Origin of the sequence: Streptomyces sp. NPDC101151 (genome assembly GCF_044768335.1) — a bacterium.
Taxonomy (GTDB): Bacteria; Actinomycetota; Actinomycetes; order Streptomycetales; family Streptomycetaceae; genus Streptomyces.
This window is the reverse complement of the sequence record NZ_JBIWPP010000009.1, coordinates 42,087-98,131: the sequence shown is the minus strand read 5'-3', so window position 1 is coordinate 98,131 and position 56,045 is coordinate 42,087. Positions and strand designations below refer to the sequence as shown.

General features: G+C 71.6%; 54 protein-coding genes and 3 pseudogenes (1 of these 57 only partly in view). 36 read left to right on the top strand and 21 right to left on the bottom strand.

Annotated features, from left to right (window positions below):
- Positions 1-328, bottom strand: the 5' end (the start) of a protein-coding gene (locus ACIRU3_RS19155; protein WP_404057594.1) for a SpoIIE family protein phosphatase. The gene continues 2,135 nt to the left of window position 1, outside the view; only the first 328 of its 2,463 coding nucleotides appear in the window; it begins with the start codon at positions 326-328; its stop codon lies off the left edge, out of view.
- 177 nt (positions 329-505) lie between these two features.
- Here ACIRU3_RS19155 and ACIRU3_RS19150 point away from each other — a divergent pair, with 177 nt between their 5' ends.
- The 4 genes from ACIRU3_RS19150 to ACIRU3_RS19135 all read left to right on the top strand — a co-directional run bounded on the left by ACIRU3_RS19150 (position 506) and on the right by ACIRU3_RS19135 (position 5,520).
- Positions 506-2,569: a SpoIIE family protein phosphatase gene (locus tag ACIRU3_RS19150; protein WP_404057592.1), complete on the top strand. Its 2,064-nt coding sequence runs from the start codon at positions 506-508 to the stop codon at positions 2,567-2,569.
- Positions 2,570-2,661: 92 nt separating this feature from the next.
- Positions 2,662-4,140: a glutamate--cysteine ligase gene (locus ACIRU3_RS19145; protein ID WP_404057590.1), complete on the top strand. Its 1,479-nt coding sequence runs from the start codon at positions 2,662-2,664 to the stop codon at positions 4,138-4,140.
- Positions 4,141-4,230: 90 nt separating this feature from the next.
- Positions 4,231-4,902, top strand: coding sequence for a DUF6215 domain-containing protein (locus tag ACIRU3_RS19140; protein WP_404057589.1), 672 nt, complete (start codon positions 4,231-4,233; stop codon positions 4,900-4,902).
- 9 nt (positions 4,903-4,911) lie between these two features.
- Positions 4,912-5,520: a flavin reductase family protein gene (locus ACIRU3_RS19135; protein ID WP_404057587.1), complete on the top strand. Its 609-nt coding sequence runs from the start codon at positions 4,912-4,914 to the stop codon at positions 5,518-5,520.
- An 8-nt stretch (positions 5,521-5,528) separates the two neighbouring features.
- Here the strand turns inward: ACIRU3_RS19135 and ACIRU3_RS19130 are convergent, their stop codons facing one another.
- From ACIRU3_RS19130 to ACIRU3_RS19120, 3 genes are all read right to left on the bottom strand, one after another.
- Positions 5,529-6,278, bottom strand: a complete 750-nt coding sequence (locus ACIRU3_RS19130; RefSeq protein WP_404057585.1) for a beta-glucanase — start codon at positions 6,276-6,278, stop codon at positions 5,529-5,531.
- 126 nt (positions 6,279-6,404) lie between these two features.
- A complete protein-coding gene (locus ACIRU3_RS19125) occupies positions 6,405-7,196 on the bottom strand; it encodes a cache domain-containing protein (protein WP_404057583.1) in 792 nt (263 codons plus the stop codon).
- Between the two features lie 37 nt (positions 7,197-7,233).
- Complete coding sequence (locus ACIRU3_RS19120) at positions 7,234-8,013, bottom strand: FadR/GntR family transcriptional regulator (protein WP_404057581.1); 780 nt, start codon at positions 8,011-8,013, stop codon at positions 7,234-7,236.
- 92 nt (positions 8,014-8,105) lie between these two features.
- Between ACIRU3_RS19120 and ACIRU3_RS19115 the strand changes: the two genes are divergently transcribed.
- The 12 genes from ACIRU3_RS19115 (at position 8,106) to ACIRU3_RS19060 (ending at position 20,023) form a co-directional block, all read left to right on the top strand.
- Positions 8,106-9,137 (top strand): ABC transporter ATP-binding protein, encoded by a 1,032-nt coding sequence (locus ACIRU3_RS19115; RefSeq protein WP_404057579.1) that lies wholly within the window; start codon positions 8,106-8,108, stop codon positions 9,135-9,137.
- Positions 9,138-9,197: 60 nt separating this feature from the next.
- Complete coding sequence (locus tag ACIRU3_RS19110; protein WP_404057577.1) at positions 9,198-10,391, top strand: ABC transporter substrate-binding protein; 1,194 nt, start codon at positions 9,198-9,200, stop codon at positions 10,389-10,391.
- A gap of 3 nt (positions 10,392-10,394) precedes the next feature.
- Positions 10,395-11,288, top strand: coding sequence for an ABC transporter permease (locus ACIRU3_RS19105; RefSeq protein ID WP_404057575.1), 894 nt, complete (start codon positions 10,395-10,397; stop codon positions 11,286-11,288).
- Between the two features lie 12 nt (positions 11,289-11,300).
- Entirely contained in the window at positions 11,301-12,116 is an 816-nt protein-coding gene (locus ACIRU3_RS19100; RefSeq protein WP_404057573.1) for an ABC transporter permease, read from the top strand.
- A 183-nt stretch (positions 12,117-12,299) separates the two neighbouring features.
- Positions 12,300-13,148, top strand: a complete 849-nt coding sequence (locus ACIRU3_RS19095) for a DMT family transporter (protein WP_404057571.1) — start codon at positions 12,300-12,302, stop codon at positions 13,146-13,148.
- Positions 13,149-13,542: 394 nt separating this feature from the next.
- Entirely contained in the window at positions 13,543-14,724 is a 1,182-nt protein-coding gene (locus ACIRU3_RS19090) for an ATP-binding protein (RefSeq protein ID WP_404057569.1), read from the top strand.
- Positions 14,721-15,566, top strand: coding sequence for a roadblock/LC7 domain-containing protein (locus tag ACIRU3_RS19085; protein WP_404057567.1), 846 nt, complete (start codon positions 14,721-14,723; stop codon positions 15,564-15,566). Before ACIRU3_RS19090 ends, ACIRU3_RS19085 begins: the two co-directional genes overlap by 4 nt.
- A complete protein-coding gene (locus ACIRU3_RS19080) occupies positions 15,563-15,946 on the top strand; it encodes a DUF742 domain-containing protein (RefSeq protein WP_404057565.1) in 384 nt (127 codons plus the stop codon). Before ACIRU3_RS19085 ends, ACIRU3_RS19080 begins: the two co-directional genes overlap by 4 nt.
- Positions 15,947-15,949: 3 nt before the next feature.
- Positions 15,950-16,510 (top strand): GTP-binding protein, encoded by a 561-nt coding sequence (locus ACIRU3_RS19075; protein ID WP_404057563.1) that lies wholly within the window; start codon positions 15,950-15,952, stop codon positions 16,508-16,510.
- A 13-nt stretch (positions 16,511-16,523) separates the two neighbouring features.
- On the top strand, positions 16,524-17,888 hold the full coding sequence (locus tag ACIRU3_RS19070) for a cytochrome P450 (protein WP_404057561.1): 1,365 nt from the start codon (positions 16,524-16,526) through the stop codon (positions 17,886-17,888).
- Positions 17,889-17,984: 96 nt separating this feature from the next.
- A complete protein-coding gene (locus ACIRU3_RS19065; RefSeq protein ID WP_404057559.1) occupies positions 17,985-19,232 on the top strand; it encodes a cytochrome P450 in 1,248 nt (415 codons plus the stop codon).
- A 5-nt stretch (positions 19,233-19,237) separates the two neighbouring features.
- Positions 19,238-20,023: an enoyl-CoA hydratase/isomerase family protein gene (locus ACIRU3_RS19060; protein WP_404057557.1), complete on the top strand. Its 786-nt coding sequence runs from the start codon at positions 19,238-19,240 to the stop codon at positions 20,021-20,023.
- Positions 20,024-20,032: 9 nt separating this feature from the next.
- Here ACIRU3_RS19060 and ACIRU3_RS19055 read toward each other — a convergent pair whose 3' ends face one another.
- From ACIRU3_RS19055 to snpA, 4 genes are all read right to left on the bottom strand, one after another.
- Complete coding sequence (locus ACIRU3_RS19055) at positions 20,033-20,488, bottom strand: PaaI family thioesterase (RefSeq protein ID WP_404057555.1); 456 nt, start codon at positions 20,486-20,488, stop codon at positions 20,033-20,035.
- A gap of 65 nt (positions 20,489-20,553) precedes the next feature.
- A complete protein-coding gene (locus ACIRU3_RS19050) occupies positions 20,554-21,225 on the bottom strand; it encodes an enoyl-CoA hydratase-related protein (RefSeq protein WP_404057553.1) in 672 nt (223 codons plus the stop codon).
- Positions 21,226-21,292: 67 nt separating this feature from the next.
- Positions 21,293-21,910 (bottom strand): TetR/AcrR family transcriptional regulator, encoded by a 618-nt coding sequence (locus tag ACIRU3_RS19045; RefSeq protein WP_404057551.1) that lies wholly within the window; start codon positions 21,908-21,910, stop codon positions 21,293-21,295.
- 195 nt (positions 21,911-22,105) lie between these two features.
- Positions 22,106-22,789: a snapalysin gene (gene snpA / locus ACIRU3_RS19040; RefSeq protein WP_404057549.1), complete on the bottom strand. Its 684-nt coding sequence runs from the start codon at positions 22,787-22,789 to the stop codon at positions 22,106-22,108.
- Positions 22,790-22,975: 186 nt separating this feature from the next.
- Here snpA and ACIRU3_RS19035 point away from each other — a divergent pair, with 186 nt between their 5' ends.
- The 4 genes from ACIRU3_RS19035 (at position 22,976) to ACIRU3_RS19020 (ending at position 27,800) form a co-directional block, all read left to right on the top strand.
- The gene (locus tag ACIRU3_RS19035) at positions 22,976-23,944 is read left to right on the top strand and encodes a LysR family transcriptional regulator (protein WP_404057547.1); all 969 of its coding nucleotides are present in this window, start codon (positions 22,976-22,978) and stop codon (positions 23,942-23,944) included.
- Between the two features lie 206 nt (positions 23,945-24,150).
- Complete coding sequence (locus ACIRU3_RS19030) at positions 24,151-24,999, top strand: alpha/beta fold hydrolase (protein WP_404057912.1); 849 nt, start codon at positions 24,151-24,153, stop codon at positions 24,997-24,999.
- Between the two features lie 161 nt (positions 25,000-25,160).
- A complete protein-coding gene (locus ACIRU3_RS19025) occupies positions 25,161-26,417 on the top strand; it encodes a hypothetical protein (RefSeq protein ID WP_404057546.1) in 1,257 nt (418 codons plus the stop codon).
- 108 nt (positions 26,418-26,525) lie between these two features.
- Positions 26,526-27,800 carry a hypothetical protein gene (locus ACIRU3_RS19020; protein ID WP_404057544.1) on the top strand — a complete coding sequence of 425 codons (1,275 nt, stop codon included), beginning with the start codon at positions 26,526-26,528 and terminating at the stop codon, positions 27,798-27,800.
- Between the two features lie 57 nt (positions 27,801-27,857).
- Here the strand turns inward: ACIRU3_RS19020 and ACIRU3_RS19015 are convergent, their stop codons facing one another.
- The 3 genes and pseudogenes from ACIRU3_RS19015 to ACIRU3_RS19005 all read right to left on the bottom strand — a co-directional run.
- Positions 27,858-29,420, bottom strand: a complete 1,563-nt coding sequence (locus ACIRU3_RS19015; RefSeq protein ID WP_404057542.1) for a hypothetical protein — start codon at positions 29,418-29,420, stop codon at positions 27,858-27,860.
- A 173-nt stretch (positions 29,421-29,593) separates the two neighbouring features.
- A pseudogene (locus ACIRU3_RS19010) lies at positions 29,594-29,728 on the bottom strand (xylose isomerase); the annotation flags it as partial.
- A pseudogene (locus tag ACIRU3_RS19005) lies at positions 29,725-30,225 on the bottom strand (hydrolase TatD); the annotation flags it as partial. The pseudogenes ACIRU3_RS19010 and ACIRU3_RS19005, both read right to left, overlap by 4 nt.
- A 484-nt stretch (positions 30,226-30,709) precedes the next feature.
- On the opposite strand from ACIRU3_RS19005, the gene ACIRU3_RS19000 reads away from it, so the two are divergent.
- Entirely contained in the window at positions 30,710-31,360 is a 651-nt protein-coding gene (locus tag ACIRU3_RS19000; protein WP_404057910.1) for a DedA family protein, read from the top strand.
- 6 nt (positions 31,361-31,366) lie between these two features.
- Here ACIRU3_RS19000 and ACIRU3_RS18995 read toward each other — a convergent pair whose 3' ends face one another.
- Positions 31,367-32,335, bottom strand: a complete 969-nt coding sequence (locus ACIRU3_RS18995; RefSeq protein ID WP_404057540.1) for an alpha/beta hydrolase family esterase — start codon at positions 32,333-32,335, stop codon at positions 31,367-31,369.
- Between the two features lie 177 nt (positions 32,336-32,512).
- Between ACIRU3_RS18995 and ACIRU3_RS18990 the strand changes: the two are divergent.
- The 3 genes and pseudogenes from ACIRU3_RS18990 to ACIRU3_RS18980 all read left to right on the top strand — a co-directional run bounded on the left by ACIRU3_RS18990 (position 32,513) and on the right by ACIRU3_RS18980 (position 35,093).
- Positions 32,513-32,607: pseudogene (locus tag ACIRU3_RS18990) on the top strand.
- A gap of 132 nt (positions 32,608-32,739) precedes the next feature.
- The gene (locus ACIRU3_RS18985) at positions 32,740-33,867 is read left to right on the top strand and encodes an aromatic acid exporter family protein (protein WP_404057539.1); all 1,128 of its coding nucleotides are present in this window, start codon (positions 32,740-32,742) and stop codon (positions 33,865-33,867) included.
- A complete protein-coding gene (locus ACIRU3_RS18980) occupies positions 33,864-35,093 on the top strand; it encodes a PP2C family protein-serine/threonine phosphatase (RefSeq protein WP_404057537.1) in 1,230 nt (409 codons plus the stop codon). Before ACIRU3_RS18985 ends, ACIRU3_RS18980 begins: the two co-directional genes overlap by 4 nt.
- Positions 35,094-35,133: 40 nt before the next feature.
- Here ACIRU3_RS18980 and ACIRU3_RS18975 read toward each other — a convergent pair whose 3' ends face one another.
- Positions 35,134-35,484 carry a DoxX family protein gene (locus tag ACIRU3_RS18975; protein WP_404057535.1) on the bottom strand — a complete coding sequence of 117 codons (351 nt, stop codon included), beginning with the start codon at positions 35,482-35,484 and terminating at the stop codon, positions 35,134-35,136.
- 62 nt (positions 35,485-35,546) lie between these two features.
- Here ACIRU3_RS18975 and ACIRU3_RS18970 point away from each other — a divergent pair, with 62 nt between their 5' ends.
- The 9 genes from ACIRU3_RS18970 to hypA all read left to right on the top strand — a co-directional run bounded on the left by ACIRU3_RS18970 (position 35,547) and on the right by hypA (position 43,435).
- Complete coding sequence (locus ACIRU3_RS18970; RefSeq protein ID WP_404057533.1) at positions 35,547-36,446, top strand: LysR family transcriptional regulator; 900 nt, start codon at positions 35,547-35,549, stop codon at positions 36,444-36,446.
- Between the two features lie 503 nt (positions 36,447-36,949).
- The gene (locus ACIRU3_RS18965) at positions 36,950-38,521 is read left to right on the top strand and encodes a hypothetical protein (protein ID WP_404057531.1); all 1,572 of its coding nucleotides are present in this window, start codon (positions 36,950-36,952) and stop codon (positions 38,519-38,521) included.
- 57 nt (positions 38,522-38,578) lie between these two features.
- Positions 38,579-39,640 (top strand): hydrogenase expression protein HypE, encoded by a 1,062-nt coding sequence (locus tag ACIRU3_RS18960; protein WP_404057529.1) that lies wholly within the window; start codon positions 38,579-38,581, stop codon positions 39,638-39,640.
- 64 nt (positions 39,641-39,704) lie between these two features.
- Positions 39,705-41,486, top strand: coding sequence for a nickel-dependent hydrogenase large subunit (locus ACIRU3_RS18955; RefSeq protein ID WP_404057527.1), 1,782 nt, complete (start codon positions 39,705-39,707; stop codon positions 41,484-41,486).
- Positions 41,479-42,051 carry a NifU family protein gene (locus ACIRU3_RS18950; RefSeq protein ID WP_404057525.1) on the top strand — a complete coding sequence of 191 codons (573 nt, stop codon included), beginning with the start codon at positions 41,479-41,481 and terminating at the stop codon, positions 42,049-42,051. Before ACIRU3_RS18955 ends, ACIRU3_RS18950 begins: the two co-directional genes overlap by 8 nt.
- The gene (locus ACIRU3_RS18945) at positions 42,048-42,644 is read left to right on the top strand and encodes a DUF5947 family protein (protein ID WP_404057523.1); all 597 of its coding nucleotides are present in this window, start codon (positions 42,048-42,050) and stop codon (positions 42,642-42,644) included. The genes ACIRU3_RS18950 and ACIRU3_RS18945 overlap by 4 nt, the downstream gene beginning before the upstream one ends.
- Positions 42,645-42,664: 20 nt before the next feature.
- Positions 42,665-42,871, top strand: coding sequence for a hypothetical protein (locus ACIRU3_RS18940; RefSeq protein WP_404057521.1), 207 nt, complete (start codon positions 42,665-42,667; stop codon positions 42,869-42,871).
- A gap of 50 nt (positions 42,872-42,921) precedes the next feature.
- Positions 42,922-43,071 (top strand): hypothetical protein, encoded by a 150-nt coding sequence (locus tag ACIRU3_RS18935; protein ID WP_404057519.1) that lies wholly within the window; start codon positions 42,922-42,924, stop codon positions 43,069-43,071.
- Positions 43,072-43,078: 7 nt separating this feature from the next.
- Entirely contained in the window at positions 43,079-43,435 is a 357-nt protein-coding gene (gene hypA / locus ACIRU3_RS18930; protein ID WP_404057517.1) for a hydrogenase maturation nickel metallochaperone HypA, read from the top strand.
- 59 nt (positions 43,436-43,494) lie between these two features.
- Here the strand turns inward: hypA and hypE are convergent, their stop codons facing one another.
- The 8 genes from hypE to ACIRU3_RS18890 all read right to left on the bottom strand — a co-directional run bounded on the left by hypE (position 43,495) and on the right by ACIRU3_RS18890 (position 51,923).
- Positions 43,495-44,568, bottom strand: coding sequence for a hydrogenase expression/formation protein HypE (gene hypE, locus ACIRU3_RS18925; protein WP_404057515.1), 1,074 nt, complete (start codon positions 44,566-44,568; stop codon positions 43,495-43,497).
- Positions 44,561-45,706 (bottom strand): hydrogenase formation protein HypD, encoded by a 1,146-nt coding sequence (gene hypD / locus ACIRU3_RS18920; protein WP_404057513.1) that lies wholly within the window; start codon positions 45,704-45,706, stop codon positions 44,561-44,563. Before hypD ends, hypE begins: the two co-directional genes overlap by 8 nt.
- A complete protein-coding gene (locus ACIRU3_RS18915) occupies positions 45,703-45,993 on the bottom strand; it encodes a HypC/HybG/HupF family hydrogenase formation chaperone (RefSeq protein ID WP_404057511.1) in 291 nt (96 codons plus the stop codon). Before ACIRU3_RS18915 ends, hypD begins: the two co-directional genes overlap by 4 nt.
- 3 nt (positions 45,994-45,996) lie before the next feature.
- The gene (gene hypF, locus ACIRU3_RS18910; RefSeq protein ID WP_404057509.1) at positions 45,997-48,393 is read right to left on the bottom strand and encodes a carbamoyltransferase HypF; all 2,397 of its coding nucleotides are present in this window, start codon (positions 48,391-48,393) and stop codon (positions 45,997-45,999) included.
- Complete coding sequence (hypB, locus tag ACIRU3_RS18905) at positions 48,390-49,115, bottom strand: hydrogenase nickel incorporation protein HypB (RefSeq protein ID WP_404057507.1); 726 nt, start codon at positions 49,113-49,115, stop codon at positions 48,390-48,392. Before hypB ends, hypF begins: the two co-directional genes overlap by 4 nt.
- A 61-nt stretch (positions 49,116-49,176) precedes the next feature.
- A complete protein-coding gene (locus ACIRU3_RS18900) occupies positions 49,177-49,767 on the bottom strand; it encodes a hydrogenase maturation protease (protein WP_404057505.1) in 591 nt (196 codons plus the stop codon).
- The gene (locus ACIRU3_RS18895; protein ID WP_404057503.1) at positions 49,764-51,488 is read right to left on the bottom strand and encodes an enoyl-CoA hydratase-related protein; all 1,725 of its coding nucleotides are present in this window, start codon (positions 51,486-51,488) and stop codon (positions 49,764-49,766) included. The genes ACIRU3_RS18900 and ACIRU3_RS18895 overlap by 4 nt, the downstream gene beginning before the upstream one ends.
- A 66-nt stretch (positions 51,489-51,554) precedes the next feature.
- Positions 51,555-51,923 carry a hypothetical protein gene (locus ACIRU3_RS18890; protein ID WP_404057501.1) on the bottom strand — a complete coding sequence of 123 codons (369 nt, stop codon included), beginning with the start codon at positions 51,921-51,923 and terminating at the stop codon, positions 51,555-51,557.
- Positions 51,924-52,387: 464 nt separating this feature from the next.
- Between ACIRU3_RS18890 and ACIRU3_RS18885 the strand changes: the two genes are divergently transcribed.
- From ACIRU3_RS18885 to ACIRU3_RS18875, 3 genes are all read left to right on the top strand, one after another.
- Positions 52,388-53,818: a carotenoid oxygenase family protein gene (locus tag ACIRU3_RS18885; RefSeq protein WP_404057499.1), complete on the top strand. Its 1,431-nt coding sequence runs from the start codon at positions 52,388-52,390 to the stop codon at positions 53,816-53,818.
- Between the two features lie 47 nt (positions 53,819-53,865).
- Positions 53,866-54,300: a DUF2267 domain-containing protein gene (locus ACIRU3_RS18880; RefSeq protein ID WP_404057497.1), complete on the top strand. Its 435-nt coding sequence runs from the start codon at positions 53,866-53,868 to the stop codon at positions 54,298-54,300.
- A gap of 194 nt (positions 54,301-54,494) precedes the next feature.
- Entirely contained in the window at positions 54,495-55,625 is a 1,131-nt protein-coding gene (locus ACIRU3_RS18875) for an AI-2E family transporter (protein ID WP_404057495.1), read from the top strand.
- Positions 55,626-56,045: the final 420 nt, after the last annotated feature.

Sequence of the window (56,045 nt, the reverse complement as noted above, 5' to 3'; positions counted from 1 at the left end):
CGAAGGCCGCCGAGACCCGGAGATGGATCTCCACGCGATGGCCGTCCCGGTGCCGTACGTGGATGAGACCGCTCCAGCCCATTCCGGCGCGGCACCGCTCCGCGATGCCCGCGGCACGCAGCGGATCCGCGGGCATGGCGAGCAGGCGCGCGGCAGGACGGCCGGCAACCTCCCGCGCGAGGTACCCGAGCAGCGCCTGCGCACCCCTGGTCCAGCCGACCACGACGCCGTCCCCGGAGATCACCGCCGCCGCGTCGGTGGAGGCGTCGATGACATCCCGTGGCTCCGCGGACGCGGACACGTCGAAACCCTTTCGCCCAGGTTCCATCCGTTCCATCCTCTGTTTCCACCCATGGTCCTGCCAGTCCGCCGGTTGTGCACGGGCCGGTCCTGGGGTTGGGGCGGGAGGAGTGCAGGAGGCAGCATGGAGGTACCGGTCATCAGCGCTCGGGCGTGCGGCCTCACCGGCAACGACGGGTGACCGGCCGGTGGAGGTGGATCTGGCATGGCAGTCGACTCCTTGCGCACCGGCAACGATCACAGCTCCGAGCCGCCCCGCCCGACCGGCCTGCTGGACGTGCTGAGCGTGGCCGCGGTGGCGCTGGACACCCGAGGGCGCGTCGTCTTCTGGACCCCTCAGGCCGAGGACCTGTTCGGCTACTCCGCGGAGGACGTCCTCGGCAAGTACGCGGCACGGCTGCTCATCCACCCCGACCACCTGCAGGCCGTGGTGAGTCTGTTCACCGAGGTACTGGAGACCGGCCGCGGGTGGGCCGGCGCCTTCCCCGTCCGGCACAAGGACGGCAGCAGCCGTCTGACGGAGTTCCGCACCATGCGGCTGCTGGACGACCTCGGCGACGTGTACGCCCTGGGAATCGCCGCCGATCACACCCTGCTGCAGCGCGTCGAGACGGACCTGGCCCTGTGCGAGCGGCTGATCAACCAGTCCCCGATCGGTCTGGCCCTGCTGGACCCCGATCTGAAGTACCTCCTGGTCAACCCGGCGTTGGAGCGGATCGACGGGATCCCGGCCGAGGACCACATCGGCCGCCATCTGAGAGAGACCCTGCCCTTCCCCGACGTGAACACCGTCGAGTCGGCCCTGCGCCAGGTGCTCACCACCGGCATGCCCCTACTCGACCAGTACCACGTGGGTCATCCCCCGTCCGATCCCGACCACGAGCACGCCTGGTCACTGTCCTTCTACCGGCTGGAGGACCCGGGCGGCCGGGTCCTGGGCGCGGCCGCCTCGGTCGTCGACGTCACCGAGCGCCACCACGCGGCCGCCGAGGCCGACCGGGCCAGGCGGCGCCTGGCCCTGATCGCCGACGCCTCCGCCCGCGTGGGCACCACGCTGGAGGTGGACCAGACCGCCCACGAACTGGCCGACATCTGCACGCCCGTGCTCGCGGACGTGGTCGCCGTGGACGTCCTCGACTCCGCACTCGCCCTGCGCCGCGCGCGCCGTCCGGACAACGGCCCGGAGCTGTTCCGCGCCCTCGCCCTGAAGGCGGCCCACCCCACCGTGGCGCTGCGGGCCGCCGGCGAGCCCGGCAACGTCGCCACGTACGACGGTGACCGCCTGGTCACCCTGTGCGTCCACACCGGACGGCCGGTCCTGGTGCGCAACGTCGGTGCGCGGGATCTGCGCCAGATCGCCCGGGACGCCGAGGCCGGCGCACTCCTGGCCGAGGCCGGCGTGCACTCGTATCTCGCCGTGCCGCTGATCGCGCACGGCGAGGTGCTCGGCGCCCTCGATCTCAAGCGCACCGTCAACCCGCTGCCCTTCGACGAGGACGACGTCGTGCTGGCCGCCGAGCTGGCCAGCCGTGCCGCCGTGGCCATCGACAACGCCCGCTGGTTCCAGAGCGTGCGCAACACCGCGCTGACCCTCCAGCGCAGTCTGCTGCCCGACCACTCGCCGCACCACACGGGCCTGGAACTCGCCTCCCGCTATCAGCCCGCCCAGGCCACCAGCGAGGTCGGCGGCGACTGGTACGACGTCATCCCGCTGGCCGGGGACAAGACCGCCCTCGTGGTGGGCGACGTCATGGGCAACGGCATCGACGCGGCCGCCACCATGGGCCGACTGCGCACCGCCACGTGTGCGTACGCGGATCTGGACCTGGCTCCGGACGCGGTGCTCCAGCACCTGGACAAGATCACCTGCGATCTGGAGCACTACATCGTCACCTGCCTCTACGCGGTCTACGACCCCCGCACCGGGCAGTGCACGATCGCCAACGCCGGGCACATGCCGCCCGCTCTCGCGCGGCCCGGCCGGGCTCCCGCGTTCCTGGACCTGCCCACCGCGGCTCCGCTCGGTGTCGGCGGCATCCCGTTCGAGACCACGACGACCGAGCTGGGCCCCGGAGACCTGTTGGTCCTGTACACCGACGGCCTCGTGGAGACCCGGCAGCACCCCATCGACGACCGCCTAGGCGTCCTTCTCGGATTCCTCGACGAGCCCCACCGGCCGCTGGAGGAGACCTGCGACCTTCTGCTGTACGGCCTGCGCCATCCCGACGACCACGACGACGTGGCCCTGCTCGTCGCACGGGCTCTGTAGCCGCGGGGCCTCCCCCATCCACCTGGTGAGGGTCGCCCGTTGGTGCGACGCTGGGGGGAGAGGTGTCCGAGGAGCGGAACCCTGGAGGGCCGATGGGACGGGACGTCCCGGCGCTCGTCTTCACCCGCGAGGACCGCCGCCGGTACCGGATCAAGATGCAGGAGTGCCTCGACGCCTTCGCGCAGATGCTGCGCGAGTCACGGTTCGAGTCCGAACGCCCCCAGGTGGGACTGGAGATCGAGCTGAACCTGGTCGACGACCGGGCCGAGCCCGCGATGCGCAACGCCGTTGTGCTGGAGGCGATCGCGGACCCCGCCTGGTCCACCGAGCTGGGGCGGTTCAACCTCGAGATCAACGTGCCACCCCGTGGACTGACGACGGGCGGCCCCGACGGCTGGGAGTCAGAGATCCGCTCCGCGCTGAACCACGCGGAGGAGCGGGCCGGATCGGTGGGCACCCGCCTGGTGACGGTCGGCATCCTGCCCACCCTGCGGCAGGAGGACATCGGCGAGGACTCCCTGTCGGAGAACCCGCGCTACCGGCTGCTCAACGACCAGGTCTTCGCGGCCCGGGGCGAGGACCTGCGGATCGAGCTGGACGGCGTCGACCGGCTGCGGACATACGCGGACACGATCACTCCGGAGGCCGCGTGCACCAGCACCCAGTTCCATCTGCAGGTGTCACCGGAGAACTTCGCGCCCTACTGGAACGCGGCGCAGGCCATCGCCGGGGTGCAGGTGGCGCTGGCCGCCAACTCGCCGTTCCTGTTCGGCAAGGAGCTGTGGCACGAGACCCGCATCCCGCTGTTCGAGCAGGCCACCGACACCCGCCCGGAGGAGATCAGGATCCAGGGGGTACGGCCGCGGGTGTGGTTCGGCGAGCGGTGGATCACCAGCGTCTTCGACCTCTTCGAGGAGAACCTGCGCTACTTCCCCGCCCTGCTTCCACTGTGCGACGAGCAGGATCCGGCGGAGACACTGGACCGCGGGGACATCCCCGAGCTGTCCGAACTCACCCTGCACAACGGCACCATCTACCGCTGGAACCGGCCGGTCTACGCCATCGCCCACGACATGCCGCACGTCCGGGTGGAGAACCGGGTGCTGCCCGCCGGACCGACCGTCGCCGACACCCTCGCCAACGGCGCCTTCTACTACGGGCTCACCCGCGCCCTGGTGGAGGAGGACCGCCCGGTGTGGTCGCGGATGTCCTTCTCCGCGGCCGAGGAGAACTTCCACATGGCGGCCCGGCACGGCATCGAGGCCATGCTGTACTGGCCCGGCATGGGCGAGGTCCCGGTGCCCGAACTGGTGCTGCGGCGGCTGCTGCCGCTGGCGCACCGCGGGCTGGCCCGTTCCGGCATGGACGCGTCCTGGCGGGAGCCGCTGCTCGGCATCATCGAGCAGCGCTGCGTCACCGGTCGCAACGGGGCCGTGTGGCAGAAGGAGATGTTCCACCGCATCGACTCCACCACCCATGCCGGGCGCCACGAGACCTTGCGGCGCATGACAGAGCTGTACATCGACTTCATGCACCTCAACGCCCCGGTCCACACCTGGCCGGTCGACTGACGGGTGCCCGCCGATCGTGGATGCCACCGGAGACGATCACCGGTTAGGCTCCTCCAGCGCTTGTCGGGGGAACGACCGAGGTGGGGGAACATGGCTGACGATTCCGCGTCCGAGAAGGCCCGGAGACCGGGGGTCCAGGCACTGGCGGCGGTGCTGGTCTTCGCGGGGGTGCTGGGAGTCCTGTTGGCGCAGAAGGAATTGCAGGGCTCCTCGGACCCGGGACCGGCCACGTGCTCCTCCGATGACAAGCCCGTGTCCAAGCGTGTGTCCGCGGCCCAGCTGTGCACGGCGCTGAACCGATCGGACCTGCCCACGCTCCTCGGGACACCGCGGGAGCAGGCCGAGACCGCCTACGGGTCCGAGAGTTCGGTCAAGGACGCCGACGGCAAGGAGACCCCCTCGCCCGAGGCGGAGGTCTCGCTGAAGACGTACTCCGTGAAGCTGTGGGCGTCGGACGACGATCTGCGGGTCGGCGAGTTCTCCGGACTCCTCGGCGGGTCCGCGGAGTCGAAGACGGTCCTCGGTCACCCCGCCGTCCTGTACTCGGACCACACCATCGCCCTCAAGTTCAACCTCGGCGGCGGCGAGATCCACTCCGGCACGGGTGGCATCGCCCGTCATCTGCTGGTCGCCAGGGACGCCGAGGACGGCGGCGGTTCGTTCGAGGTCGCCCTCTGGCGCCAGGACGATGTGCCGCCCGACGACGCGGCGCTGGTCCGCATCGCCGAGCGGGTGCTGCCGACGGTCCCCGGCTGGACATAGCGTGCTGCCATGCGTGTCGACTACTCACCACAGTCCCTTGACCCGGGATCGTTCTACCGTCTGCTCACCGCCGTGGTCGTGCCCCGGCCGATCGCGTGGGTCTCGACCCTCACCGCGGACGGCGAGACGGCGAACCTGGCCCCGCACTCGTTCTTCACCGTGGCCTGCACCGATCCGCCCATCGTCCAGTTCACCTCGGTCGGCCGGAAGGACTCGCTGCGCAACGTCGAAGAGACAGGGGAGTTCGTCGTCAACTTCGCTCCCGAGCCGCTCTTCGCGCAGATCAACGCGACCGCGACCGACTTCCCCGGCGACGAGGGCGAGTTCGACGCGGTGGGCGTCGCACGCGAGCCGTCGCTGCGGGTGAAGCCGCCGCGCGTGGCCGCCTCCCCGGTCGCGCTGGAATGCACGCTGCACTCCACGCTCCGGCTCGGCAACTCGACCGTGGTGTTCGGCCGGGTCGTGCACGCGGCCGTCAGCGAGGACGTCCTGGTGAACGGCTGCCCGGACATCGGACTGCTGCGTCCCCTGGCCCGGTTGGGCGGGAACGAGTGGAGCACGGTGGGGAAGGTCAGCGAGGCGGCGCGCATCCCGTACCGGGAGTGGACGGCCGACTGAGGCCGCCATCAGGCCGGCTGCCGCCCCCGGCCCGTCCTGTCCGCCACCTCGCCCGGCACCGGACGCCGTACGAGGAGTTCGCTCACCTCGAACGACATCTCGGTCGTCTCCGTGGCGGGCGAGGGGTGATGACGCCCGGCGCACACCGACAAATTGACGATGAGATACGCGTGCCAGTGCCGGCCCACACCGCGCGGGTCCGCGAAGGCCCGCACGCCGTTCACCCACCAGACGACGGAGTGGGTACCGAACTCCGTGCGCAGGTCGACCCAGGCACCGGGGCGGAGGGCGGTGTCGCGGACGTGGCTGCCGCCGCCGCGGACATGGTTGGTGAACTCCAGCAGGTCCGGGTTGTCCGGGTGGTACTCGAAGACGTCGATCTCCTGGCCGCCGTCCCGCCAGGTCCAGATGGCCGGCCAGGCGCCGATGTCCCGGGGCAGCCGCACCCGGGCGTCCAGGACGTCTCCGGACCGGACCGTGAACGCCTCCTCGCTGCCCTCCGTGGTCAGCAGGCCCGTGTTCCACAGGCCGTCCGGCCGACGCGTCGCCCTGAAGACACCCGAGCGGGAGTGGTCGGCGTCGGGCACGAGATGGTCCAGTTTGCCGTCGCCCGGATTCACCGGGCCTCCGTCGGGATACGCCCATGAGCGGCCCGCGACCCACTGTGTGACGGACGCGAAGTCCGCGGTGAACACCAGGTCGGACGATGCGGGAGCGGACGGAGCCGGAACCCGGCCGCTCGGTGTCGGTTCTTCCATGACCGATGCCTCACCGGTTCGGGTCGGCCCATGCGCCCGGGCACCCGGAAGGCCGCGGGAACGACCCGTCCGGGCGCACGACGGCCGCCCCGTGGCGGGGCGTGCCGGACGAGTGGGCCCGGCGGCTCAGGCTTGGGCGAGTACGAGGACGAGCGGGATCCCGTGGCACGGCACCAGGCGCAGGCCCGCGTACTCGGCGGGCGCCGTCCCGGTGAGCAGTTCACCGAAGTCGGGGCCCTTGGTGAGGGAGCCGGCCAGGTGTGCGGGGTCGGCGGAGGCGGCGACCCGGCCGCGGGCGTTCACCAGGCGGGCGGGCCGCGACAACTGACGCAGCAACGGGAGTACGGCCGCCTCGAAGTGCCGCAGGTACACGTCGGCGGCGGCGACCCCGGCGAAGCGCCCCTCGATCTCGACCGGTACCGACAGGGTGAGGCTGTACTCGTCGGAGCAGAGGTAGTCGACGTACGGTCCGGCCACGGCGCGGCACCCGGTGTCGCGGGGCAGGGCGAACCAGTCCCAGTGCGTGTAGTCCGAGTACGCCGAGTGCCCGGGGTCGAGGTCGAGCAGCAGGGGCCGCACATCGCCGTCGGCGCCCGTCTGCCACCACTCCAGCCATGCGGGGACATCGCTCAGCAGTCCCGGGGCCGCCACGAAGCCGACGCCGGACACCAGGTCCTGGCGGGTCAGCCGCTGGTGCAGTCCGGGGCGGAGGGCGGCGAGGTCCGCGCTCGCGGGGCGGCGGCCCTGCGCGGCCGCCTTCGCGAGGAGGGCCGCGGTGTCGGCACGGGTGGCGGCGACGGCCTCGAACACCGTCTCCAGTGCATCGCCGACCTGCGAGGCCACCCGGCCCTCGGCGTCCGCGTCGAGCGTCGCTGTCGTCACGGCCGCCGAGGCGGCCTGCCCGGGCCTCCAGCCCATGGTGTCCTCCAGCGGACGGGAACCGGACGCGGCCCGTTCAGAGCGTGAGGCGTACGGCGACGAGCCGCGCCGTCGACTCCCTGACGCACCGCTCGGCCAGCGTGCCGGCCGTTTCGTGCGCCCCATCCTGCACGGCCGAGATCACGGAGCGGTGACGGTCCGCCACTTCTTCACGATATTCACCGCTCCCGAGGACCAGGCACAGCAGTGCCCCCACCTCGCTCTGCAGCGCGACCTGTTCGCGGGTGAGCCGGGCCGACTGGGCGGCCGCCGCGAGTTCGACGTGGAAGCGGCCGTAGAGGCGGCTGCGCGCCGCCGTCTCCTCTGCGCGCGCCAGTTCCTCGGCCGTACGACGCAGCGGCTGGAGGTCCTCGGGTTCGGTGCGCTGGGCGGCCAGGCGGGCGGCGGCGCCGGACAGGGCGGCCCAGTGGTCGCCGAGGTCGCGCAGTTCCTCGGTGCTCCAGCCGCGCAGCCGTGCCCTGAGCCGGTCGTCGGCGGGGACCTCGGGCAGCGAGACGAAGCTGCCGCCGCCGCGGCCCCTGCGGGTGGTGACCAGGCCCTGCTGCCTGAGGGCCATGAGCGCCTCACGCAGGGTCACCGTCGAGACTCCGAGCTGTCCGGCCAGTTCGCTCTCACCGGGGAGCTGCTCCCCGTCGGCGAGCAGACCCAGTTCTATGGCGTCGCCGAGGCGGCGGACGACCGTGTCCACGCGGGCCCGGTTGTCCACCGGGCTGAAGACGGCCCGGCGGGCGCCGCCGCCCGTTCCCCGGGCGCCGGCGTCGATCTCGTGTTGCCTCACGGTCACCACCTCGCGCATTGACTCAAGCTTTACCCTAAGGGGACCTTGAGCTTAGAACTATGACTTCATATGTTTGCGGTCAACTCAGAGCGCGCCAGAAAGGTTCCCGCATGGAGGGAATTGCGATCCGGCTGCAGGAGCTGCGGAAGTCGTTCGGGGAGACGACGGCCGTAGCCGGTGTGGATCTGGAGATCCGGGACGGGGAGTTCTTCTCGATGCTCGGCCCGTCCGGCTCGGGGAAGACGACGGTCCTGCGGCTCGTCGCCGGGTTCGAGACTCCCACCCGGGGCCGCATCGAGCTCGCCGGACAGGAGGTCACCGGTCTCGCCCCGTTCGAACGGGACGTGCACACCGTGTTCCAGGACTACGCCCTGTTCCCGCACATGACGGTCGAACAGAACGTTGCCTACGGGCTCAAGGTCCGCAAGGTGGCGAAGGCCGAGCGCCTCGTCCGCGCCCGCAAGGCACTCGCCGAGGTCCGTCTGGAGGGCTACGGCGGGCGGCGGCCCGCACAGCTGTCCGGCGGACAGCGACAGCGGGTCGCCCTCGCCCGCGCCCTGGTCGGCCGCCCCCGGGTCCTGCTGCTGGACGAGCCCCTCGGCGCCCTCGACCTGAAGCTGCGCGAGCAGATGCAGGTCGAACTCAAGGCACTTCAGCGGGAGGTGGGCATCACCTTCGTCTTCGTCACCCACGACCAGGAGGAGGCCCTGACGATGAGCGACCGCATCGCCGTCTTCGACCAGGGGCGCATCGCGCAGGTCGGCACCCCTGCAGAGATCTACGAACGCCCGGCGACCCCCTTCGTCGCCGCCTTCGTCGGCATCTCGAACCTGCTCGAAGGCGAGGCGGCCCACCGGACGGTGGGCACGCCCGGGACCTACAACATCCGCCCGGAGAAGATCCGCGTCCTGAAGGAGTCCGCCGAGGCGGACGAGCCCGGACACGCGACCGTCACCGGCACGGTCGCCGAGGTCGTCTACCTCGGCGACGCCACCCGCTTCCTCGTCGACCTCGACGGCGGCGGCCGCCTCACCGCCCTGCAGCAGAACCTGGAGACCTCCTCCGCGGACGTCGCCGCCTACCGCGGCGCCCGGGTACGCCTGCAGTGGCACCGCCGGCATGCCGTCCGGATCCCCTCCTGAGTCCCCCACTCCCCCGCAAACCCCGCTCCGCGCAAGGCCCCCTCACCTTTGGAGAACGTCGTGCGTCTCACCCGAACCCTCCAGGCCGCGGCCGGCGCCGCCGCACTGCTGCTCACCGCCGCCTGCGGCTCCTCCGGCAGCGGTTCCTCGGCCACGGGCCTCAACCCGCCCGACCTCAAGGCCCCCACCGAGCTCGGCAAAACCGAGGGACAGGTCAACCTGATCGCCTGGGCCGGTTACGTCGAGGACGGCTCCAACGACCCCAAGGTCGACTGGGTCAGCGACTTCGAGAAGCAGACCGGCTGCCAGGTCCACTCCAAGGTCGCCGCCAGCTCGGACGAGATGGTCAAGCTGATGAAGACCGGGGAGTACGACGCCGTCTCCGCCTCCGGAGACGCCTCCCTGCGCCTGATCGCCTCCGGTGACGCGGCCCCCGTCAACACCGGCCTCGTCCCCAACTACAAAGATGTCTTCAGCGGACTGAAGAACGGCGCCTGGAACTCGGTGAACGGGCAGATGTACGGCATCCCGCACGGCCGGGGCGCCAACCTGCTGATGTACAACACCGAGAAGGTGAGCCCGGCGCCCACCTCCTGGTCGGCGGTCTTCGACGACGCCGCCACCCACAAGGGACATGTCACCGCGTACGACTCGCCGATCTACATCGCGGACGCGGCCCTCTATCTCAAGGCCACCAGGCCCGAGTTGAAGATCAAGGACCCGTACGCGCTCGACCAGAAGCAGTTCGACGCCGCCGTGGCGCTGCTGAAGAAGCAGAACGCGAACATCGGCGAGTACTGGAGCGACTACCTCAAGGAGGTCTCCGCCTTCAAGAGCGGGGACTCGGTGGTCGGCACCACCTGGCAGGTCATCGCCAGCCTCACCGCCGGCGAGAGCGCCAAGGTCAAGGCGTTCGTCCCCAAGGAGGGCTCGACCGGCTGGTCCGACACCTGGATGGTCGCCGCAAAGGCGAAGCACCCCAACTGTGCCTACAAGTGGCTCGACTGGATCGTCTCCCCCAAGGTCAACGCCCAGGTCGCCGAATACTTCGGCGAGGCACCGGCCAACGAGAACGCCTGCGCCGAGACCAGCGACAAGAACTTCTGCACGACCTACCACGCCACCGACGAGGGTTACTGGAAGCGGATCGCCTTCTGGAACACGCCCATCGAGCAGTGCCTCGACGGCCGCAAGGACGTCCGGTGCGTGCCGTACGCCAAGTGGGTCCAGGCGTGGACCGAGATCAAGGGCTGAGCGGTGACGACAGAAGTGACGCAGGCGGCCGGACGGGGAACCGTCCGGCGGCTCGCCGGGACGCTGCACCGCAGGCCCCGGCTCCGCCTGGCCCTGCTGCTCACCGCCCCGCTGCTGTGGCTGACCGTCCTCTACCTGGGCTCGCTGACGGTCCTGTTCGTCTCGGCGTTCTGGACGACGGCCTCCTTCACCTCGCAGGTGGTGAAGGTCTGGTCGACGGACAACTTCCACGCCCTGTTCACGACCCCCGTGTTCCGCCAGGTGATGGTGCGCAGCGTCGGCGTGGCACTCGCGGTGACCGTGCTGTGCGCCGTGATCGCCTTCCCGGTCGCCTTCTACACCGCGCGGGTGGCCCGGCCGAGGTGGCGGCCGCTGCTCGTGGTGAGCATCCTCACCCCGCTGTGGGCGAGCTATCTGGTGAAGGTGTACGCCTGGCGGCTCATCCTCTCCGAGGGCGGCCTCGCCGACTGGATGCTCAAGCCCGTCGGCCTCAACGGCCCGGGCTTCGGGCTGCCCGCCACCGTGCTCACGCTGACGTATCTGTGGCTGCCGTACATGATCCTGCCGATCCACACGGCTCTCGAACAGCTCCCGGCCAACCTGCTCGACGCCTCCGCCGACCTCGGCGCCAGGGCCGGCCGCACCTTCCGCTCGGTGGTGGTGCCCATGGTGCTGCCGTCCGTGGCCGCCGGCTCCGTGTTCACCTTCTCGCTGAGCCTCGGTGACTACATCACCGTGCAGATCGTCGGCGGCAAGACCCAGCTCATCGGCAACCTCGTCTACTCCAACATCGAACTCAACCTGCCCATGGCGGCCGCGCTCGGCACCCTCCCCGTGGTCGTGATCGTCCTGTACCTGCTGGCGATCCGCCGTACGGGCGCCCTGACCAGCCAGTAGGAGGAGAGCGCCATGCATCTCACCCGCACCGCGCGCATCGCCCTGCGGACAGGAGCCGCACTCGGCTTCGCGGTGATCTACGTCCCGCTTCTGCTCGTCCTCGTCAACTCCCTGAACCCCGACCGCAGTGCGAGCTGGCCGCCGCCGGGGCTCACCCTGCACTGGTGGTCCGTGGCCCTGGACAACTCGGGTGCGCGCGAGGCCCTGTGGGTGTCCGTGAAGGCCGGACTGGGTGCCACCGCGATCGCGCTCGTCCTCGGCACGCTCATCGCGTTCGCGGTGGCCCGGCACCGCTTCTTCGGCCGCGACACGGTGTCCTTCATCGTGGTCCTGCCGATCGCGCTGCCCGGCATCGTCACCGGCATCGCCCTCAACTCGGCCTTCGGTACCGTCCTGCAGCCGCTCGGCGTGGGCCTCGGCCTGTTCACCGTGATCATCGGCCACGCCACCTTCTGCATCGTGGTGGTCTTCAACAACGTCGTGGCCCGGCTGCGCCGTACGGCCTCCTCGTACGAGGAGGCGGCGATGGATCTCGGCGCCACCACCTTCCGCGCCTTCGCGGACGTCACCTTCCCGCTGGTCCGCTCCGCGCTGCTGGCCGGCGGCCTGCTCGCCTTCGCCCTGTCCTTCGACGAGATCGTCGTGACGACGTTCACCGCGGGACCCGGCATCGAGACCCTCCCCGTCTGGATCTTCGGCAACATGACCAGGCCCCAGCAGGCCCCGGTGGTGAACGTCGTGGCCGCCGTCCTCGTCCTGCTGTCGGTCGTCCCTGTCTACGTCGCCCAGCGGCTGTCGTCGGACACGGCGACGTCGAGCCGGGTGTGAGCGGATCCCGGGCTCTGCCGGACAGCGGACGGCCCGACGGCCTCGCCTGCTGCGCTGAGCCCGCGCCCGGCCGGGTGGGCGAGCGGGCCGGGGCCGACTTCGGCGGCGGTCCGGAGCAGGCTTTCGTAGGCTGAAACTGCCCGAAGCCTCTCCGGGAGGTGTGCCCGTAGGCGGGAGACGGTCGTGATCGAACTGGCCGCGGCGTTCGCCGTCGCGGGAGCGGCGAGCAACGCCGTGGGCACGGCGTTCCAGCGCAAGGCGGCGTCCACGAGCCGGCGCGGTGGGGTACGGCTCCTCGCGGAGCTGGTGCGCCGACCGGCCTGGCTGCTCGGCATGGCCGGGGTGGTCGGCGCCGCGGTGTTCCAGGCCCTGGCCCTCGTCAATGGCCCGCTCGCACTGGTCCAGCCGCTCTTCATCCTCGAACTTCCCTTCGCCCTGCTCGTCGCTGGGCCACTGATGCACCGCCGGATGCCCCCCTCGGGCTGGTGGGGCGTCGTCGGCGTCGTCACGGGCCTTGCCGTGCTGCTCGCCGCGGCCGCCCCGCACGGAGCCACCGATCAGGCGCGGCTCGTGCGGTGGATCCCGGCGCTCGGCCTGTGCCTGGGGGGCATGGCCGTGGCGGTCCTGCTGGCCGGCCGGGGACGCTCGGCGGCGCGTCGCGCCGCGCTGCTGGCGGCCGCCTCCGCCACCGGCAACGCCCTGACCGCCGCGATGCTGAAGTCGGCCACGGGGACCTTCGCCGACCATGGCTTCCTCGCGTTCCTGCGCTCCTGGCAGACGTACGGCTTCGCGGTGACCGGCGCGGTCGCCGTGCTCCTGCTGGAGAACGCGCTGCAGGCCGGTCCGCTGGCCGCGGCCCAGCCCGCGCTGACCATCGGTGACGCGATGGTGAGCCTGGCCCTGGGCATCACCTTGTTCGACGAGCGCATCCGCACGGGCTGGTGGCTGATGCCCGAAATAGGCGGTGCCGTGCTGATCGTCGTGGGCGTCCTGGTCCTGAGCCGCGCCGTGCAGCATCTGACCGTCCGTTAAGTCCCACAAAGAGTAATCGGTCCGGCATGATGCCGAATAAATACCTGGCGCTCCCACGGCTCGGCCGCATGCCCACCGACTGTTGTTGAATCAGCCAATAGCCGCCTTGACGAAGTCCTGACGACCAAAGTTCGCTCATTGGAACCTGTACAGCCACATAACAGGCACACCAGCTCACTCAGCGGACCGGAACGGCAGCTCCGCGTTGCGAAGGTTCCCCTATGTCAGTGATAGCATCCCGGCGTCTGCGACCTTGGTCCAACCGGCTCGCCCAGCGTTTTGAGAGGCGCAGTTCTCGACACGAGGGCGGCCGAGTCGTTCCGAGCGGTTGCGCCACGGATTCCCCCGAGATCCGTCTGCCGACGACTGCAGGCTACACATAGGAAAGGTTTCCATGATTCGAGACGCACTCGTTTGGTGCCTGGTTGCGGCGACTGCGATCGCCGTGGCCGCCGCCCTGGTGCTCAGTCGTCGCAACAAGGCCATAGCGACGAAGAAGCAGCAGGCCGAGGCCACCCTCACCCTGAGACTGAGCGAGGCCGACGGTCAACTGGCTGCCTTAAGAGCCGAGTTGTACCAGCATCAGACTGAGCACGAAAAAACCATCCAAGAGGCCGAAGAAGCGGCTGAGGAGAGCACCAAGGCTGTTCTCAAGGGTTCCGCCCGCTTTCTGCAGAGCCTTGCTGCGGAACAGCTGGCGCTGCTTGAGGAAATCCAGCGCAAGTACGGCGGCCATTCCGTTCTGGGTGACCTGCTCGAAGTCAGTCACGCCAATGCACAGATGGCACGCAAGGCGCAGGGCATTGCGGTTATGTGTGGCGCTCCGCTGGGTCGCCGAAACAGGCCCGCGAGCGTTTATGACGTGGTGCGCAGCGCACAGAGTCAGATTCGCAACTTCCGGCGCGTCGAAATCATGCAGCAGACCGGTTTTGCATTGAAGGCGTCCGCCGTTTCTCCCGTCGCGCTCGCGGTCGCGGAACTTCTCGACAACGCCGCCAGTTTTTCCCAGCAGGGTTCGCCCATCGAGGTCACATTCCAGCGGGTGCAGAAGAACCTGTGCATTGTGATCGACGACGCCGGTGTCGGTATGAACGACGAGGACCGGCAGAAGGCTTCCGCGCTGCTCTCCGGTGACTTCCGCCCTCGGCTTTCGCATCTCGGCAACCAGCCGAAGTTCGGTTTCCCCGTCATCGGCCTGCTTGCGCAGCAGTACGGATTCCGGGTGGACGTGACCGGCGTCTCCCGGTACGGCGGCGTTCGAGCGGTGGTGCTACTGCCGGAGGAGCTGTGGACCATGGAGGAAGCACCACCGGCCGAGGACTCCGGGATCAGCGGGATTCGCGGCACCGTCGGGCGGCCGGAGCCCGTGACCCGCACCGCGCACGGCCTGCCTCGGCGGGGAGCCCGCCAGGTACCCATCGCCAGCGTTCCCGACCAGGACGGCACGGCGCAGCCCGCCGCTGCGCCGGAGGAAGCCGGCCGTGCCGCGGGCCGGAGCCTGGGAGCCTTCCAGCGCGGCACGCTCTCGGGCCGCAACCTCGCCTCGGCGCCGTCCGAAGGGTCCGATGACGCATGACCACAGACCTGTCGTGGATGCTCGAGGACATCGTGCACAACGTGCCGAAGGCGCGTCACGCCGTCCTGCTGTCCGCGGACGGCCTGCCCCGAGGTGCGACCGACGGCATGGCCCGGAAGGACGTGGGGACGATCTCCGCCGCCATGGCGGGTATGCAGTCGCTCAGCCGGGCGACCTCCCACTTCGCCGGGCCGGGGGAAGACAGGCAGTGGAACCAGACGATCATCGAGTTCTCGCACGGCTGGATCTTCCTGATCGGAGCCGGGCAGGGCGCCTACCTGGCCGCGGCCGCGGCGCCCGACGTCGACATGCAGCAGATCTCCTTCCGCATGCACCGGCTGGTCGCCCGGCTCGGCAACAACCTCACCTCACCGCCCCGGCTGAACACGGAGGGCGTTGACGGGCAGTACGGCCGGGCCCGGTCGGAGCAGGAAGGCGCGGGCGGCACGGGGATCCCGATCGTGGACCTCGACGAAGTGATCGGTCAGGTACAAGGCGCCCGCCACGCCGTTCTGTTGGGCTCCGACGGCCTGCCGCGCGGCGCCACCACGGGGATGAGCCAGGACCTGGCGGACACCATCTCGGCGGCCATGACGGGGATTCACGCCTACAGCAGGGCCACCTCGCAGTTCGCCGGTGCGGGCCAGGACGCGCAGTGGCGGCAGACGGTGATCGAGTTCCAGCACGGCTGGATCTTCCTGATCTCGGCCGGCCAGGGCGCGTTCCTGGCCGCGGCCGCCGAACACGATGCCGATATCGAGGAGTTCACCACCCGACTGCATCAGGCGGTGCCCCGGCTGAGCGCATATACGGCACCACGCGGGGAGGCGAGCCGTACGTGAATGACGAGCCGGAACAGGAACTGGAGCTGACCTCCGCATTAGTCCCGCTCTTCGTGATCACGAACGGGCGTGAGCTGCCCCCGGACAATGCCTACGAGCGCACGACCCTGGTGTCCGCGCAAGAGGGTGCCGCTGCTACGGCTCGCACGCTTTCCCCGGAGGCGCGTCAGGTTCTGGAGCTGGTCACGGACGGTTTTCTCTCCGTCGCGGAAGTGGCCGCCCACACGCATCTGCCGCTGGGGATCGTGCGGATTCTCCTGGCACAGATGGAGGAGAGCGGTCTCATCATCGCGCGCAAGCCCGTGCCCCGCGCCGAACGTGTCGACCGAGAAGTGCTCAACGCCGTACTCGACGGCCTCAAAGCCCGATTCGGAGCGTGATTCGTGTACCTGGATTCAGGTGTCCTCACCGCGGTGAAGATCCTTGTGGTGGGGCACTTCGGGGTCGGGAAGACCACGTGCATCGGAAGCATCTCCGAGATCGAGCCGCTGCGGACCGAAGAGGAGATCACCGAAGCCAGCGTGGGATTTGACGACCTGTCGGGGACTCCGGACAAGACCACCACGACGGTCGCCATGGACTTCGGCCGCCTGACCATCAGCGACGAGGTGGTGCTGTACCTCTTCGGCACGCCGGGTCAGGAACGATTCAAGGAGATGTGGGAGGAGCTGTCCCGGGGGGCGCTGGGCGCGCTCGTCCTCGTCGACCCCGAGCGGCTGTCGGAGTCCTTCGCGGTCCTGGACCTGGTCGAGCGGTTCGGCCTGACCTACGCCATCGGCGTCAACCACTTCGACGGCACGACCGACTACCCGCTCGCTGAGATCCGCGAGGCGCTGAACCTGTCCGACCGGACGCCCGTGGTCACCTGCGACGTACGGGATCAGCAGTCGTCGGCGCAGGCCCTCATCACTCTCGTCCACCACCTACTGTCCCTTCTCGACTAGGAGCCACCCCCACATGCAGCAGCGTCCCGGCATACAAGGGCCACCGCCCGGCTGCCCCGCGCACGGCAACGTGCAGCTCTACGGACCCCAGTTCGGCTCCGATCCCGACGCCCACTACGACCATCTGCGCAGCCTCGGCCCGAGCGCGCCGGTCGACATCGCCCCGGGGGTGGAGGTCGAGCTGGTCACCAGTTACGACGCCGCCCTGTACATCCTGCAGAACCCCGCGTCGTTCGTCCGGGACTCGCGGCGCTGGCGGGCGCTGAACGAGGGGCGGGTTCCCGAGGGCAGCCCCGCGCTGCCCATGATGGGATACCGGCCCAACGCGCTGTTCAGCGACGGAGCGGCGCATGCCCGACTGCGGCAGGCGGTCACCGACAGCCTGTCCACCGTCAACGAGATTCAGCTGGTGCGGCAGACCCAGCAGTCCGCCGACTACCTGGTCAGCCGGTTCAGCTCCGACCGGCTCGGGCAGGCCGAGCTGATGGCCGAGTACGCGCAGCCGCTGCCGCTGCTGGTCTTCAGCGACCTGTTCGGCTGCCCGCCCGAGATCGGCGACCGCGTGATCGTCGGGATCAGCGGCATCTTCGACGGTACGGCCGGCGCCGATCTGGTGCTGGGCGAGGCGCTGACCGAGCTGATCGGGCTCAAGCGGCGCCGGCCCGGGAGCGATCTGACGACCCGTCTGATGGAGCACTCGGCGCAACTGACCGACGAGGAGGTGCTGCACCAGCTCGTGACGCTGCTCTCCGGCGGCACCGCGCCGCTGTCGGCGGCGATCGGCACCAGCAGCGCGCTGATCCTCGGAGAGGACTGGCAGATCGGCCTGCCGGCCGAGGACGCCGTCACCCAGGCCTTGTGGAACTACGCGCCGATCGCCAACTACGCGGCCCATTACCCCACTCACGACGTGGAGCTGGGGGGCAGGGTGCTGCGGGCGAACGACCCGGTGGTGATCTCCTTCGCGGCCGCCAACAACGATCCGCGGCTGGCGGAGCATCGCGAGCAGCTCAGTGCCAAGGCCCACCTCGCGTTCGGGGCGGGGCCGCACGCCTGTCCCGCCAAGGACCCGGCGTTCGTGATCGCCGTCACCGCCGTCGAGTCCCTCCTCAACCGGCTGCCCGACATCGAAGTCCGGGTGCCGTTCAAGGACTTGAGCTGGGTGCCCGCTCCGTGGAGCCGCTCGCTGGTGGCCCTCCCGGTCCGGTTCACGCCCCGCGCCATGGCGCCGACGCCGGCCGGGACACCGCAGCCGCAGGCAACCGTGCCCTCCCCGCACCCTGTCCAGAACTCGACCCTCCAGTCGACGGCTCCGCCCGCGCCCAAGCCCAAACCCGGTCTCTTCAGCCGGTTCCTGGCATGGACGAGGGGGGAGTGACCTAGGCAACTCTCCACACACATAGTCGTCTTGTATGTATCGGCCGACCGGGGGGTATGCATGGCCGCTGATGCGTGAGATCTAGAAGGAGACCTCGTGGAGATTGTGGCAACTCCGCCTGTCGACAGGCGTTTTGCCGTCTCGCTGTGCTCCCGTCTGCGGACGGCGAAGGGGCAGGCCAACCCCTTTCCGATCTATACGGAGCTTCGGTCCAGGGGCGGAGTCGCCGCAGCACCGTGGGGAGGACACCTCGTCACCGGCTTCGACCTGTGTGACCAGGTCCTGCGCAGTCGCGACTGGCTGGAACCCGATGCTCGCTGGCGGGAGCAGCAGGGAGACGGCACACGCTGGACGGCTCCCTCCTCGCGCGAGATGAGCAGGACGCTGCCGGCGCTCAACCCCCCGGACCACACCTGGGTGCGCCGGTCGGCGGGCATGTTCGACCGCGCCTCCCTGGAGGAGATGCGCGGGACGGTGGGCCACCTCACGAGCAGGCTCCTGGACACGCTCACCGAGCGACTGCACGAGGGCGAGGCGGACTTCAACGCTCTGGTGGCCGAGGAGTTGCCGATCGCCACCATCGGGCACTGGCTCGGACTGCCGACCGCCGACTTCGCCCGTCTGCGGGAGCTGACCCACGACCAGGTCTTCACCCAGGAGTTGCTGCCGTCGGCCAGCCAGCTGGCGATGTCGGACGCGGCCACCGCTCAGCTGCGGACCTACTTCATGGACCTGGTGCGCCGACGGCGGGCTCATCCCGGTGACGACCCGGTGTCACGGTGGATCAGAGCGTGGGACGGCATGGAGAGCGACCGCGACAAGGTGGACGAAGCTGTCTACTTCCTCGCGCTGTTCGTGCTGCTGGCGGCGCTGGAGACCACGTCCACCCTGCTGGCGACCATGACGTTCCTGCTGCTGGAGCACCCCCGGCAGTGGGACTGGCTCACCGTCCACCCCGAACTCGTGCCCGCCGCCGTTGAAGAATCGTTGCGCTACGACCCGCCCACGCATGTCATCAGCCGCGTCTCCTCCCGGGACCGCGTCCTGGGCGGCGTCGAGGTCCTCAAGGACCAGATGGTGCACCTGATGGTGGGGGCGGCCAACCGTGACCCGGACAAGCACGAGGATCCCGAACTGTTCAACCTGCACCGCAAGCCGGCCCATCTCGCCTTCAGCGGAGGCATCCACTACTGCCTCGGTGCGCCCCTGGCCCGCCTGGAGGCCCAGACGCTTCTCCACCAGCTGGTCAGGCGCTTCCCCCGCCTCACCCTCGTACGCCGGCCGTCATGGGCACCGCGTGTGGCCTTCAGACGCCTGCTGAACCTGGACGTCGCCCTCTCATGACCGACATGATCACCTCCCCCCACTTCCCCTACAAGGAGCTGCACGTCGAGCAGGACGGGCCGGTCCTCCGGGTCCGCTTCGCCCCCTCGGCGCAGGACAGCACCCTGACCGTCGCCGCCCTCGACGATCTGGCCGCGCTGCTGCACAGTCTCCATGACCGCCCCGACATCCGGGTTCTGCTCCTGTCGGCCGCCGGCGAGGACTTCTGTCTGGGTGCCGACCGCGTCGAGTACCAGGCGGCGCTGGCCCAGGACCCGACCGGAGCCGTCATGCGCCGGATCGCGGACAAGGCGTACCGCGTGTGCGACGCGCTGGAGAACACGCACGCGGTCACCGTCGCCAGGCTCCACGGCAGGGTCATCGGCGCGGGGCTCGCGCTCGCCTCCTTCTGCGACCTGCGTGCCGGGGCCGACGACTGCAGGTTCCGCATGCCCGAGATCGGCGTCGGTCTGCCTCCCGCATGGGGAGGCGCCATGGGTCGTCTGATCGTGGAGGGCGGGGCCGCCAGGATCCGCGAACTCATGCTCACCTGTGAGGCCTTCGACGCGGTCACCGCCCACCGCATCGGTCTCCTGCACAAGGTCGCCCCGCTCGGGACACTGGACGCGGTGGTCGACGCGTGGGTCCGGCCGCTCGTCCGGCGCTCCCCGGAAGCCCTCATGCTCACCAAGCGCATGTTCGCGGGCTATTCGCGGGCCGGCCGCACCGCCGACGTCGCCCTGCTGGATGCGCATCTCCTGACCGCGCAGCTCAACCAGGCGCGCCCACGGCGCGTGACCGAGCGCCCGTAGGTCCTCTCGTCAGGCCTCCGGGCCGAGGATCATGCACGTCGTGGTGGCATGGGCGATGAGCTTGCCCCGGTCGTCCAGGACCTTGCCCTCGGCGGTGGCGGTACGGCGTCCCACGTGGATGACGGTGCCCTCGGCGGTGAGGGTCTGCCCGTCGGTGCGAGCCGCGCGAATGTAGTTGACCTTGAGATCGAGCGTGGTGTAGCCGATTCCGGCGGCGACGGTGGTGTGGACCGCGCAGCCCATGACGGAATCGAGCAGGGTGGCGGCGATGCCGCCATGGACGGTGCCCAGCGGGTTGGAGAAGTCCGCGCGGGTGTCGAGGGAGACGACGACGCGGCCGTGGTCGACTTCGTCGAAACGCATCCCGAGCAGCCGGCCGATGGAGGGGATCTCCGCAGAACGATCTGCCTGGATCCAGCGGATCAGGTCGAGCCCGGACAGTGCGGCGAAGTCGGTGGTGGACATGTCTGTTCCTTGCTGTCGTGCCGGTGAAGTGGCCCGGGCCGTGGGGCGCCGGGCGGAGCTGTCGGTCAGCCGAGGGGGTTGGCCGTGTCCCGCAGGAGAGCCAGGACGGGCGCGTACATGCGGGACTTGATGGTGCCCAGGGTCTCGCCGGCCCTGCCCGCCTGGGCGGCGGCGAGTTCGACGGCCATGTCCCGTACGGCGTTCTCGTCGGCGGCGTGGTCCACGACGGCGGCGGCGAGCGCGTCGTGGCCGCCGTAGCGGCGGGCGGTGGTCATGGCCTCGTGGGCGACCTGCGGGGTGAGCCGGCTCTGGATCAGCGCCGACATGCCGGGCGTGAACGGAATGTTGATGTCCGCCTCCGGCAGGCACCAGAAGCCGCGGTCGGCCCGCATCACCCGGACATCGTGGGCCAGGGAAAGCATCGCGCCCGCCGCGAAGGTGTGCCCCTGCAGCGCGGCCACGGTGGGCACGGGCAGGGCGAGCAGGCGGGCGAAGAGCGCGTGGACCGAGACGACGTAATCGCGGTGCCGGTCGGCGTGGGCGAGGAGCCAGTCGAGATCCAGACCGTTGGAGTAGAACTTCCCGGTCGCAGAGGTGACCAGCGCCCGCGGTCCGTCCGCTTTCTCCACTTCGTCCAGTGCCTCGTCGACCGAGGCCAGCCAGTCGGGGTGGAAACGGTTCTCCCCCGCTCCGAGATCGAGCACGAAGACACTGTCCTGACGGTCCAACGTGGGCATGGCGACTCCTTCGGATGGGCGGGGGGACGCGGACCGGGCGGTCCGCGCGGAGAACGGGGCCTCAGCTTCAGGGGGCTTCCCCGGCATCGGCCGCTGCCCCGGGCCGGTCCGGCAGGGCGTGCACCAGCAGGTCGTGGATCTCGGCGGCGGCCGCGTCCAGCGGGGCGGGGCTCCGCTCGGCCCGGCACAGCACCACCGCGCCCTCGAAGGCGCCGATGACGAACGCCGCGAGCCGTCGGCCACGGGTCTCGGGCAGGCCGCCGGCCACGAGCACGTCCGTGAGGGTCGTCTGCCAACGGGTGAAGACCTCGGCCGCGGAGTCCGCCCACTGGGGACCCTCCTCATCGGCCGCCACGGCCGCGGCGACGACCGGGCATCCCGCCCGGAAGCCGCTGTCGATCAGCCGGCTCCGCCACAGGGCGAAGAGGGCGTCGATCGCCGCCACCGGATCACCGGTACGCGACACGGCGGCGATGCGGTCCGCCATGACGTCCCCGGCGAAGGCCACCGCCTCGTCGATCAGCTGGGTGCGCCCCTCGGGGAAGTGATGGTAGACCGAGCCGCGCGGGGCACCGCTGTGCGCGAGCACCCGGTCGATGCTCGTCGCACCGGCTCCCTGTTCTCCCAGCAGCACCGCGGCACTGCTGATCATCCGCCCCCGGCTGTCGCTTCTGCGTGGGCTCATCGCTGCACCACCCGGCACCTTTCCCGTGGGCTCGTACGTCTCCCGTCCGGGCTGGGGGCAGGCGGCGTACCGGTGATTACCAGTAAGTAATATATGCTCTATGGCATAGAACATGCAAGGGGCGGGCCGTGCGCCGGTGGCACGGCCCGCCCCAGCCGAAGACGGGCGGTTCTCAGACGGTCAGCACACCTTCGGTCAGTGCACCTTGTTCAGCTTGTCGAGAGCCTTGGCGAGGCCGTTGGCCCACAGCTGGTCGACGCGGGCACGCTCGGCCGCGTTCGGGTAGCGGTTGGTGCAGGACGTGCCCGGCCCGCCACCCGACATCAGCTCGCTGCACGGACCGCTGTAGTGGTCCGGCAGCCCCAGCACGTGACCGGTCTCGTGCGCGGCGACGCGGACCGAGTCGTACTGCCGGTTCTGCGCGTAGTCGAGGAAGATGTAGCCGTTGCCGTGGCCGTCCGTGGAGGCGTAGGACCCCTCGGGGTCGCTGCCCTCGTAGTAGGAGAAGTCGGCGCCGCCCGACGTCGACTGCAGCTTGACGTTCGAGACGGAGCCGTTCCATATCGAGGCGGCGCTCGATATCTGCGAACGGAAGCTCGGCGCCTGGGAGGCGTTGTAGTAGACGGTCACGGACCGCAGGTTCGGATGCGCCGCCTGCTTCTCGGCGACCGAGGCGAGCACGGCCTCGAAGAAGTCCTTGTTGTTCGCCGTCGCGTCGGCCGAGCCCGTGTAGCGGGCGTACGGTGTGGCGGTGGATCCGGCGCTCTGGGCGCTCGCCGGGATCGCGGTGCCCAGAGCCGCGAACGCCAGGCCGAGGCCGAGCGCCAGCAGTCTCCTGGTGGTCTGCGCGGATGGGGAGGACGTACGGGTCGACTTCATGTGGGGGGCTCCTACTCGTTCGTGTGGGGTGGTGAACGATCGGTTGCCCATGAGTCTCGGCCAGTCCAACAGTGCGGCGGATGATGGCACTTGGGGATAGCGCGCGGCTATCACGGTCAACTCGTGCGGTTCCGTTGGTGTTTGAACATCTGGCGCCTCATCAGACACTGCCCTTACGCTCCCCGCATGGAGCTCGAGGTCAGGCACCTGCGCGTTCTCTGCGCCATCGCCGACGCCGGCAGTCTGCACAGGGCGGCTCGCGAACTCGGCATGGCCCAGCCCTCGTTGAGCACCCAGCTGCGCCGTATCGAGCAGGCACTCGGCGGCCGGCTCTTCACCCGTGACCGTACGGGCAGCCGCCTCACACCGCTGGGCCACATCGTGGTGAGCCGCGCCCGGCCGCTCGTCGCCGAACTGGCCGCGATCGTGGCCGAGACGAGGGCGGCGGCCGCCCGAGCCGCGGGCGGCCCCCAGCTGCGCATCGGCGCCACGGCCAGTCGGGCCCTGCCGGGCTGGCTCCGCCGGCTGCGCACCCGTGTCCCGCCGGTCGAACCCAGCCTCCAGATGGACGTGTCCGCGAACTCCCTGCTGCTCATGGTCGCCGAGGGCAGGCTCGACCTGGCGTTCGTGCACGAGGTCGAGGGCAGCCCGCTGCGCATCCCGGCCGGGCTGCGCCTGCGGGTCCTGGTGGAACGCGAACCGCAGTTCGTCACCCTGGCCGCCGACCACCCCGCGGCCACGCAGCGCGAGGTGCGCCTGACCGATCTCGCCCACGACCGCTGGATGCTCGACTCCACGGTCGACGGCGAATGGGACGGTGTGTGCCGCGTACTGCGCGAGGCCGGGATCGAACCCGACCTGCTGCACGGCGACTACCTCACCGCGTACTCGCTGGCCGCCATCGGCGAGGTGGTCACGGTCAGCCAGCCCACCGCCCGCCCCCGCCCCGACCTCGCCATCCGGCCGCTGCGGGGCGACCCGATAGGGGTACGGCTGCTGCTGGCGGCCCGGACGGCAGCCGAACTCGACAACGGTCGCTCCGAGCTGGAGGAGGCCTACTGGGAGGCGGCCCGCCAGGCGCCGGCGTACCAGGAGTGGCTGGAGCGCCGGGCGACCGGGCCACCGGCGCAGGCACTTCGTGCGGTGGGGGCCTGAGGACTCCGGCTCCGACAGTCGGTGGACCTGCCCGGTCGCAGGCCGTGGGCACGGGTCCGGGGCCGCTCCCCGGAGCGCACGCCGGCACGGGGCACGTCCGCGAGCGGGACCGACCGGGGCCGACCGATGATTTCCGGGTGTCCACGGGGTCAGTACGGCAACCGCACCCCCGGCACCCACCCGGAAGGATCCGCACCGTGACGCACATCCACGTGGCCGAAACGGACCTGGAGCTGCCCGACGGCCGCAGGCTGCACATCTACGACACCGGCGCCGGGGAATCCGCGACTCTGCCCGTCTTCTGGCATCACGGCACTCCCAACATCGGCATGCCACCCGCGCCGCTCTTCCCCGCCTCCGCCAGGCTCGGGATCCGCTGGGTGTCGTACGACCGTCCCGGGTACGGCGGGTCGACCCCGCTGGGCGGCCGCAGCGTCGCCTCGGCGGCCGCCGATGTCGGCCGTATCGCCGATGCGCTGGGCATCGACCGGTTCGCCGTGATGGGTCACTCCGGTGGCGCCTCGCACGCCCTGGCGTGTGCCGCCGTGCTGCCGGAGCGGGTCCTCGGCGCGGTCGCCGGGTCGGGGCCCGCCCCGTTCGACGCGGAGGGTCTTGACTGGTTCGCCGGCATGGCCGCGTCCTGCCGGGAGTCGCTGTCCGCGGCCGTGGCGGGCCGCGAGGCCAAGGCGCGGTACCAAGCGGCAGCGGAGTACGACCCGGCCATGTTCACGGAGGCCGATCATGCGGCCCTGGCGGGTGACTGGTCCTGGCTCGGGGAGGTCGTCGGGCCGGCCGTGGCCGCCGGTCCGGGCGGGTTGATCGACGACGACCTGGCCTACGTCCGTCCGTGGGGCTGCGACCCCGCCACGATCACGGCGCCGGTCCTCGTTCTGCACGGCGGTCAGGACAGGGTCGTGCCCAGCAGTCACGGGGAGTGGCTCGCACGCCGCTGTCCCCGCTCGGAACTGTGGCTTCGCCCGGCCGCCGGGCACCTCTCCGTCCTGCACGACGCGGCCGCCGCCCTGGAGTGGCTGGCACGGCACTCCAAGCGCTGACCTCGGCGGGCCGGCCGGATCCGCCGCAACTCGGTGATCCTTTGTCCGCCACGCCGACCCAAATGATCTATTTGTGTGCTTATCGGCTCTACGGTGCCAGGTGTCGTGAGTACCGCAGGGGGGCGCACAACGCGCCTGGCTCGGCGCGGGTCGGGATGCCGATGAGTGGAATCACCCGCCGAGGCGTGACACGCCTCGGTCTCGCCGCCGGTGTGGGTGCCGCGGCCGCCTGGCTGGCCGACTGCGGAGGGCCTGTCGGGCTGGGCGGCCCTGCGGCAGGCCCCGGAAGCCAAGAGGACCGGCCGGTGCTGCGGAGCATCGGCGACGGCTCGACGGCGGACACCGGCGAGCAGCCGCGTCAGCCCTCCGCCCCGACGGCGCTCGAGCCGGGCGAGACCCCGCCGCAGTTCGTGGTGTTCTCCTGGGACGGGGCGGGCGAGCTGGGCAAGGGGCTGTTCCCGCGGTTCCTGGAGCTGGCGCGTGCGCACGGCGCGCACATGACGTTCTTCCTGTCCGGTCTCTATCTGCTGCCGGAGGCGAAGAAGCGGCTGTACCGGCCGCCGGAGAACCCGGTCGGCGCCTCCGACATCGGCTACCTCGCCGACGGACACATCAAGCAGACGCTGAAGTACGTCCGTGAGGCGTGGCTCGACGGACACGAGATCGGCACGCACTTCAACGGGCACTTCTGCGACGGTCCGGGATCCGTCGCCCTCTGGAGTCCGGCGCAGTGGCACGCGGAGATCGAGCAGGCCCGGTCGTTCGTCAAGTCGTGGCGCACCCACACCGGTTGGCACGACCTTCCGCCGCTGCCCTTCGACTACGACCGGGAACTGGTGGGCGGCCGCACACCGTGTCTGCTGGGGCAGCGCAACCTGTTGCCCGTCGCCCGCGAGCTGGGCTGGCGTTACGACGCGTCCTCACCGGGCGGACTGCAACGCTGGCCGCGCAGGCGGGGCGGCCTCTGGGACCTCCCGCTGCAGAACATCCCCTTCCCGGGCCACCGGTTCGAGGTGCTGTCCATGGACTACAACATGCTGGCGAACCAGTCGGGGAACTCGACGCGCGCGCCCTCCTACAACTATCCGGCCTGGCGCGTCCTTGCGACGGAGTCGTATCTGGCCGGGTTCCGGCGGGCGTACGAGACGAACCGGGCCCCGCTCTTCATCGGCAACCACTTCGAGGAGTGGAACGGCGGCATCTACATGGACGCGGTGGAAGAGGCCCTGAGACGGATCGCCGACGAGGAGGACGTACGCCTGGTCTCCTTCCGGCAGTTCGTCGACTGGCTCGACGCCCAGGACCCGGCGGTCCTCGCGAAGCTGCGCACGCTGCAGGTCGGCGAGGAGCCCGAGGGCGGCTGGTCCGCCTTCCTGCGTCCCGCGAAACGGACGCAGGACGCACGAACCGGTTCTTGATCCAGGGCCCTGTACAACCCTCGGGCGGTATCGGCAGTCTCCTGTACGGGAACTCACGTTCCCACACAGTTCAGCTGTCCGTTGTATCCGCTTCATGCAGAGGATTCCATGCCCCCCACACTTCCCGGCCCCCGTGCACTCCGACAGACCGCCGGTGCGGTCGGCGCCGTCGCCCTGCTCGCGCTGGGTGCCGCTCCCGCCGGCGCCGCAGACCCGGGACCCGGTCTGGTGCTGGGCAGGATCGGCCCGATCGACGGGGTGAAGCCCGGCAGCGAGTTCACGGTGCCGACCTCCTTCACCAACACGGGAACCGCGGCACTCGGCAAGGTCTGGATGTCGTACTCCGTCACGCGCGGCCTCAGCCACACCGAGGTGCCCTCCAACTGTCTGCGCTACGAGATCGGTTCCTTCGACGAGCAGCCGGGTTCCTCGGACGTGATCTGCGAGTTCGACCAGCGGGTGGAGCCCGGTGTCGTCTACGCCCCCGAAAGGCCGCTGACCCTGAAGGCGCTCGACCGCGCCCTGTACGACGAGCTGCGGGTGACGGTCGACTCCGCCGACACCGGTCCGGGGGACGGCGCCTCGGAGCCGGTGCGCGGTACGGGCCCCGCGGTGAAACTGGTCGAGCGGCCCGACGACACCCCGGCCGCCCCCGGCTCCGCCCGGCACGACGGCTGGGACGCGGTGGACGTGAAGGTGACCGCGAAGAACACGGCCGACTTCCGGGTGAACGGCAACCGCCTGAAGGGCCGTGTCGGGGACACCGTCCCGCTGGTGGTGAAGTTCACCAACGCCGGGCCCGGCTGGGTGCTCCGCGAGATCGGCGCCGGGGCGACCCGCGTGCACATCACGATGCCGGCCGGTACGTCGGTCGCCAAGGCCGACGGGTTCTGCAAGAGCATGGGTTCGAGGACGTACGACTGCGGCACGAGCCAGGCCTGGATCAACGAGGGCGGCGGGGAGACCTACGACTTCAAGCTGAAGATCGACAAGTCGGTGTCCGGGGCGAAGGGCTCGGTGGCGCTCGCGGGACAGCCGCGCCCCTTCGACCCCGACAAGTCGAACGACACCGCGGACATCCTGCTCGACGTCTCGGGTCACGGCTCCACGGGTGGCAGCGGCTCGACGTCCTCCACCGGGGGCTCCGGCAGCGCGTCCACCGGCGGTTCGGGGTCTGCGTCCGGGTCGTCGTCCGGCTCCGGCACCGGGACCACGGGCGGCAGCTCCACGAGCGGCACCTCGGGCTCCTCCTCCACCGGCGGTGACCTGGCGAGCACCGGCTCCGGTCAGGTCCTGCCCCTGACGGCCGCCGCGGCCGGGGCGGTGGTCGTCGGCGCGGGCGCCGTCCTGGTGGTCCGCCGGCGCGCCGCCCGGCAGCGGTAACGGATACGGCCGCAGGCGGGGCGGGCCTCGGCCCGCCCCGCTGCTGTGCGCGCACCGTCAGGAGCTGGACCCCAGTGTCCGCGTCGTGTAGGCGCATTCCGTGTAGATGTACCCGGACCGGAGCTTGGCCGTGTCCGAGGCGGGCGTGGCGGTGCTGCCGCCGTGCGGCTTGTGCACGAAGTACGTGGTGCCGACGGGGAGGCTGAGCGTCCGCTGCGGGTAGTTCTTGCCGCTGCTGCACGGCTTGAAGCCGGTGATCAGCGTGTCGGCGAGGGAGTACGACTTGCAGCTGCCGCATCCCTTGAGGGTGAAGCTGCCGGTGACCGGGCCGGTGTAGAGCACGGTCACGTCGTCGGGGCTGTCGTTCTTCACGGTGACGGAGATGCTGCCGCCGGACGCGGTGGTCGGCAGCTTCTTCCCGGCAGCCGGGAGGGTCTGGGCCACCTCGGCTCCGATGGCGATCTTCTTGGCCCGGTCCCGGTTCCTGCCGTTCTTGTTGTCGGAGACGTATTGCTCCAAGGTCTTGCGGGCCGCGTCGAAGTCGCGGTCCTTGTACTGGTCGACGCCGCAGGCGTACTCCCCCGCGTCGCCGCTCCTGTCCGCGCGGTCGGCCGACTTCGTGAGGTCGTCGGCCGCGTTCCCGGCCGTGCCCGACAGGTCGGTGATGCGGGTGTCCAGGTCGCGCAACTGCTGGACCGCGGTGCAGGGTTCACGGCCGGTGACGTCCTTCTCGGCGCCCTTCACCGCCGCGTCCACGGCGGGTGCGACCTTGGCCGCCGGCGCGGACCGCGGGAAGGTGTTCAGAAGGTCGCCGAAGCGGGGCACCCAGTCGTCCTGCCCTGCTGTCAGGCCCGCCCGTCCGCATTCGTACAACGAGGTGGCCAGTCGGTCGTCGGGCCACCGGGTCAGCGAGCCGAGTTCCTTCTCCGGCATCGCACGGGGCACCGTACGCAGGTACTTCAGCGGCTCTATCGCCTCGCAGTACCGCTGGTGGCCGTAGGCCGCGCCGACCGTGGTGTAGTACGTCCGCATGCGGTCGGGGACCTGGTCCGCAGCGCGCGAGCCGGAGTGGTGGACCGCGAGGTCGCGGTAGACCTCCAGGGCCTCCCGGTAGTCGGACCGAGCGGTGGAGAAGCTCTGCCGTCCTGCCGCCGTCACCAGGTGGTCGGCCTTGTCCAGACGGTCGAGGAGCGCCTGCTGTACGGCCTCCTCGTGCGCGTCGTCGTACCACAGCGCGCCGCCTGCCGGTACGGCGAGCAGGAGCACGCCGAGCAGCAGGGCGAGGGGTGCTCTGCCCGGCCAGGTGAGCCGCGTGCGCAGGCCGGCGACGGCACCGTGAACGGCCGCCAGCAGCAGGAACACGGCGTACAGGGCGAGCGCGGCGCCCGGGACGCCGTCGGCGTCGGCGGGCAGGGCGACGAACAGCAGGACGACGGTCGCCGCCAGGCAGGCGGCCATCGGGAGCCGTCTTCGCAGGAGTGCGTATCCGAGGCCGAACCCGCTCAGGTTGAGCACCGCGACCGCGGCCGCCCGCCAGCCGTCCGGTGGCGCGGGCGGTGGAGCCGAGGGCATCGGTGGTACGGCGAATCCCTGGCTCGGACCGTACGGGTATCCGGACATGGTGGCTCCCCCCGTCAACTAGGCCCGCATGTCTGCGGATCGGCAGTGTACGGCTGGGGGCGCGGGCCTGACAGAGGGTGTCCAGGACAGCGGTCACCGGCAGGGGCGGAGGGCCCGCGTGGGTCCATGAGAAGGCCCTCCGCCTCCGTCCGCTGTGCCGCCAGCGGCGCAGGGCGGCGGCGGACGGGCTCGCAGTGGTCGCGCAGTTGGGCGAGGACGCCGTCCAGGCTCTCGGCGGGGTGGACGTTGGTGCAGTGGGCGAGGTGGACGGTGGTGCCGTCCGGGTGGCGCAGCCGCGTGGCGCTCACTCACCGCCGCGCAGCAGGGAGTTGCCCTCGTGGGTCGCCTCGGGCGGGGTGACCTCCGGGTCCAGACGGCCGCTGAGGCCGTAGAAGGCGACGGGGTTGCGCCACAGCGCGCGGTCGACGTCGTCCTCGGTGAAGCCCTCGGCCGGTGTCAGGTCGGCCGCCCGACGGGTCTTCAGCGGATCGCTGCGGCCCCAGTCGGCGGCGGAGTTGACCAGGACCTTCTCGGGTCCGAATGTGCGCAGGATCCCTACCATCCGGCGCTCGTCCATCTTGGTGTCGGGGCAGACGGAGAAGCCCAGCCAGCAGCCGCTGTCCCTGGCCTCCTTGACGGTCGTCTCGTTCAGATGGTCGACGAGGACCCGCTCAGGAAGCAGCGCGGACTCACGGACGACGTCGAGGGTGCGGCGCAGCCCGGCGAGCCTGTCGCGGTGCGGGGTGTGCACCAGCGCGGGCAGGCCGTGGTCGGCGGCGAGCTGGAGCTGCCGGGCCAGGGCCCGAGCGTGCTCGTGGCCGTACCCGACGGATCCGGGGCCGGCTGTCCGTCGAGGGGGTCTCCTCCTGGGGGGGGACGCGATCCGGTTCTGCAACGCCTTGCAGAAGGGTGCCGGACTCACACCACGGTGCTGGGACGTCTACGACGCCGGGGGCCCACGGCGGCCAACGGGTGCTGCGCGGCGGCGACTGATTCGACGAGCGCCGGAGCTGCCGTGTCTCCGTCAGACGCCGCAGTCGTCCCGCCTTCCGCGTCGACGACGTCGGATTCCCCCTCGCCCGCTCAGTGCGGAGTTGGAGGACCACCGCGAGGTTCTCCCCCTCCCGGCGGGGCGGGCCTCCCTGCACCGGCCCGCGAGGCTCGTCCCCCCGCATGCCTGGCGGTCCCCCCGCCCGGCATGCGGGGTTCTCCCCTCTCCGGGCATCCGAGTCGCGACCACGTGACACTTGAGGGAAGCGACCGACGACCAGGGCCGGGAGGCGAGGGCGGTGATCGCCGTCAATCCGACGGACAGCGCCTCGCTGCTCGCTGCCTTCGGCGCGCTGGCCGTCCTGGTCGTGATCTTCGCCGAGTCGAGCCTGCTGGTCGTCGGCTTCTTCCTGCCGGGTGACACGCTGCTGTTCCCGGCCGGTGTGCTGTGCGCGGCAAGCGGTGAGCAGGGGCCGCGGCTGGAGCTGTGGCAGGTGCTGCTGTGCGCGGCCGTCGGCGCCGTGGCGGGCGGCCAGGTGGGCTATCTGCTCGGGCAGCACGGCGGGCGCCCCCTGCTGGCCCGCACCTCGCACCGGCGCGTGAAGGAGGGCGCGGCCCAGACGGAGCGGCTGCTGGCCCGCTACGGATACGGCAAGGCGCTGGTGATCGGCCGCTTCGTCCCGATGCTGCGATCCGTCCTGCACCCGGCGGCCGGCGCGCTCGGTGTGCCTGTGCGGACGTTCACCGTGTGGCAGACCGTCGGGGGCCTGCTCTGGTCCCAGAGCCTCGTCCTCGCCGGCTACCTCCTCGGTTCGTCGGTGTCCCACGTCGACCGCTACCTGCTGCCGCTGGTCGCGATCATCGTCGTGGTCTCCCTGCTGCCCCTGCTGGCGGAGGCCCGCCGTACGCGGCGCGAACGGCGGGACCGCTGCGGTCCGACCGGGAGTTGACGGGTCTCAGCCGAGGCCCCAGGCCTGCCCGAGCCGGTAGGCGGCGCACAGATGGACGTCGAGGACGTACGGGGCCGTGGTCCCGCACCCGGCAGCCGGGTCGACGGGCTGCCCGTGTCCCATCCCCGTGATGCCGTAAGTCTCGACCACGGCCTGCCCGGACGGGTTCCGGTAGATCTGGTGCGGATATCCCGCCACGGTGTCGGAGACGTCCGCGCTCTGGTCGGCGCCCTGGACGTCGGCCCACTGCCTGACCAGGTCCGTCATGTTCGACGGCTTCACCGTGCTGTCCGCGGAGCCCTGGAAGACGGTGAGCGTGGGCCAGGGACCCGTGTAGCCGGGCCGGGCCCCGCGGACCCGGTCGCCCCACTGGGCCGGCGTCTGGTTCGCCCATCCGTACATGCACGGGTACGGTCCACCGGCCGCGGCGGAGCAGTCGTACGGCAGCCCGGCGACGATGCCTGCTGCGCGGAACTTCTCCGGGTACGTCGCCGCCATCACCGCCGTCATCCCGCCGCCGGCGGACAGACCGGTGACGAACACGCGCGAGGGATCACCCTGGACGTCGGCGAGTTGGCGGTCCACCATCTGCGCGATCGAGGCGGCCTCGCCGTCGCCGCGCTCGATGTCCCCGAGCTGGAACCAGTCGAAGCACTTGCTGAGGTTGTTGGTCGCGGACTGCTGCGGGACCACGACGGAGAAGTGCCAGCGGTCCGCGAGCGTGCTCCAGCCGCTGTTGACGGCGTACCCGGCGTCCTGGGTACAGCCGTGCAGGGCGACGACGACGGGGGCGTTCGCGGGCAGGTCCGGGGGGTCGTAGCGGAACATGCGCAGCGCACCGGGGTTGCTGCCGAACCCGGTGACTTCGGTGAGGGAGGCGGCAGCGGCCGCCGGGCGGGGTGTGAGGAGTCCGGCGGCCAAGGCGGCCACGAGGGCCACCAGGGCGACTTTCAGGCGTGCGGCTCTGGTCTGCATGCCCGCAGATGCTAGGAGCCTCACACAGCGGCGATATGGGGTCGGACACCATAGTGCGCCTGCCGGAAATGGGCCCGCGGCCGGGCTCCGCGCGTCAGCGAGGGGTCACCGCCGCGTCAGCGGGGCGTGGCACCGTAGTTGATGTGAACGGCACGGGCAACCGGAAGCCGGTCACGGGGAGAGGTGCCCGGAGCGGTTGATCGGGGACCGGCGAGCACGCCTCGAGGTCGGGCCCCCTGGGGCCCACGCAGGTTCGAATCCTGCCCTCTCCGCCCATGCACCAGAGCCGACATGCTCCTCGTTTGCCATATGCCCCATTTGTCCGATTATCCTGGGCGGCTGTTGCCCCTCGCCCGTCCAGGCGGGCCCGGGGAATCCGGCAGACAGAAGGAGGCACGGAAGGCATGCGCAGTGCACGGACATCCGCCCTCGCGATGCCGTTCGGACGAACCGATTGTGCCGATGCCGCGCGGGCGACCGTGGCGGCCGTGCTGACCTGGCAGGTGTGCGTGACCCTGCTGCACCTGCCCCACCCCTACGTGGGCTCCGTGGCGGCGCTCCTCATCGTCGAGGCGACGGTGGTGCGCACGGTCGCCGCCGCGTCCCGGTACGCCGCTGGATGCCTGCTCGGCGTGGCCATCGCCGTACCCGCCGCTCTGTACGCCGAGCCCGGCATGCTGGGTCTCGGGCTGGTCGTCTTCGCCTCCGCCCTGCTGGCCCGGCGTGAGTTCCTCGGCCACCAGGGGCTGCATCTGCCGACCACGGCCCTCATCACCTTCGCCCTGGTCCGCGGCCGGCACCCCGCCGAGCTGGTCTCCCACGTCGCGGAGATCATGCTGGGCATAGCCATCGGCCTGGCGTGCAGCGCATTGCTGTTCCCGGCCGTACGTGTGCGCTCCGCCGAGCGCGCGCTGGAGAGACTGCGCACCCAGCTCGCCCATCACCTCGAGGGTCTGGCCGACGCCGTCACCCGGCGCGAACGGCCACGGAGCGTGCTCGGCTCCAGCTGGGAGCACGAGCTCGACTCCGCGGTTTCGGAAGCGCGTACCGCCCTGGACGAAGCGCACGAGAGCGTGCGGTGGAACGTACGGCCGATGGCACGACGCCGTCGCTGGCACCTGGACCGCCGTGTGCTGCGGGCGCTGGCCGACGTGGAGCGGCAGGTGTGCGCGACCGGACGGCTGCTGGACGCGCAGCACACCACGGACCGGCCCGGCACCCGGGGCGAGGACACCCCCGGCGCCGACCGCTTCGCACAGCCGTACGCACGGTTGCTGCGCACGACGGCCCTGTGCGTCTACGACTGCCGGGGCGGCCACCCCCATCCCGCTCTGCCCGCCGCCCGGCACGCCCTCGCCCGCCTCGGCAGACCCGGCCGCGAGCAGTTCGTCGCCTGCGCCGAGGACCGCCATCTCGTCGATCACCTGGATGCGGTCCTGTCCTGCCTGACGACGTCCGTACCCACCCCCACCCGTCCGCCCGCCCGGCGCCACCGGGCGCTCGGCCCGCTACGGCCCTCACCACGACGATGAGCTCTCACCGCACGCCTCACCCCACGGATCACCCCACGGATCTTCAGCACACCGCCACCGGACCCGCTGCCGAGAAGCACACGCTGCCCGGCACCGAGGACCGCAGCCCGCGCGCCAGGAGCCGCCTGCCCGGGGCCCGTCTGCTCCTGGCGACGGCCCCTGTCCTGCTCATGGTGGTCGTAGCCCTCACGGACCTGCTCACGCCGGACTGGCTGCATGTCTCGCCGGTGATGGCCGCGGTACCGGTCCTGGCCGCCGCTCTGCTCCCGTTGTGGGCGACGGCGGCCCTCGCCGGCGCGGCGCTCTCGGTGACCGCGCTGCTGCAGCTGGCCGCGGGGCAGAGCGGCCGCCCCGATGCGGATGTCATGCTGGGCAGCCTGGCCGTGGTCGGGCTCGCCTCCCTCGCCACCTGTTCCCTGCGGCTGCGCCGGGAACGGCAGCTGCGCCAGGTCCGCTCGGTGGCGGAGACGGCACAGCGGGCACTGATGCACCCGCTCCCCCGGCGGATCAGTTCGCTGGCCCTGTGCGGCGTGTATCTGGCGGCCGAGTCGGAGGCCCGGATCGGCGGCGACTTCTACGAGGCGCTGCAGACGCCGTACGGCACCCGGATCCTCATCGGGGATGTGCGGGGCAAGGGGCTGACGGCCGTAGGGGCCTGCGCGACCCTGCTCGGCGCGTTCCGGGAACTGGCGGACCGGGAGGCGTCCCTGACGCGGGTGGCCGAGCAGCTGGACGAACGCGCCCGGCGGCAGATGGCGGAGCTGGAGGACCAGGGCACGGCGGCTCTGTTCACGGAGCGGTTCGCGACCGCGCTGCTGGTGGAGTTCCCGCCCGGCGAGCCGGTCGCCCGCATCGTCCACTGCGGCCACCCCGAGCCGCTCCTCGTCCGCTCGGGCCAGGTCCACGCCGACCTGCCCGACCAGCCGGGAGCGCCTCTCGGACTCGGCGACCTGCTGGACGCGGAGCCGGTCGCCCACACGGTGCCGTTCGCCCCGGGCGACCGGCTCCTCCTCTACACGGACGGATTCATCGAGGCCCGGGACCGCCGTGGCCGGTTCTACGACCTGCCCGCCCACGCCCGCACCCATGCCCACCGCCCCCTGCCGGCCATGGTCTCCGCCCTGCGCCACGCCCTCCTGCACCATGTCGACGGCGACCTCGGCGACGACGCGGCACTGCTGGCCCTGGAACGGCTGCCACCCGAGTCGAAGTGCGGCCGCGGGTGACGGTCGCTCTGACGGGTGCCCCGGGCGGAGGCCGAGGCGGCTACCGCAGCACCGCCAGGGCCAGCGCTCCGGCAGCCAGGGCCAGGAAGAAGCCCGGGAACGCGATGTTGTGAAGCACGCGTGCCCGTACATGGACGACCACGGCGCCGGCGTAGAACAGCACCAGGCCGACGGCGGCCGCCGTTCCCAGGGGGCGCAGGCCCAGCAGTCCCAGCACGAGTCCGGCCGCTCCGGCCGCCTTCAGCAGAGCCAGGGGCGGGATCCAGAGCGGCGGCACGCCGACCTCGCCCGAGTTGGCGAGCACGAAGGGCGCCTTCGCGAGATCGGCCGCCGCGATGCCGGCGTTGGCCAGGACGGCCGCACAGGTGACGAGGAAGTAGGCGAGTTCCATGGCTTCCACGTTCCTCGGGGAGTCACCGCGCCGTCCAATACCTGCATCCATAACCTGGTGGAATGGATGTCGACACCCGCCTGCTGCGCTCCTTCCTGGCCGTCGCCGAGGACGGCAGCCTCACCCGCGCCGCCGAGCGCGTGTTCGTGTCCCAGCCGGCCCTGACGAAGCAGATCCGGCAACTGGAGACCCAGCTCGCCGTACGGCTCTTCGATCGTTCGCGGTCCGGGATGGCGCTCACCGGGCCCGGCCGGGAACTCGCCCGCCTCGCCCCGAAGGTGCTCGCGGCCTGGGACGACGCCCTGTGCGCAACCCGGGCCGCGGACCGGCAGTCCTCGCGGGTGCTGCGCGTCGGGTGCATGGCGAGCGCGGCCAACGAGGCGACGCAGGAGATCGTCGCCGCGTTCGCCCGGCGCCGGCCCGGGTGGCGTACCGAGCTGCGCCAGGCGGCCTGGACGAACCCGAGCGCCGGCCTGGCAACCGGGGACGTGGACGCCGCGCTGCTGCGGCTGCCCTTCCCGGGCCAGGACTCTCTGCGCGTCGAGCCGCTGTTCAGCGAGCCGCGCTGGGTCGCCCTGCCCAGCGCGCACCCGCTGGCCGCGCACGACACGATTGCCTTCCGCGATCTGTGGGACGAGCCGTTCGTCGCCGCTCCGCAGGAGACCGGCTCGTGGCGCGACCACTGGCTGGCAGCCGACGAGCGCGAGGGCCATCCCGTCCGCATCGGCGCCGTCACCGAGCAGCCCGACGACTGGCTGAACGCCATCGCGAACGGCTACGGCATCGCCCTCGCGCCCCGGTCCGCCGCACGGTTCTACGCCCGCCCCGGCGTGGTCTACCGACCGGTCACCGGCGTGAGCCCCACGCACGTGGGCATCGCCTGGGCTCCCGCCGACGACCGCAATCCGGTCGTGCAGGACTTCGTCCGGTGCTGCCTCGACATCGCGAAGGACCGTTCATGACCCGGCCCGCGCCACCCGCTTGACCGGCCAGGAGCCGCTGCCCCCGCAGGTGTTGGCGGCTCCCGGCGCACGGCAGGTCCTCGCGACGATGGCGGTGGACCGAGCGGACTAGGAACGCAAGGCGCTGATCCGCCCGCCGCGCCGAAGGCCCGCCGCCCGTCCGGAGCGCGTCGGCCGCGGTGACCCGGTAAGCGTCTTCGGCGACCTGGCGCACGGTCGCGCGGGCCCGGCCACACTCGGCGTCCCGGTATGCGCGCGAGGGCCCCGGACCGTCGCCGAGCAGGTAGCCGCAGTCCCGCCCGGACCCGCTGCGGACGCGGTGACCCGGTCGCCGGAGGGTGCCCGGCAAAGCCCCCGCCCCCTTGCCGGACGCCGATCCCGCCCTTCTCAGGCGGTCTTGTCCCCTGCCCGGCCCAATGCCGGTCCGCCGGAAGGGCGAGCACCCGTGAGGGGTGTGACCGTGGTGGAAGGGATGAGCGGTGCAACTGTGGCAAGGAGGCGGAATGGCCGAGACGGTCGGCGTGAGTGGCGTGACCTGTGCTGCGGTGGCGGGCGACGACCCGTCGTGCGACGGGTCCGGCGATGCCTTCGCGCAGCTGAGCGGCGTCGCCGATGCCGTCCTCTACGAGGGCTACCTGCTCTATCCGTACCGCCGTTCCTCGGCCAAGAACCGCGTCCGCTGGCAGTTCGGGGTGCTTCTGCCCCGGAACTGGGTGGAGGCGGACGGACCCGTCACCCCGGGACTTTCCGGCTCAGCGGACTCCTGGTACCAGCAGACCGAGTGCCTGCTGCGCGTGCGCGGGCCCGGACCGGCCGTCCGGGTGCGGGTGCGTTACCTGCAGATGCAGCACAAGCAGGTGCAGGCGGCCGGCGCGGACGGCCGGTACCGCCCGGTCGAGTCGCTGCGGACGGACGACGGGACGGCCCATCTCACCTTCGACGAGGCGGTGCCGCGTGAGATCGGTCGAGTATGGCCGCTGGCGGATCTGCTGCGGGGCGAGTGCGTCGCCGAGGCCGGTGCGCCGCCCGGTGAGGAGACGGAGCCGCTGCCCGGGGGAGCCGGGCGTGTGGTGCGGCGGCGCGAGGAGGTCCGGGCGCGTACGACGGTCCTGGCCGAGCCGCTCACCGACGACGTGTACCGGCTGCGGGTACGCACCGAGAACACCGGGCGCGCACCGGATGTCCGGGCCTCTCGCGGCGATGCGCTGCGGCCCGCGCTGCTCGCCGCGCACACCCTTCTCGGCGGCGAGGGCGTGGAATTCGTCTCACTGACCGATCCGCCCGCCGGCCTGCGGGAGCAGGTGGGCGCGTGCCGCAACGAGTTCACCTTTCCCGTCCTGGGCGGCGAGCCGCAGGAGACGGCGCCGACCGGGCGGGCCGCCCTGTCCTCCCCGATCATCCTCCCGGACCGTCCGCAGGTGGCGCCGGAGAGCCCGGGCGATCTGCACGACGCGGCGGAGATCGACGAGATCCTGACGCTGCGCACGATGCTTCTGACGGACGAGGAGAAGGCGGAGGCGCGGGCCACGGACCCGCGTGCCGCGCAGATCCTCGACCGTGTCGACAGCATGCCCCAGGAGGTCTTCGCCCGGCTGCACGGCGCCATCCGCTCGCTGGCCCCGGTCACGCCCGCCGTCCCCGTCGATCCCGGTCCCGTCGAACGGCCCGCCTGGTGGCAGGAGGACGCCGACGAGGGGATGTGCCCGACGACCGACACGGTGCTCGTGGACGGCGTCCCCGTCGGCGGCGGCAGCCGGGTGCGGCTGTGCCCGCACGGACGGGGTGCCGACGCCCAGGACATGTTCCTGGCGGGCCGGACCGCGCGGGTGGCGGCGGTCTTCCACGACGTGGACGGCAGCGTCCACCTCGCGGTGACCGTCGACGGCGATCCCGCGGCCGAACTGCACGGCTGGTACGGCCGTTTCCACTACTTCCGGCCCGACGAGGTCGAACCGCTCGCAGGCGGGGACACGCCGGGTCCCGCGGACCCGGACCACCCACCCCGGCCGCAGTCCCCGCGGCCCCGACGTCCGGCCGGCGGGCCGGAGGAGGGACGGCTCGATGGACGCCCCTGACCCGACGGCGCACGCCGATGACCGACTCCCTGACCGACTGCAGCAAAGGCCTACGACATGACCACCCAGAGCAGTGCCACCGAGGAACGCAAGGGGATCGACGAGATCCACATCCTCTGGATCTCCGAGGGGATGAGCTGTGACGGCGACACCGTCTCCCTGACGGCTGCCGACCAGCCGTCCATCGAGGACGTGGTGCTCGGCCTCATCCCGGGCCTGCCGAAGGTCAACCTGGTCAACAAGGTGCTGTCGCCGAGCCTGGGCGGCGAGGACTTCCTCGCCCCGTACCGGGCGGCGGCCCGCGGCGAGCTGGGCCCGTTCATCCTCGTGATCGAGGGCTCGATCCCGAACCAGAACATCATCGAGGGCGACGGCTACTGGACGTCGTTCGGCAACGACCCGGAGACCGGCGAACCGCAGACCCTCAACTGGTGGATCGACCAACTCGCCCCGAAGGCCTGGGCGGTGGTGGCGGCCGGCACCTGCGCCACCTTCGGCGGCATCCACGCCATGGCCGGCAATCCGACCGGCTGCATGGGCCTCGCCGACTATCTGGGCTGGGAGTTCAAGTCGCAGGCCGGTCTCCCGGTCGTCAACGTGCCCGGCTGTCCCATCCAGCCCGAGAACTTCATGGAGACCCTCATCTGGGTGCTCCAGCACGCGGCCGGTACCGCTCCCCCGCCTCCGCTGGACCACATGCTGCGTCCGCAGTGGCTGTTCGGGAAGACCGTGCACGAGGGCTGCGACCGGGGCTCGTACTACGAGCAGGGCGACTTCGGCCTCGACTACAACTCGCCCAAGTGCCTGGTGAAGACGGGCTGCTGGGGTCCGGTGGTCAACTGCAACGTGCCCAAGCGGGGCTGGATGGCCGGTATCGGCGGCTGCCCGAACGCCGGCGGGATCTGCATCGGGTGCACCATGCCCGGCTTCCCCGACGCGTTCATGCCCTTCATGGACGAGCCCCCCGGCGGCACGCTGTCCTCCCTCGTCATCAAGCCGTACGGGGCGGTCATCCGCCGGCTGCGCGGCCTGACCAACGACATGGTGAACCACGAGCCCAAGTGGCGCCACAACAAGCAGAAGCTGACCAGCGGTTACGACCCGCACTACCGCCCATGACCCCGCCCGGCCCGCATCCCCCCACCGATCCGCCGCACCCGAACAGCGAGGGGCAGTACCGCAGATGACCACCTCCACCAAACGCAAGCCCGAGCAGATCGTGGACATGTCCTGGGATCCGATCACCCGGATCATCGGCAACCTGGGCATCTACACGAAGATCGACTTCGCCAACAGGGAAGTCGTGGAGTGCCACAGCACCTCGTCGCTGTTCCGCGGCTACTCGGTGTTCATGAAGGGCAAGGACCCGCGCGACGCGGGCTTCATCACCTCGCGCATCTGCGGCATCTGCGGCGACAACCACACCACGTGCTCGAACTACGCCCAGCAGATGGCCTACGGCGTCAAGCCGCCGAAGCTGGCCGAGCACATCACCAACCTCGGCGAAGCGGCCGAGTACATGTTCGACCACACGCTCTTCCAGGACAACCTGGTGTTCGTGGACTTCTGCGAGGCGATGGTCAAGGCCACCAACCCCGGGCTCCTGGCCCGTGCCGAGCGCACCGACGCGCCCCGCGGGGACATCCACGGCTTCCGGACCATCGCCGACATCATGAAGGCCTTCAACCCCTTCGAGGGCGAGGTCTACAAGGAGGCCCTGAAGGTCAGCCGGGTCACCCGGGAGATGTTCTGCCTGATGGAGGGGCGGCACGTCCACCCCTCGACGCTGTACCCGGGCGGTGTCGGCACGATGCCGCAGCCGAACACCTTCACCGACTACCTCAGCCGGCTCATGCGCGTCATCGACTTCGTCAAGAAGGCCGTGGCGATGAACGACGACGTGTTCGACTTCTTCTACGAGGCACTGCCCGGGTACGAGGAGGTCGGCAAGCGCCGCATCCTGCTGGGCTGCTGGGGCGCCTGGCAGAACCCGGACGTCGTCGACTACCGGTACGAGAACATGAACCGGTGGGGCAAGGCGATGTACGTCACCCCCGGCATCGTGGTCGACGGCGAGCTGGTCACCAACAACCTGATCGACATCAACCTCGGTCTGCGGATCATGCTCGGCAGCTCCTTCTACGAGGACTGGGTCAACGAGCAGCCCTTCGTCACCCACGACCCGCTCGGCAACCCGGTCGACATGCGCCACCCGTGGAACCAGACGACCGTGCCCGTACCGCAGAAGCGGGACTTCCACGGAAAGTACAGCTGGGTGATGAGCCCGCGCTGGTACCACCCGCAGACCAGCGAGCACCTCGCCCTCGACACGGGCGGCGGCCCCCTCGCCCGGCTGTGGACGACCGCGCTGAGCGGCCTGGTCGACACGCCGTACGTCAAGGCCACCGGCAGCAGCGTGCGCATCTCGCTGCCCAAGGGCGAGACGCTGCCGGAGACCACGCTCGAGTGGCGGATCCCCAAGTGGAGCAACACCATCGAAAGGGACCGTGCCCGGCCGTACTTCGTCGCCTACGCCGCCGCCATGGCCCTGCAGTTCCTGGAGGAGGCGATGGGGATGCTCCGCGACGGCGACACGAAGGTGTTCGAGAACTTCGAGGTACCCGACGAGGGGATCGGCTGCGGCTTCCACGAGGCGGTGCGCGGTGTCCTCTCCCACCACCTGGTGATCAAGGACAAGAAGATCGCCAACTACCACCCGTACCCGCCCACGCCGTGGAACGCCAGCCCCCGCGACATGTACGGCACCCCCGGGCCGTACGAGGACGCCGTCCAGGGCCAGCCGATCTTCGAGGAGAACGGCCCCGACGACTTCAAGGGCGTCGACATCATGCGCACCGTCCGCAGCTTCGACCCCTGTCTGCCGTGCGGGGTCCACATGTATGTCGGAAAGGGCAAGACGCTGTCGACCGTGCACTCGCCCACGTACGGGGCCAACCATGGCTGACGGCGTCGTACGGCTCCCGGATCCGGCGGTGGAGGCGCGGCTCGCCCGGCTCGACGAGCTGCTGGCGGGGCTGGAGTCCGTGCCCGGTCCGGCCGCCGGCGAGGCGCTGGAGTCGGTGACGCTGCTGACGGAGGTGTACGGCGAGGCACTCGCCCGGGTCCTGGACCATGCGGACGAGCAGCTGCGCGGGCGGCTGGCCGACGACGAGCTGCTCGGACACCTGCTGGTGCTGCACGCCATCCATCCGGAGTCCGCCGAGCGCCGGGCCGCCCGCGCGGTCGAGAGACTGCGGCCCGCGGTCCGCGAACGCGGCGGTGACCTGGAGTGGGCCGGCATCGAGGACCGGGTGGCCCGGGTGCGGGTGAGCACCGGCGGCGGGTGCGGTGCTGGGTGCGGCAGCGGTTCGGCCGACGTCACCGCGGCCGTCCGCGCGGCGGTGCTGGCGGCCGTCCCGGAGCTGCGGAGCGTGGAGCCGGTCGCCGCCGAGCGCCGGGCGGCCCCCGCCTTCGTACCCCTGACGACGCTGACGCACCGGACCGCGCGGCAGCCGCAGGAGGCAGGGTGACCATGGACGGAGCGCTGGCCCGCGTCATCCGCTCGGCCGCCGGCCGGGCGGCGACGGCCGATGCCGAGGCGTGCGAACTGTGCGCCGCCCCGGTGGCGGGAGAGCATCCTCACCTGTACGACACCGGTGCCGCGGACGTGCGGTGCGTGTGCCGGCCGTGCTCGGTGCTGTTCGCGGACCACGAAGCGGGCGAGGGACGCTACCGGCTCGTGCCCCGGCGCCGGCTGCGGCTGCCGCCGGTCGACACGGCGGTGCTTGGCGTACCGGTGGGCCTGGTGTTCTTCGTGCCGCGCTCGGACGGCACGGTCACCGCGCAGGGGCCGAGTCCGGCCGGGGCCATGCGGTGGGAGGTGGACGCTGCGGCCTGGCAGCGGCTTGCCGTGATGTGTCCGCAGCTCGCCTCCGTGGCACCCGATGTGGAGGCGCTGCTGGTGAACACCGTGCGGGGCCTCGAAGAGCACTGGATCGTGCCGGTCGACGACTGCTTCCGGATGGTCGCCCTCGTCCGCCGCGAGTGGCGGGGCCTGTCCGGCGGCGAGACGGTCTGGCCGGCCGTGGAACGGTTCTTCGCGGAGCTCACCGAGCGGTCGTGAAGCCCAGAAAGGAGACCACCATGGGCAGCATCAAAGTGGGCCGCCCCCAGGCGAGGCCCGACACGCCCAGCCACGTGCCCGGCCTGCACCAGGGCAACAAGGGTCCGCACAGCCATCAGACCGGATTCCACGAGGACGGCACGTCCGACGCCCGCCGTTCCACGGGGATCCACTGGAAGCGGCATGACGCCCTGCTTGACGCCATGCCGAACATCTCACCGGGATGAGAGAGCAGGGAGAGACCGTGAACAAGCGCTGCCGAACGGCAAGGACAGCGGTGTCGGGACGTCAGGTGCTGCTCGCACAGGCCGCGCTGGTCGGCGGCCTGGCGCTGGCTCTCCTCCTCAAGGAGCTGCCCGGCATGGTGCGCGAGCTGCGGATCTATCGGATGACCGGTGGCCTCCGCGCCAACCGCCGCTACCCCTGAACCGGCCGTGCACGAGCTGTCGATCGCGAGCGCGATCGTGGAGCGGGCCGAGGAGATCGCCCGGAAGGACGGCGCCGGCGACGTCTCGTCGGTGACCGTCCGGGTCGGGGAACTGGCGGGTGTGGTGCCGGACGCGCTGCACTTCGCCTTCGAGGTGGCCCGCGACGGCACGGCCCTCGCCGCGGCCAGGCTCGTCGTGGAGCAGGTGACTGCGCGGGCCTGGTGCGGCGGGTGCGCTGAGGAGTTCGCGGTGGGCATGCCGCCGTTCTTCTGGTGCCCGCGCTGCGACCGGCCCTCGCAGGACCTGCGCAGCGGACGGGAACTGGAGATCACGGGCGTCGAGGCGGCTCAGGCCCGGCCCTGACGGCAGTCGACCCCGCCGGTGCCTGGGGCTCCGGCGGGGTCCGCTGCTGTCCGGGTCCCTCAGCAGATCCGTGGCAGCTGCTCCCCCAGCGGAAGGTCGACCACCCGGGTGCCGCCGAGCCCGGTGTCCACGACGACCATGCCCGGGTGCTCCTCGACGCACTCGCCGATGCGGGCCGCGCCGGCGCCTTGCGGGTGGGCGCGCATCGCCGCCAGCACGGCTTCGGCCTCCACACGGGGCACGAAGGCCACGAGCCGACCCTCGTTGGCGACGTACAGCGGATCCAGGCCGAGGAAACCGCAGGCGTTCGCGACCTCGTCCGGGACCGGAATGGCCTTCTCCCGCAGCCGTACTCCGGTGCGGGAGGCGCGGGCGATCTCGTTGAGCGACGCGCCCAGGCCGCCCCGGGTGGGGTCGCGCAGGACGTGGATGTCCTGGGTGACCGCCAGCATCGCCGCCACCAGGTCGGCCAGGGGCGCGGTGTCGGAGGCGATCTCGACCCCGAACTCCAGCCCCTCCCGCACGCTCATGATCGCCACACCGTGCAGTCCGATGGGGCCGCTGACGATGACGGCATCGCCCGGCCGGGCGCGCTGCGGGCGGATGTCGACCCCGTCGGGGACGAGGCCGACGCCGGCGGTGGTGACGTAGATGCCGTCGCCGTGCCCGGACTCGACCACTTTGGTGTCGCCCGTGGCGACGGTGACGCCCGCCGCCCGGGCCGCGGCGCCGATGGCGCGGGCGATCCGGTCGACGACGGCCAGTTCCACGCCCTCTTCCAGAACGAAGGCGGTGGACAGGTGGGTGGGGCGGGCGCCGCTCATCGCCAGGTCGTTGACGGTGCCGTTGACCGCGAGATCGCCCAGGCTGCCGCCGGGGAAGAACAGCGGCCGGACGACGTAGGAATCGGTGGAGAAGGCAACGCGGGTGCCGCCCAGGTCGAGGACGGCCGAGTCGGTGAGGGCGGCCAGGGTGGGGTTGCCGTACGCGGGGGCGAAGAAATGCTCGAACAGTTCCGCGGACAGTGCGCCGCCTCCGCCGTGGCCCATGACCACGACCGGCTGGTCGCGCAGGGGGGCGGGACAGGTCCAGTTCGAGGGGTCTACGCGCGCTTCTGTGGCGAGATCAGCCAACGGGGTTCATCTCCTCCTGCGGGATACGGGATCCCTGCGGTGCCGGGCTGTCGGTCATCCGGCGGTACAAGTAGTAGGCCGCGCAGGCGCCTTCGCTGGAGACCATGGTGGCGCCCAGTGGGGTGCGCGGAGTGCAGGTAGTGCCGAACGCGGCGCACTCGGTCGGTTTGATCAGGCCCTGCAGGACCTCGCCCGCACGGCACTCGGCGGGCTCCTCGGTGCGGATGCCGGAGACGTCGAAGCGGTCCTCGGCGTCGTAGGCGCGGAAGGCGTCGGTCAGCCGCCAGCCACTGGCCGGGATGCGGCCGATGCCGCGCCAGTTGCGGTCGGTGACCTCGAACACCTCCTCGATCATGCGCAGAGCCGCCGGGTTGCCCTGCTCGCGTACGGCCCGGGGGTAGGCGTTCTCCACCCGGTACTCGCCGCGTTCCAGCTGGTGGACGGCGCGGCGGATGCCCTCGAGGATGTCGAGCGGCTCGAAGCCGGTGACGACGAGCGGCACCCGGTGCTTCTCGGCCAGGTCCGGGTACTCCGCGGTACCCATCACGCTGCACACGTGCCCGGCGGCGAGAAAGCCCTGCACCCGGCAGTCGGGGGCCGTCATGATGGCGTCGATCGCCGGGGGGACCCGGACGTGGGACACCAGCAGGGTGAAGTTGTCCAGGCCGAGGCGGCGGGCCTGGTGCACGGCCATGGCGTTGGCGGGGGCGGTGGTCTCGAAGCCGATCGCGAAGAAGACGACCTGCCGACCCGGATTCTTCCGGGCCAGGTCGAGGGCGTCGAGCGGCGAGTACACCACCCGTACGTCACCGCCCTCGCCCTTGACCCGGAACAGGTCGCGGTCGGTGCCGGGCACCCGCAGCATGTCGCCGAAGGAGCAGAAGATCACGTCGGGGCGGGCGGCGATCGCCAGTGCCTTGTCGATGACGTCGAGGGGCGTGACGCACACCGGGCAGCCGGGGCCGTGGATCAGCTCCACCTCGGCCGGCAGGAGCTGGTCGATGCCGTGGCGGATGATGGAGTGGGTCTGACCGCCGCAGACCTCCATCAGCGCCCAGGGCCGGGTGGCCGTGGCGCTGATCTCGTCCAGCAGGCGGCGCGCCAGACCGGGGTCGTTGAACTCGTCGATGTACTTCATTTGACCTCGCTCCCGCTGTCCTGCCGTGCCGCCTGCTCCCAGGCGTCGCCGAACTCCTCCTCCAGCAGCCCGAGTTGCTCGAACAGCTCCAGAGACGCCCGGGCGGACTCCTCGTCCAGACGCTGCAGGGCGAATCCGACGTGGACGATGACGTACTCCCCCACCCGCACATCGGGCAGGTACTCCAGACACGCCTGTTTCCGCACTCCGCCGAAGTCGATCAGCCCGGTGATCGGGTCGGCGCCGTCGTCGATGGCCACGACCTTGCCGGGCACTGCCAAACACATGGGTCACTCCGTCTCGTGGTGGTTAGCTGTTCCCGCGACCATGAGCTGGCCGAGCGCCAGCCCCCCGTCGTTCGGCGGCACCTCGCGGTGCCGCAGCACGGTGAAGCCGTCCGCGGTCAGCAGGGCGGCGCACTCCTCCTCCAGCAGGCCGTTGGCGAAGACGCCCCCGGTGAGGGCGACCGTGGTCAAGCCGGCATCTCTGTGAGCCCGGTGGCAGATCTCTGTGACGGCCCGGGCAACGCCCCGGTGGAAGCGGGCGGCGAGCACGGGGGTGGGGGTGCCGCGGCGTCGGTCGGCGAGGAGCGCTTGCAGCGGCGGCACGATCTCCCAGCCGCCCGCTCGGCCGGTTCGCGGGGCTCCGTCGCGGACCTCCCGGGGCGGACGGACGGCCTTGAACCCGAAGGGGTACGCCACGGCGTCCGCATGCCACGCCTGCGCCGCCACGGCCTCCAGTTCCAACGCCGCCTGCGCCTCGTAACCCGCGCGGTGGCACACGCCGACCAGAGACGACACGGCATCGAAGAGGCGGCCCATGCCGGACGTCGGAACACACGCCACCTGCCGGCTCAACTGCTGCTCCAGTCCAGCGAGTTCAGCCTCCGTGCACGCGCTCACGCTCGGCAGATCCCGCTCCCACGGCAGCCCCGCCGCCCACAGCCGGGCGAGCGCCAGCCGACAGGGGTTGGCGACGCCCGTGTCACCGCCGGGCAGCGGGGCGGGGGTCAGGTGGGCGAAGCGCCGGTAGCCGGAGTAGTCGGCGAGCAGTACCTCGCCGCCCCACACGGTGCCGTCGTCGCCGTACCCGGTGCCGTCGAAGGCGACGCCGATCACGGGTGTGGTGCCGTCGAGGCCGTGTTCGGCCATCGCGGAGGCGATATGGGCGTGGTGGTGCTGGACCAGGACCGGGGCGCCCAGGGCGAGTCGGGACGAGTGCCTGCGCGCCCAGCCCGTCGAGTGGTAGCCAGGATGCCGGTCGGCGGCGATCAGCCGAGGGACGACGCCGGTGAGGCGGGTGAGGTGCCGTTCGGCCCGCTCGGCGGCTTCGAGGGTGGACAGGTCGCCCATGTCGCCGATGTGCGGCCCGAACCAGGCGAGGTCGCCCTCGCCCATGCAGGAGGCGTTCTTCAGATCGCCGCCGACCGCGAGCACGGGACGGACCGGGACCGGGAGGCGCAGCGGACGGGGGACGAACCCGCGCGAGCGGCGCAGCACCTGTTCGGTTCCGTCGGGGCGGACCCGCAGCAGGGAGTCGTCGCACGGGGAGGCGATGGGCCGGTCGTGGGCGAGCCAGGCGTCGGCCAGTCCGGCGAGCCGGGTCAGCGCCTGGGCGTCGTCGGTGACGATGGGCTCGCCCGCACGGTTGCCGCTGGTCATGACCAGCACCCGGGGGCCGGCGGGATCGCCGGGCAGCCCGAACAGCAGGGTGTGCACAGGGGTGTAGGGCAGCATCACGCCTACGTGGGGGCTGCCCGGGCAGACCTGGTCGGCGAGGCGGAGCCCGCCCATGGGGGTGCGGCCGCGCAGCAGGACGATGGGGCGCCGGGGACCGGTGAGCACCGTCCGTTCGGCTTCGGAGAGATCCGCGATGCGCTCCACCGTGTCGAGGTCGGCGCACATCACGGCGAAGGCCTTGCCGCCGCGCTCCTTGCGGCTGCGCAGGGCGGCGACGGCTCGGGGATCGGTGGCGTCGCATGCCAGGTGGTAGCCGCCGACGCCCTTGACGGCGACGATCCGGCCCGCGGCCAGCAGGGCCCGGGCCGCGGCCAGGGCGTCGGCGTCCCGGGCCGGGCGGATGCCGGTGCCGTCGGCCGGAACCAGGCTGAGCCTCGGACCGCAGTCGGGGCACGCGACGGGCTGGGCGTGGAAGCGCCGGTCGGCCGGGTCGCCGTACTCGGTGGCGCAGGACGGGCACATCGGGAAGTCGGCCATGGTGGTGGCCGCACGGTCGTACGGCATCCCCGTGGCGATGGTGAAGCGGGGGCCGCAGTGGGTGCAGGTGATGAAGGGGTGCCGGTGGCGGTGGTCGGCCGGTTCGGCCAGCTCGCGCAGGCAGTCGGCGCAGGTCGCGGTGTCGGGCGGGAGCTGGGTCCGTCCCGTCGACTGCTCGGTGGGGCGGATGGCGAAGGGGCCGGCGGCGCCGGTGGCGGGGACGTCCTCGCAGCCGACGCCGGTCACGGTCGCCAGCGGGGGCGCCTGTCCGGCCAACCGGTCGCAGAACCGGCCCACCTCGTCCGCCGGCCCCTCGACCTCGATGAGCACCCCGTTGGCGGTGTTGCTCACGAACCCGGCCAGGGTCAGATCGGCGGCCAGGCGGTGCACGTACGGCCGGAAGCCGACCCCCTGCACCGTGCCGCGCACGGTGATCCGGCGGCGGACCGGGCCGGTGACGGGCGTGGTCACGAGACGGGTGCGGTGGCGGGGTGGTGGTGCCCGTGGGGGTGCGGGGCGAGCGGAGGACGGTGCGGAGGTGCCCCGTGCCGGGCGGCGAGAGCGTGCGCCAGGAGAGTGTCGACGCCGTCGCCGGTGCGGGCGCACGACTCCAGGATCTCCACCCCCGGGTTGACCCGCTGGACGTTCGCCCGGAAGGCCGCCTCGTCGAAGCCGGCCGCCTCGGCCAGGTCGGTCTTGGTGATGACGACCAGATGGGCGGAGCCGAACGCGGTCGGGTACTTCAGTGGCTTGTCCTCGCCCTCGGTCACCGCCATCAGCACGATCCGCAGGGTCTCGCCGAGGTCGTACGCCGCCGGGCAGACGAGGTTGCCGACGTTCTCCACGAAGAGCACCGCGGTGTCCGCCGGCAGCCAGCCCTCCAGGCGCCCGCGCACCTGCCGGGCCTCCAGATGGCACAGTCCGTCGGTGAGCAGCTGCTGGACCGGCGCGCCGGAACGCGCCAGCCGGACGGCGTCGTTCTCGGTCGCCAGGTCGGCGGTGAGCGCGGCGACCGGCACGCCCCGCTCCACCGCCCGGGCCAGGACCCGGCCGAGGAGTTCGGTCTTGCCGCTGCCGGGGCTGGACAGCAGGTTGACCACCGTCATGCCCTGCCGGGTCAGCTCCTCGCGCAGGCTCGCTGCCAGGTCGTCGTTCTTGGCCAGGACGGCCTGCTTGACGTCGGACCGGCACATGGGCGCAGCTCCTCGCAGTCGTGAAGCGGAGTCCCGGCCGTGTTCCGTACGGCCCGGGGTCTCACCGATCTTCGGCTCCGTCGGCCACCAGGCCCGGCAGCGCAGCCGCGTGCGGGGGCCCGGATTCCATCGGGCGGCCCAACGGCGGTGCGGCCGCGGCCGGATCGGCCAGCAGTACGGGGATCAGCGTGTGCAGCGCGTCCACGGCCCGGTCGACCGCCTCCCGCACCGCTGCGCCGAGCCCCGGCAGGATGTCCTCGTCGCCGCGCGGGAGGACGCCGGGTTCGCAGGCCAGCACGAGGACCCGGGGCAGCGGCTCGTCGCCCAGATGTGCGGCCAGGGCGAGCACCTTCTCCGGGTCCATGCCGTGGGCCTCGGGCACGGCCGTGCCGTCGGGCGGTTCCGCTTCGATCAGGCTCAGGGTGCCGCGGCGGTGTCCGCGCGCGGCCGCGTCGACCAGGACGGCGGTGGCGTAGCCGTCCAGCAGCGCGTAGGCGAGGTCCATACCGCGGATGCCGAAGTCCCTCACCCGCACCTCGGGGGGCAGCGGGCGCCGGTCGAGGGCGCGGATCACCTCGGGGCCGAACGCGTCGTCCCCGAGGAAGATGTTGCCGACGCCCGCCACGAGCAGCCGGGGCCGCGCGGGGCTCACCGCGAGCCTCCGGCGGGTGGAGCCAGGGGGCGGGCGGAGGCGGCTGGCTGCTTGCGGACGAAGGCGGACCGCAGGGCGTGGTACGGGGCTTCCGGGTCGAAGAAGACGGCGTGCATACGGGCGAGCTCGTCACGGCGGTGATCCGCGAGCGGCCGTGTCTCCTCGTCCGAGCGGCGTGCCGCGGCCTTGGCGGCGATGCGGTGCCTCAGGTCCGGGGCGCCGGCGAGGGCGGCGGCAAGCCGCTCGACCTCGGCAGCGAAAGCGCCGGGCCCGGCGGGCACGAGCCGGTCCACCAGTCCGATCCGCTCGGCGGAGGCGGCGCTGACGGGCAGCGCCTCGTCCGTCAGCCGGCGGGCGGCACCGGCTCCCGCGCGGCGCGGCAGCGTGTACGTCCAGAACTCGGACCCGTACAGACCCATCCGCCGGTAGTGCGGGTTCAGGACGGCGCCCGTGCGGCACCACACCTGGTCGGCGGCGAGGGCGAGCATGGCGCCGCCCGCGGCCGCGTTGCCGGGGAGCGCGGCCACCACCAGCCGGTCGGTGGTGCGCAGCACGGCTTCGACGAGGTCGTCGATGGCGTTGAGGTTGGTCCAGGACTCGGCGGCCGGGTCGGCGGACGCCTCGATGACGTTCAGGTGGATGCCGTTGGAGAAGAAGTCACGGTCCGAGCCGAGCACCAGGACGGAGGTGGGGCGGGCGAGCGCGTGCTCGTAGCCGGCGAGCAGCCTGCGGCACTGGTCGGTGCTCATCGCCCCGCCCGGGAAGGAGAAGCTCAGGAAGCCGACGTCGCCGCGCTGCCGGTAGCGGATGTCGGTCCAGGTGTGCCGGTGCGGGGACAGTTCGAGCGGGACGTCCGCCTCCGGAAGTGCGCGCGTGTCCCGAGCGGAGAACGAGGCGAGCACGGAGGCGGCCGGGCGGCGGAAGGGCGCAGGGTCGCCCGAGTTCTTGCGGGGGCGCAGTTCCGGGATCCACACGGCGCCGTCGCGGGTGGCCCGGCAGACCGCGCCGGACCGGGTGGCGAGCAGTTCGCCGGGGCGGCCGCGCAGCCGGTCCTCGGGGTGACCGCCGTGCAGGAACACCTCGCGGCCGAGGAGTTCGTCCAGGACGCCCGGCTGTGAGTCGGCGCCGTGGAGCTTGCGCAGCACGGTCGTGGTGCTGTCGTTCTCCCAGTCGATGCGGCGTCGCTCCTGCCGGAAGAAGTCGCGCCAGACGACGCGTACGGAGGCGTCCGTGCCGTCGGTCTGCGGGCGGGGTTTGTACGAGGCGTCGGCGTACCGGCGTACGGCGAGCAGGACGGCGGCCACGGCGGCGTCGGAGGCCTCGTTGCGGTACAGGTCGCTCTTGCCGACGGGCGGCACGGGGAACGACTCGGCCGCCCAGATGTCCCCCGCGTCCATGGCCGCCTCGGCCTGGAGCACCGTCACGCCCCAGTGCGGTGCCTCCTCGGCGATCGCCCAGTCCAGCGAGGAGGGGCCGCGGTCGCCGGGCGGGCCCGGATGCACGATGAGGCAGGTGTGCTCCCGCCAGACGTCCTCGGGCAGGGCGGTCCTCAGCATCGGTGCGACGACCAGGTCCGGGCGCCGTTCGTGCATGGCGGCACGGACCGGGTCGGCGCCGTGCGTGGCAAGGACGACATCCACCCTGTGTCCCAGGTCGGAGAGTTCGGCGTACACCCGCTGGGAGAGGCTGTTGAACGCGCTGGCCACGAGCAAAATGTCCATGACACGGCATGTTCGTCCCTTTGCGGGGTGCCGTGAAGAACCGCTGCGGCGTTTCGTCCGCCTCGGTCAGGTCTCTTCCTCCATCCGGATCGCATTCCGCAGGTTCTCGAACGCCTGGCTCCGCTCGTCCTTGTGCGCGTCCAGCAGGGCGGCGGCGATCGCGTCGAGTTTGCGCTGGACGGCGTGTTCGCTGCGCATCTCGGCGTTCTTCAGCAGCGCGAGCAGCAGCAAGGTCACGGCGGTCATGGACTCGCCCGCCAGCAGGAGCACTTCGAGTTCCAGGTGGGCCGCGTGGGCGGCGACGAAGAATCCGACGAGGAGCAGGCAGAACAGGAAGAAGAACGGGGAGCTGGTGAAGTTGGACGCGTACTCGGCGAACTGGTCGAACCGACCGCGGCGCGGGCCACCACGGTGGACGGGTTTCTTGAAGGCCATGGGCTGAGGCCTACCCCGCGGCCGGGCGGGGCCGGCGGGTGTGCCGCTGCCCGGGGGTCCCGGCCGGCGCCGCGCGCACCCTGCCGGGCGCGGATGCGGCTGCCGGGCCGTGGCGGCACGATGGAAGGGCGGGCCCGGGCCCCGACCGAGCCCGCTCCCCGCGCTGGATGTGATCCCATGGCACAGGAGTCGGCGACCAGGGACGGCGCCGGCGGGGCTGATCACCGCGATCGTGCTCTCCGGCCAGGGCATCCTGCACGGCAGGTTCACGGTCCTAGGCGTGACCGGCGTCGGGTCCCTCGGGTCGCCGCACTTCCAGCGGTTCACGGAGCGGTACGCCCGGCGGTGGGCGCCGCCCGGGGGTGGTGCCGCCGGCGTGGGCCGTCGGCTTCGCCCGCCGCTGCCCGGAGCCGTGCCTCGGCCGGCCCCGACCGGTCCGCAGGCTCCCCGTCCCGGGAGGCACGATGACCGCTTCCGCCGTACGGCCCTTCGACCCCTCGCGCGTCGCCCACCTGTCGGGGCGCTTCGCCCCCGTCACGGAGGAGGTGGACGAGACCGGTCTGGCGGTGGAGGGCGAGCTGCCCGACGACCTGGACGGTGTCTATCTGCGCAACGGTCCCAATCCGCGCTTCACCCCGATCGGCTCCTACCTGTATCCGATCGACGGCGACGGCATGCTGCACGGCGTCCGCTTCGAGCAGGGCCGGGCCCGCTACCGCAACCGCTTCGTGCGCACCCCCGCGCTGCTCGCCGAGGAGCAGGCGGGCCGCGCTCTGTGGGGTGGCGTCGAGTCGCTGATCATGCCGGGGCAGGACGAGGTGGGTCCGCAGCTCGCCCACACGTTCAAGGACCTGCCGGACATCAGTGTGGTCCGCCATGCCGGCCGGCTGCTGGCGCTCGCCGAGTCCGCGTGCCCGTTCCGCATGACGCCGGAGCTGGCGACGATCGGCAGGGAGACCTTCGGCGGGGCCCTTCCGGCCGGCATCACCGCTCACCCGAAGATCGACCCCGTCTCCGGGGAGATGGCGGTCTTCTGCTACGCGCTTGAGCCGCCGTACCTGACCTGGTCGCTCATCGCACCGAGCGGTGACCTCGCCCGGGGGCCGGTGCCCGTCGACGGGCTCGACGAGCCGATGATGATCCACGACATGGCGCTCACCGCCCGCTACCTGGTGCTGGTGCTCGCCCCGGTGTTCTTCGACCTCTCGGCGGCGCTGGGCGGCGGCTCGCTGATCGACTGGCGTCCCGAGGCGGGCACCCGGGTGGCGCTGATCCCGCGGGACGGCTCACCGGTGCGCTGGGCCCGTGACGACGCCTTCTGGCTGTGGCACACGGTGAACGCCTACGACGTGGCGGCCGACGGCACGGTGGTGCTGCAGTACGTGCAGTGGTCACGGCTGTCCCTGGGCGAACGGACGGAAGGTGGGGCCGACCGGAGCCACCTGATGAGCACCGTGATCGACCCGGCCACGGGCCGGATGCGCCGTACGCCCCTGGACGACGCGCGCATCGAATTCCCGCGCATCGACGACCGCCTGATCGGCCGCCGGCACCGCCAGGTCGCCGTCGCCGCGGACAGCGGACGGACCCCGGGGCTGCTGCCGGGCGAGTACGACGCGCTGCGCTGGTACGACACCGGGGACACGGCCGTGCCGTCGCAGACCTGGCCCGGTGGCGACCTGTCCGTGGGCGAACCGGCCTTCGCGCCCTCCCCGGGTCACACCGACGACCGGGAGGGCTATTGGCTGACCTTCGCCACCGACCGTACGGACGCGAGCAGTTGGCTGCTCGTCCTGCCCGCTCGGGATCCCGTCGGCGGACCTCTCGCACGCGTGCGGATCCCGGTGCGTGTGCCCCTCGGGCTGCACGGGACGTGGCTGCCGACGCAGGAGTAGGCAAGGGGACAGATCCCTGAGCGCAACGTGAGGAAGGAACCGGCCTCATGCATCACAACGAGCTGATCGGAAAGGTGCAGGCGCTCGCCCAGCTGCCCGACCGGGGGTCGGCCGAGCGGGCGACGCACGCCGTGGTGAGCACCCTGTCGGAACGGCTGCCCTCCGGGCTGGCCCGCCATGTGGCCGCTCAGCTGCCGCCGGATTTGGCAGCTGACATGCGGCAGGCCGCGGACGCGTCTGCCGGCGCCGACTCGGGCACCTCGGGTGAGCGGTTCGGGCTGACCGTGTTCGCCGGACGGATCGCCGACCGGGCCGGCACCGACGAGGACACGGCCCTGCGCGACGCGGCCGCCGTCCTGGAGGTGCTGGATGCCGCACTGGCTCCTGAGCTGACCGAGCGGATCGCCGGGGCGCTTCCCGCTGACATCCGGGAACTGCTGCCCGTGGAGCGCGCCGACGAGTACGGCGGCGAGGCGCGCTGAGGCGGGACGGCCCGGGTCATCGCCCTGGTGGCGAAGTTTCTCCGACCGCGCGTTGCACGGCCGCCTTCTCCGGCTTGCCCGTACCGTTCTCTAGATGTGACTGACAGTCAGACTTCGGGCGCGGAGGACAGGCGGGAGACACGGTGGGCGGTGCGGGCCGGCGGACGGGCAGAGGGCGTCGAGAGGGCGGGGCGGTGCTGGGCAGCCGGCCGGCGTACTCGGTGCGGCTCCCGGCGAGCGCCCGCTCCGAGCCGGTCGCCCGCTCCGAGCCGGACGGCCCGGTGGCCGCCCGCACGGTGCCGTGGTTGCGGGTCGCCGCGGCCTACGCCTGGCGCCTCATCCTCGTCGGCATCGTCGTCTACGGCGTCTTCAGCATCCTCGGCCGCTTCCAGCTCATCGCCGTCGCGGTGTTCCTCGCCCTCGTCGTCACCTCGGTCCTGCGTCCCCTCACGGACCTCCTCGACCGCGTTCTGCCGAGGCCGCTGAGCGTCGCCATCGCGCTGGTCGGCAGCCTGCTGCTCCTGCTGGGCCTGCTCGCGCTCGTGGGCAACGCGGTGGCGGGCGAGTCGAGCAGGCTGGCGGGTGAGTTCCGCGGCGGTATCCACCGGATCGAGCTGTGGCTGCAGCGGCCGCCGTTCCGGCTCAGTTCCGGCCGGCTCGCGGATCTGCAGCGCCAGGTGACGGACTACATCTCCGGGCACCGGGCCAGCCTGCTCAGCAGTGCTCTCTCGGGCCTCGGCAGAGTCGTCGAGCTGATCACGGGCGGCGCGCTCGCGCTCTTCACCTCCGTCTTCTTCATCCATTCCGGCGAGCGCATGTGGAGCTGGGCGCGCGACGAACTGCTGCCGAGCGGTGCCCGTCCGGCCTGGGACCGGGCGGGGCGTGCGGCCTGGCGCACGTTCGCCGGGTACACGCGCGGCATCATCATCGTGGCGGCCACCAATGCCGTACTCGTGGGCGTCGCCCTGTTCATCCTGCAGGTACCGCTCGCGCTGCCGCTGACGCTGCTGGAGTTCTTCGCCGCGTTCGTGCCCCTGGTGGGCTCACCGGTCGCGCTCGGGGTGGCCACGGTGGTGGCCCTGGCCGGGCGCGGGCCGCTCACGGCCGCGGCGGTGCTGGTACTGATCGTGGTGATCGGCCAGCTGGAGGGGCATGTGCTGCACCCACTGGTGATGAGCTGGGCGGTCCGGCTGCACCCGCTCGTCGTCGCCGTGTCCGTCATCGCGGGCAGCATCGTCGCGGGGGTGATCGGAGCCGTCGTGGCCGTCCCGTTCATCTCGGTCGTCTGGGCGGTGCTGCGCGCGCTGCGGGGAGCGCCGCCGTAGCGGCCGACGCGTCAGATTCCTTGCTGCCCACGGACGTTGGCGTGATCTGTACATGATCCGAACAAGGGATCAGTTGTTCCCTGGAACAGGTGATCGTCGCTCATGAGACCGCCGGAGCGCGGGAGACGGGACGATACTCACGGTGTGCGAGCGACGGGCTGCAGACCGTGGTCACCGCACAGGTCCCACTCACAGGCGCACCGCAAGGAGCAGCACGAAATGAACCTTCTCACCGACGTCCTCGCCGGGATCATCCACTTCATCGGGTGGCTGGTCTGACGTCCCCGGACGCGTGAAGAAGTGCGGCGGGGGGGCCCCCCCCCCCCCGGGGGGCGCCCCCCCGGGGGCTAGGGGGGCCGCCCCCGCCGCCCCCCCCACCACCCCTGGTACAGGTCGCCCCCCCCCGCCCCCCCCGGCACC

Excerpts from the sequence above, each read along its gene's own strand:
- ACIRU3_RS19150 (WP_404057592.1), top strand. The coding sequence starts at position 506 with ATGGCAGTCGACTCCTTGCGCACCGGCAACGATCACAGCTCCGAGCCG.
- ACIRU3_RS19145 (WP_404057590.1), top strand. The coding sequence starts at position 2,662 with ATGGGACGGGACGTCCCGGCGCTCGTCTTCACCCGCGAGGACCGCCGC.
- ACIRU3_RS19140 (WP_404057589.1), top strand. The coding sequence starts at position 4,231 with ATGGCTGACGATTCCGCGTCCGAGAAGGCCCGGAGACCGGGGGTCCAG.
- ACIRU3_RS19135 (WP_404057587.1), top strand. The coding sequence starts at position 4,912 with ATGCGTGTCGACTACTCACCACAGTCCCTTGACCCGGGATCGTTCTAC.
- ACIRU3_RS19130 (WP_404057585.1), bottom strand. The coding sequence starts at position 6,278 with ATGGAAGAACCGACACCGAGCGGCCGGGTTCCGGCTCCGTCCGCTCCC.
- ACIRU3_RS19125 (WP_404057583.1), bottom strand. The coding sequence starts at position 7,196 with ATGGGCTGGAGGCCCGGGCAGGCCGCCTCGGCGGCCGTGACGACAGCG.
- ACIRU3_RS19120 (WP_404057581.1), bottom strand. The coding sequence starts at position 8,013 with ATGCGCGAGGTGGTGACCGTGAGGCAACACGAGATCGACGCCGGCGCC.
- ACIRU3_RS19115 (WP_404057579.1), top strand. The coding sequence starts at position 8,106 with ATGGAGGGAATTGCGATCCGGCTGCAGGAGCTGCGGAAGTCGTTCGGG.
- ACIRU3_RS19100 (WP_404057573.1), top strand. The coding sequence starts at position 11,301 with ATGCATCTCACCCGCACCGCGCGCATCGCCCTGCGGACAGGAGCCGCA.
- ACIRU3_RS19090 (WP_404057569.1), top strand. The coding sequence starts at position 13,543 with ATGATTCGAGACGCACTCGTTTGGTGCCTGGTTGCGGCGACTGCGATC.
- ACIRU3_RS19085 (WP_404057567.1), top strand. The coding sequence starts at position 14,721 with ATGACCACAGACCTGTCGTGGATGCTCGAGGACATCGTGCACAACGTG.
- ACIRU3_RS19070 (WP_404057561.1), top strand. The coding sequence starts at position 16,524 with ATGCAGCAGCGTCCCGGCATACAAGGGCCACCGCCCGGCTGCCCCGCG.
- ACIRU3_RS19060 (WP_404057557.1), top strand. The coding sequence starts at position 19,238 with ATGATCACCTCCCCCCACTTCCCCTACAAGGAGCTGCACGTCGAGCAG.
- ACIRU3_RS19055 (WP_404057555.1), bottom strand. The coding sequence starts at position 20,488 with ATGTCCACCACCGACTTCGCCGCACTGTCCGGGCTCGACCTGATCCGC.
- ACIRU3_RS19050 (WP_404057553.1), bottom strand. The coding sequence starts at position 21,225 with ATGCCCACGTTGGACCGTCAGGACAGTGTCTTCGTGCTCGATCTCGGA.
- ACIRU3_RS19045 (WP_404057551.1), bottom strand. The coding sequence starts at position 21,910 with ATGAGCCCACGCAGAAGCGACAGCCGGGGGCGGATGATCAGCAGTGCC.
- snpA (WP_404057549.1), bottom strand. The coding sequence starts at position 22,789 with ATGAAGTCGACCCGTACGTCCTCCCCATCCGCGCAGACCACCAGGAGA.
- ACIRU3_RS19035 (WP_404057547.1), top strand. The coding sequence starts at position 22,976 with ATGGAGCTCGAGGTCAGGCACCTGCGCGTTCTCTGCGCCATCGCCGAC.
- ACIRU3_RS19025 (WP_404057546.1), top strand. The coding sequence starts at position 25,161 with ATGAGTGGAATCACCCGCCGAGGCGTGACACGCCTCGGTCTCGCCGCC.
- ACIRU3_RS19020 (WP_404057544.1), top strand. The coding sequence starts at position 26,526 with ATGCCCCCCACACTTCCCGGCCCCCGTGCACTCCGACAGACCGCCGGT.
- ACIRU3_RS19015 (WP_404057542.1), bottom strand. The coding sequence starts at position 29,420 with ATGTCCGGATACCCGTACGGTCCGAGCCAGGGATTCGCCGTACCACCG.
- ACIRU3_RS18995 (WP_404057540.1), bottom strand. The coding sequence starts at position 32,335 with ATGCAGACCAGAGCCGCACGCCTGAAAGTCGCCCTGGTGGCCCTCGTG.
- ACIRU3_RS18985 (WP_404057539.1), top strand. The coding sequence starts at position 32,740 with ATGCGCAGTGCACGGACATCCGCCCTCGCGATGCCGTTCGGACGAACC.
- ACIRU3_RS18980 (WP_404057537.1), top strand. The coding sequence starts at position 33,864 with ATGAGCTCTCACCGCACGCCTCACCCCACGGATCACCCCACGGATCTT.
- ACIRU3_RS18975 (WP_404057535.1), bottom strand. The coding sequence starts at position 35,484 with ATGGAACTCGCCTACTTCCTCGTCACCTGTGCGGCCGTCCTGGCCAAC.
- ACIRU3_RS18970 (WP_404057533.1), top strand. The coding sequence starts at position 35,547 with ATGGATGTCGACACCCGCCTGCTGCGCTCCTTCCTGGCCGTCGCCGAG.
- ACIRU3_RS18965 (WP_404057531.1), top strand. The coding sequence starts at position 36,950 with ATGGCCGAGACGGTCGGCGTGAGTGGCGTGACCTGTGCTGCGGTGGCG.
- ACIRU3_RS18960 (WP_404057529.1), top strand. The coding sequence starts at position 38,579 with ATGACCACCCAGAGCAGTGCCACCGAGGAACGCAAGGGGATCGACGAG.
- ACIRU3_RS18955 (WP_404057527.1), top strand. The coding sequence starts at position 39,705 with ATGACCACCTCCACCAAACGCAAGCCCGAGCAGATCGTGGACATGTCC.
- ACIRU3_RS18950 (WP_404057525.1), top strand. The coding sequence starts at position 41,479 with ATGGCTGACGGCGTCGTACGGCTCCCGGATCCGGCGGTGGAGGCGCGG.
- ACIRU3_RS18940 (WP_404057521.1), top strand. The coding sequence starts at position 42,665 with ATGGGCAGCATCAAAGTGGGCCGCCCCCAGGCGAGGCCCGACACGCCC.
- hypD (WP_404057513.1), bottom strand. The coding sequence starts at position 45,706 with ATGAAGTACATCGACGAGTTCAACGACCCCGGTCTGGCGCGCCGCCTG.
- ACIRU3_RS18915 (WP_404057511.1), bottom strand. The coding sequence starts at position 45,993 with ATGTGTTTGGCAGTGCCCGGCAAGGTCGTGGCCATCGACGACGGCGCC.
- hypB (WP_404057507.1), bottom strand. The coding sequence starts at position 49,115 with ATGTGCCGGTCCGACGTCAAGCAGGCCGTCCTGGCCAAGAACGACGAC.
- ACIRU3_RS18895 (WP_404057503.1), bottom strand. The coding sequence starts at position 51,488 with ATGGACATTTTGCTCGTGGCCAGCGCGTTCAACAGCCTCTCCCAGCGG.
- ACIRU3_RS18890 (WP_404057501.1), bottom strand. The coding sequence starts at position 51,923 with ATGGCCTTCAAGAAACCCGTCCACCGTGGTGGCCCGCGCCGCGGTCGG.
- ACIRU3_RS18885 (WP_404057499.1), top strand. The coding sequence starts at position 52,388 with ATGACCGCTTCCGCCGTACGGCCCTTCGACCCCTCGCGCGTCGCCCAC.
- ACIRU3_RS18880 (WP_404057497.1), top strand. The coding sequence starts at position 53,866 with ATGCATCACAACGAGCTGATCGGAAAGGTGCAGGCGCTCGCCCAGCTG.